The organism is Pseudarthrobacter quantipunctorum (genome assembly GCF_045291495.1).
Classification (GTDB): Bacteria; Actinomycetota; Actinomycetes; order Actinomycetales; family Micrococcaceae; genus Arthrobacter; species Arthrobacter quantipunctorum.
Genome location: NZ_CP148033.1, coordinates 2,684,754 through 2,742,424, shown reverse-complemented (window position 1 = coordinate 2,742,424; position 57,671 = coordinate 2,684,754). Strand labels below are relative to the sequence as shown.

General features: G+C 67.1%; 42 protein-coding genes, 1 pseudogene and 2 riboswitches (2 of these 45 cut by a window edge). Of the genes and pseudogenes, 36 read left to right on the top strand and 7 right to left on the bottom strand.

Annotated features, from left to right (window positions below; translation table 11 throughout):
- Positions 1 to 560, bottom strand: the start of a protein-coding gene (locus WHH00_RS12435; protein WP_406633153.1) for an acyl-CoA carboxylase subunit beta. Its footprint begins 1,024 nt before the window's first position; 560 of the gene's 1,584 nt are visible here — the first part of the coding sequence; it begins with the start codon at positions 558 to 560; its stop codon lies off the left edge, out of view.
- Positions 561 to 783: 223 nt separating this feature from the next.
- Between WHH00_RS12435 and WHH00_RS12430 the strand changes: the two genes are divergently transcribed.
- From WHH00_RS12430 to WHH00_RS12335, 20 genes and pseudogenes are all read left to right on the top strand, one after another.
- A complete protein-coding gene (locus WHH00_RS12430) occupies positions 784 to 1,671 on the top strand; it encodes an SDR family oxidoreductase (protein ID WP_406633151.1) in 888 nt (295 codons plus the stop codon).
- Between the two features lie 64 nt (positions 1,672 to 1,735).
- On the top strand, positions 1,736 to 2,644 hold the full coding sequence (locus tag WHH00_RS12425; RefSeq protein ID WP_406633149.1) for a biotin--[acetyl-CoA-carboxylase] ligase: 909 nt from the start codon (positions 1,736 to 1,738) through the stop codon (positions 2,642 to 2,644).
- Positions 2,637 to 3,236 carry a PH domain-containing protein gene (locus WHH00_RS12420; protein ID WP_406633147.1) on the top strand — a complete coding sequence of 200 codons (600 nt, stop codon included), beginning with the start codon at positions 2,637 to 2,639 and terminating at the stop codon, positions 3,234 to 3,236. The genes WHH00_RS12425 and WHH00_RS12420 overlap by 8 nt, the downstream gene beginning before the upstream one ends.
- Entirely contained in the window at positions 3,226 to 4,350 is a 1,125-nt protein-coding gene (locus tag WHH00_RS12415) for an adenylate/guanylate cyclase domain-containing protein (RefSeq protein WP_104185299.1), read from the top strand. Before WHH00_RS12420 ends, WHH00_RS12415 begins: the two co-directional genes overlap by 11 nt.
- A 233-nt stretch (positions 4,351 to 4,583) precedes the next feature.
- Complete coding sequence (locus tag WHH00_RS12410) at positions 4,584 to 10,709, top strand: Ig-like domain-containing protein (RefSeq protein WP_406633145.1); 6,126 nt, start codon at positions 4,584 to 4,586, stop codon at positions 10,707 to 10,709.
- 81 nt (positions 10,710 to 10,790) lie between these two features.
- Positions 10,791 to 11,762, top strand: a complete 972-nt coding sequence (locus WHH00_RS12405) for a MoxR family ATPase (protein WP_188809275.1) — start codon at positions 10,791 to 10,793, stop codon at positions 11,760 to 11,762.
- Between the two features lie 49 nt (positions 11,763 to 11,811).
- Positions 11,812 to 13,143, top strand: coding sequence for a DUF58 domain-containing protein (locus WHH00_RS12400; RefSeq protein ID WP_406633142.1), 1,332 nt, complete (start codon positions 11,812 to 11,814; stop codon positions 13,141 to 13,143).
- Positions 13,140 to 15,803 carry a transglutaminase domain-containing protein gene (locus WHH00_RS12395; RefSeq protein ID WP_406633140.1) on the top strand — a complete coding sequence of 888 codons (2,664 nt, stop codon included), beginning with the start codon at positions 13,140 to 13,142 and terminating at the stop codon, positions 15,801 to 15,803. Before WHH00_RS12400 ends, WHH00_RS12395 begins: the two co-directional genes overlap by 4 nt.
- Positions 15,800 to 15,880 (top strand): annotated as a pseudogene (locus tag WHH00_RS12390) (zinc-ribbon domain-containing protein); the annotation flags it as partial. The gene WHH00_RS12395 and the pseudogene WHH00_RS12390, both read left to right, overlap by 4 nt.
- A gap of 237 nt (positions 15,881 to 16,117) precedes the next feature.
- On the top strand, positions 16,118 to 17,347 hold the full coding sequence (locus WHH00_RS12385; RefSeq protein ID WP_406638593.1) for an RDD family protein: 1,230 nt from the start codon (positions 16,118 to 16,120) through the stop codon (positions 17,345 to 17,347).
- On the top strand, positions 17,344 to 18,306 hold the full coding sequence (locus WHH00_RS12380) for a PP2C family protein-serine/threonine phosphatase (RefSeq protein ID WP_406633138.1): 963 nt from the start codon (positions 17,344 to 17,346) through the stop codon (positions 18,304 to 18,306). Before WHH00_RS12385 ends, WHH00_RS12380 begins: the two co-directional genes overlap by 4 nt.
- Positions 18,293 to 20,263 carry a hypothetical protein gene (locus WHH00_RS12375; protein WP_406633136.1) on the top strand — a complete coding sequence of 657 codons (1,971 nt, stop codon included), beginning with the start codon at positions 18,293 to 18,295 and terminating at the stop codon, positions 20,261 to 20,263. The genes WHH00_RS12380 and WHH00_RS12375 overlap by 14 nt, the downstream gene beginning before the upstream one ends.
- Positions 20,260 to 21,993 carry a serine/threonine-protein kinase gene (locus WHH00_RS12370; protein ID WP_406633134.1) on the top strand — a complete coding sequence of 578 codons (1,734 nt, stop codon included), beginning with the start codon at positions 20,260 to 20,262 and terminating at the stop codon, positions 21,991 to 21,993. Before WHH00_RS12375 ends, WHH00_RS12370 begins: the two co-directional genes overlap by 4 nt.
- 144 nt (positions 21,994 to 22,137) lie before the next feature.
- The gene (locus tag WHH00_RS12365; RefSeq protein WP_231454414.1) at positions 22,138 to 22,842 is read left to right on the top strand and encodes a hypothetical protein; all 705 of its coding nucleotides are present in this window, start codon (positions 22,138 to 22,140) and stop codon (positions 22,840 to 22,842) included.
- Positions 22,839 to 27,284, top strand: coding sequence for an FtsK/SpoIIIE domain-containing protein (locus WHH00_RS12360; RefSeq protein WP_406633133.1), 4,446 nt, complete (start codon positions 22,839 to 22,841; stop codon positions 27,282 to 27,284). The genes WHH00_RS12365 and WHH00_RS12360 overlap by 4 nt, the downstream gene beginning before the upstream one ends.
- A 132-nt stretch (positions 27,285 to 27,416) precedes the next feature.
- Complete coding sequence (locus WHH00_RS12355) at positions 27,417 to 28,025, top strand: hypothetical protein (protein ID WP_406633131.1); 609 nt, start codon at positions 27,417 to 27,419, stop codon at positions 28,023 to 28,025.
- 63 nt (positions 28,026 to 28,088) lie between these two features.
- Positions 28,089 to 30,398, top strand: coding sequence for an NAD-dependent DNA ligase LigA (gene ligA, locus WHH00_RS12350; protein ID WP_406638591.1), 2,310 nt, complete (start codon positions 28,089 to 28,091; stop codon positions 30,396 to 30,398).
- Entirely contained in the window at positions 30,395 to 31,204 is an 810-nt protein-coding gene (locus tag WHH00_RS12345; RefSeq protein ID WP_406633129.1) for an inositol monophosphatase family protein, read from the top strand. The genes ligA and WHH00_RS12345 overlap by 4 nt, the downstream gene beginning before the upstream one ends.
- A 120-nt stretch (positions 31,205 to 31,324) precedes the next feature.
- The gene (locus tag WHH00_RS12340; protein WP_406633127.1) at positions 31,325 to 31,828 is read left to right on the top strand and encodes an N-acetyltransferase family protein; all 504 of its coding nucleotides are present in this window, start codon (positions 31,325 to 31,327) and stop codon (positions 31,826 to 31,828) included.
- 46 nt (positions 31,829 to 31,874) lie between these two features.
- Positions 31,875 to 32,258, top strand: coding sequence for a RidA family protein (locus WHH00_RS12335; protein WP_406633125.1), 384 nt, complete (start codon positions 31,875 to 31,877; stop codon positions 32,256 to 32,258).
- A 20-nt stretch (positions 32,259 to 32,278) separates the two neighbouring features.
- Here WHH00_RS12335 and WHH00_RS12330 read toward each other — a convergent pair whose 3' ends face one another.
- Both WHH00_RS12330 and WHH00_RS12325 read right to left on the bottom strand, forming a co-directional pair.
- Positions 32,279 to 32,944 (bottom strand): response regulator, encoded by a 666-nt coding sequence (locus WHH00_RS12330; RefSeq protein WP_406633123.1) that lies wholly within the window; start codon positions 32,942 to 32,944, stop codon positions 32,279 to 32,281.
- Positions 32,937 to 34,658 carry an ATP-binding protein gene (locus WHH00_RS12325; RefSeq protein ID WP_406633121.1) on the bottom strand — a complete coding sequence of 574 codons (1,722 nt, stop codon included), beginning with the start codon at positions 34,656 to 34,658 and terminating at the stop codon, positions 32,937 to 32,939. Before WHH00_RS12325 ends, WHH00_RS12330 begins: the two co-directional genes overlap by 8 nt.
- A gap of 169 nt (positions 34,659 to 34,827) precedes the next feature.
- Between WHH00_RS12325 and WHH00_RS12320 the strand changes: the two genes are divergently transcribed.
- The 5 genes from WHH00_RS12320 to WHH00_RS12300 all read left to right on the top strand — a co-directional run bounded on the left by WHH00_RS12320 (position 34,828) and on the right by WHH00_RS12300 (position 40,684).
- Positions 34,828 to 36,321: a CitMHS family transporter gene (locus WHH00_RS12320; protein ID WP_406638589.1), complete on the top strand. Its 1,494-nt coding sequence runs from the start codon at positions 34,828 to 34,830 to the stop codon at positions 36,319 to 36,321.
- Positions 36,322 to 36,467: 146 nt separating this feature from the next.
- A complete protein-coding gene (gene gatC, locus WHH00_RS12315) occupies positions 36,468 to 36,764 on the top strand; it encodes an Asp-tRNA(Asn)/Glu-tRNA(Gln) amidotransferase subunit GatC (protein ID WP_066274596.1) in 297 nt (98 codons plus the stop codon).
- 3 nt (positions 36,765 to 36,767) lie between these two features.
- The gene (gene gatA / locus WHH00_RS12310) at positions 36,768 to 38,348 is read left to right on the top strand and encodes an Asp-tRNA(Asn)/Glu-tRNA(Gln) amidotransferase subunit GatA (protein ID WP_406633119.1); all 1,581 of its coding nucleotides are present in this window, start codon (positions 36,768 to 36,770) and stop codon (positions 38,346 to 38,348) included.
- Positions 38,348 to 39,856, top strand: a complete 1,509-nt coding sequence (gatB, locus tag WHH00_RS12305) for an Asp-tRNA(Asn)/Glu-tRNA(Gln) amidotransferase subunit GatB (protein ID WP_066274600.1) — start codon at positions 38,348 to 38,350, stop codon at positions 39,854 to 39,856. The genes gatA and gatB overlap by 1 nt, the downstream gene beginning before the upstream one ends.
- A gap of 204 nt (positions 39,857 to 40,060) precedes the next feature.
- Complete coding sequence (locus WHH00_RS12300) at positions 40,061 to 40,684, top strand: DUF5666 domain-containing protein (protein WP_406633117.1); 624 nt, start codon at positions 40,061 to 40,063, stop codon at positions 40,682 to 40,684.
- 57 nt (positions 40,685 to 40,741) lie between these two features.
- Here WHH00_RS12300 and WHH00_RS12295 read toward each other — a convergent pair whose 3' ends face one another.
- Positions 40,742 to 41,653 carry a LysR family transcriptional regulator gene (locus WHH00_RS12295; RefSeq protein ID WP_406633115.1) on the bottom strand — a complete coding sequence of 304 codons (912 nt, stop codon included), beginning with the start codon at positions 41,651 to 41,653 and terminating at the stop codon, positions 40,742 to 40,744.
- 129 nt (positions 41,654 to 41,782) lie between these two features.
- Between WHH00_RS12295 and tdh the strand changes: the two genes are divergently transcribed.
- The 6 genes from tdh (at position 41,783) to WHH00_RS12265 (ending at position 48,181) form a co-directional block, all read left to right on the top strand.
- Complete coding sequence (gene tdh / locus WHH00_RS12290) at positions 41,783 to 42,829, top strand: L-threonine 3-dehydrogenase (protein WP_406633113.1); 1,047 nt, start codon at positions 41,783 to 41,785, stop codon at positions 42,827 to 42,829.
- A gap of 8 nt (positions 42,830 to 42,837) precedes the next feature.
- The gene (locus tag WHH00_RS12285) at positions 42,838 to 44,043 is read left to right on the top strand and encodes a glycine C-acetyltransferase (protein ID WP_406633111.1); all 1,206 of its coding nucleotides are present in this window, start codon (positions 42,838 to 42,840) and stop codon (positions 44,041 to 44,043) included.
- 31 nt (positions 44,044 to 44,074) lie between these two features.
- Entirely contained in the window at positions 44,075 to 45,199 is a 1,125-nt protein-coding gene (locus tag WHH00_RS12280) for an NAD(P)/FAD-dependent oxidoreductase (RefSeq protein WP_406633109.1), read from the top strand.
- Positions 45,200 to 45,210: 11 nt separating this feature from the next.
- Positions 45,211 to 46,422 carry an imidazolonepropionase gene (gene hutI, locus WHH00_RS12275; RefSeq protein ID WP_406633107.1) on the top strand — a complete coding sequence of 404 codons (1,212 nt, stop codon included), beginning with the start codon at positions 45,211 to 45,213 and terminating at the stop codon, positions 46,420 to 46,422.
- A 94-nt stretch (positions 46,423 to 46,516) separates the two neighbouring features.
- Entirely contained in the window at positions 46,517 to 47,305 is a 789-nt protein-coding gene (locus WHH00_RS12270; RefSeq protein ID WP_231454436.1) for a DeoR/GlpR family DNA-binding transcription regulator, read from the top strand.
- Positions 47,306 to 47,401: 96 nt separating this feature from the next.
- Positions 47,402 to 48,181 carry a CPBP family intramembrane glutamic endopeptidase gene (locus tag WHH00_RS12265; RefSeq protein ID WP_406633105.1) on the top strand — a complete coding sequence of 260 codons (780 nt, stop codon included), beginning with the start codon at positions 47,402 to 47,404 and terminating at the stop codon, positions 48,179 to 48,181.
- Between the two features lie 62 nt (positions 48,182 to 48,243).
- Here the strand turns inward: WHH00_RS12265 and WHH00_RS12260 are convergent, their stop codons facing one another.
- Together WHH00_RS12260 and WHH00_RS12255 are read right to left on the bottom strand one after the other, a co-directional pair.
- Positions 48,244 to 49,863 carry a DUF222 domain-containing protein gene (locus tag WHH00_RS12260; protein WP_406633103.1) on the bottom strand — a complete coding sequence of 540 codons (1,620 nt, stop codon included), beginning with the start codon at positions 49,861 to 49,863 and terminating at the stop codon, positions 48,244 to 48,246.
- A gap of 215 nt (positions 49,864 to 50,078) precedes the next feature.
- Positions 50,079 to 50,717, bottom strand: a complete 639-nt coding sequence (locus WHH00_RS12255; RefSeq protein WP_231454438.1) for a VOC family protein — start codon at positions 50,715 to 50,717, stop codon at positions 50,079 to 50,081.
- A gap of 162 nt (positions 50,718 to 50,879) precedes the next feature.
- A riboswitch (SAM riboswitch) is annotated at positions 50,880 to 50,995 on the top strand.
- 42 nt (positions 50,996 to 51,037) lie between these two features.
- On the opposite strand from WHH00_RS12255, the gene WHH00_RS12250 reads away from it, so the two are divergent.
- The 4 genes from WHH00_RS12250 (at position 51,038) to WHH00_RS12235 (ending at position 56,520) form a co-directional block, all read left to right on the top strand.
- Positions 51,038 to 52,363 (top strand): bifunctional o-acetylhomoserine/o-acetylserine sulfhydrylase, encoded by a 1,326-nt coding sequence (locus WHH00_RS12250; RefSeq protein ID WP_406633101.1) that lies wholly within the window; start codon positions 51,038 to 51,040, stop codon positions 52,361 to 52,363.
- A gap of 119 nt (positions 52,364 to 52,482) precedes the next feature.
- Positions 52,483 to 52,598, top strand: a riboswitch (SAM riboswitch).
- A gap of 13 nt (positions 52,599 to 52,611) precedes the next feature.
- A complete protein-coding gene (locus WHH00_RS12245; RefSeq protein WP_406633099.1) occupies positions 52,612 to 53,727 on the top strand; it encodes a homoserine O-acetyltransferase in 1,116 nt (371 codons plus the stop codon).
- A gap of 181 nt (positions 53,728 to 53,908) precedes the next feature.
- Positions 53,909 to 55,291, top strand: coding sequence for an MFS transporter (locus WHH00_RS12240; RefSeq protein WP_406633097.1), 1,383 nt, complete (start codon positions 53,909 to 53,911; stop codon positions 55,289 to 55,291).
- Positions 55,292 to 55,401: 110 nt separating this feature from the next.
- Positions 55,402 to 56,520: an alcohol dehydrogenase catalytic domain-containing protein gene (locus WHH00_RS12235; protein ID WP_406633095.1), complete on the top strand. Its 1,119-nt coding sequence runs from the start codon at positions 55,402 to 55,404 to the stop codon at positions 56,518 to 56,520.
- 68 nt (positions 56,521 to 56,588) lie between these two features.
- Here the strand turns inward: WHH00_RS12235 and WHH00_RS12230 are convergent, their stop codons facing one another.
- Positions 56,589 to 57,488, bottom strand: a complete 900-nt coding sequence (locus WHH00_RS12230; RefSeq protein WP_406633093.1) for a LysR family transcriptional regulator — start codon at positions 57,486 to 57,488, stop codon at positions 56,589 to 56,591.
- 134 nt (positions 57,489 to 57,622) lie between these two features.
- Here WHH00_RS12230 and mmsB point away from each other — a divergent pair, with 134 nt between their 5' ends.
- A protein-coding gene (gene mmsB / locus WHH00_RS12225; RefSeq protein WP_406633091.1) for a 3-hydroxyisobutyrate dehydrogenase crosses the window boundary here: on the top strand, positions 57,623 to 57,671 show its 5' portion. 854 nt of this gene lie beyond the right edge of the window; 49 of the gene's 903 nt are visible here — the first part of the coding sequence; the start codon lies at positions 57,623 to 57,625; the stop codon falls past the right edge of the window.

Here is a 57,671-nt window from a genome sequence, read left to right as displayed (position 1 = left end):
TAGTCGGTGAGGGCGGGGGAGTAGGCGGCCCCGCCGGCCGAGGGGCCCATGATGAGGGAGATCTGCGGGACGACGCCGGAGGCGTGGACGTTGTTGCGGAAGATGTCCGCGAACATCGCCAGGGAGGCCACGCCTTCCTGGATGCGGGCTCCGCCGCCGTCAAGGATGCCGACGACGGGGCAGCCGTTGCGCAGCGCAAACTCCTGCACCTTGACGATCTTTTCGCCGTTGACCTGGCTGAGCGAGCCGCCGTAGACGGAGAAGTCCTGGCTGTACACGGCCACCAGGCGGCCGTCCACGGTGCCGTAGCCGGAAACCAGGCCGTCGCCCAGGGGCTTCTTCTTCTCCATGCCGAACGCGGTGGAGCGGTGCACGGCCAGGGCGTCGAACTCCACGAAGGAGTCTTCATCCAGCAGGAGGGCGATGCGCTCGCGGGCGGTGTTCTTGCCGCGTGCGTGCTGCTTATCGATTGCTTCGGGACCGGAGGGCTGTTCGGCACGCGCCTGGCGGTCGCGGAAATCGGCGATCTTTCCCGCTGTCGTTGTCAGATCGTGGCTCATCAAGTGTCTCCGGCTCTGTAGCAGATTGATTCTGTGGTGCTAAGTTTGCTGGCCGGCTGTTGTGCGGGGGTTTAAGTAGCTTCCACACAAAAGACGAACCCTGCTGGCAAGTCTAGTGACGCTTCAGGCCGCCGCAGCTGTAGGGAACCTACAATTTTCTGCGCCGTCATCGCCATCAATGTCATGTTACTCATCAGTAACTTAGCTGGGTTAGAGTGGTGCCATGACTTCGAGCAATGACGCTTTCCTCGCTCCTGCGGGCCCGTACCAGGCTGCCGGCTCCCTTTCCGGGCGGACCCTCCTTGTCTCCGGCGGAAGCCGCGGAATCGGCCTGGCCATTGCCCTTCGGGCAGCCCGCGACGGCGCCAATATCGTCCTGATGGCCAAGACGGGGGAGCCGCATCCCAAGCTCGCCGGGACCGTCTATACAGCCGCCCGGGAGATTGAGGATGCCGGCGGACAGGCCCTTCCCCTGGTGGGCGATGTCCGCGACGACGGCGATGTGGCCCGCGCGGTCTCCTCCGCCGTCGAGCGCTTCGGCGGTATCGACGCCGTCGTTAACAACGCATCCGCCATCGACCTTTCCAACACGGACGACGTGGACATGAAAAAGTACGACCTCATGCAGGACATCAACGTCCGCGGCACGTTCCTGATGTCCAAACTCGCGCTGCCGGCGCTGCGGGCCTCGGATGATGCCCATATCCTCACGCTCTCGCCTCCCTTGAACCTCAGCCCGCACTGGGCCGGAAAGCACCTGGCGTACACCATGGCCAAGTACGGCATGAGCCTGACCACCCTGGGGCTCGCCGAGGAGCTGAAGGCGGATGGCATCAAGGTGAATTCGCTGTGGCCGTGCACCCTGATTGATACAGCGGCGATCCGGAACATGCCCCATGGGGAGCGCATTGCCCAGGCGGCGCGCGGCCCGGAGATCATGGCTGACGCGGCACATGCAGTGCTCACCGGCAGCAACCTGGAAAGCGGCGGCCTGCCCAGTGGAAACTTCTACACGGACGAAGCAGTGCTCACTGCCGCGGGAGTCACTGATTTCCGGCCGTACAGCCTGGGGGTTCCGGAAGACCGCCTGGCGCCGGACATCTTCCTCTAGCCCGGCCCCGCAGGTCCACCGATGGCGGGAAGCCGGGACCGGGCCGGGTCGGTACAGTTTAGGTATGGATGACGCACATGCCCCCGGTACCCCGCTGAACCGGAGCGACCTCGCGGACCAGGACTTCCTGTCCGCCACCGGCATTGCACGGCTCGATGTGGTGGACTCCACCGGATCCACCAATGCGGACCTGCTCCGGTGGGTGACCGTGGATCCGTCGGCGTGGCCGGACATGTCGGTGCTGACTGCGGAATACCAAACGGCGGCCCGGGGCCGCCTGGACAGGCACTGGGAAGCGCCGCCCCTGAGTTCGGTCTCCGTTTCGGTGGTCCTGAGGCCTGCGAACGCTGAAGGCAGGCCGCTCCCCACCCAGAGCTATTCCTGGCTGTCCCTCATCGGGGCACTGGCGCTGCGCGAAACCCTGCTGGAGACGGCAGGCCTCCCCGCGGAGCTGAAGTGGCCCAACGACGTCCTGGTGCGCGGCAAGAAGATCGCCGGAATCCTGGCGCAGCTGGGTCCCATGGTGGATGGCTCGGTGCCGCCCGTCGTCCTCGGAACCGGCCTGAACGTCACCCTCCGGCAGGAGGATCTGCCGGTGCCCACGGCCACGTCCGTGGTCCTGGAAGCGCCGCGGACGGCGGACCGGACCGAGCTGCTCAAGAGCTACCTTTCGCACTTTGCCGTGCTCTACCGCAGCTTCTGCAACGCCGACGGCGATCCTGCGGCGGGCCTGGCCGGTGGACCGTCGCTGCATAAGCGGATTGAGGCCGTCATGACAACACTGGGCAAGCAGGTGCGGGCCCAGCTTCCCGGCGACCACGAAATTATTGGCCACGCTTCCCGGCTGGACGAGTACGGCTCCCTGCTGGTGGTTGACCGCGAGTCCCGCGAGCACGTGGTCACCGCCGGCGATGTTGTGCACCTGCGTCCGTGGACCTCACCGGATGCCTCCGGCCAGGGCGGTTATGCGTAAAGACCTCGTCCCGGGCGAGCAGGTGATTGTCACCACCCGCCCGCAGCCGAGGAAGCTGGCCGGGGCAGCAGCGGCCTTCATACTGTCTCCGGCTCTTGCCGCCTATGCTTCCGCGTGGGTGGTCCGCGGCGAAGCCGTGAGGGCCATCCCGGGCCTCGAAGCCCGGTGGACACCGGGGCTGGTGGCCGGATGCATCCTTGCGGCCGCCGGCGTCTGGCTGGGTTACTGCCTGCCCCGGCTGCTCCGGTGGCAGGGCACCCGGTACACGCTCACCAGCCGCAGGATCATCTCCCGGTCCGGCCTGGTGCGGCGGCAGGACCGGCAGGTGAGCCTGGCCTCGGTTCGCCACCTGACTGTCCACGAGTCGGTACTTCAGCGCCTGTTGCGCTCCGGGAATATATCCTTGGAAACCGGGTATCAGGGCGTCGTGACTTTCCAGGATGTGCCGGAGGTTGCCAGGTTCCGGGATTTCATCCTTGATGTCCTCGAGGACCTGCCCGACGAACGCGACGGCCAGTCCGGCGGGGAACTGGACTACCCGGCCGGAGCATTGCCATGGGAACTGAGAGAAGGTGGACGGGATGAACGATGAGGACCAGCAGGAACGCGTGGACTCCATCACGCCCCCGCCCGCGATGGATGCCCATCCCGCCACGGGCACCATGTCAGCCGAAAGGCTCGCCATGAAGGCGCTGGAAGCGCGCCTGCTCGGCGGGGAACGCAAGCTCCGCCGTCGTGAAGTCGCCGCCGGTGCGGGACTCTCCCTGTTGTCCGCACGCAAGCTGTGGCGCGCCCTGGGCTTTCCCAACTTCGGCGATGAGGACGTCGCGTTCACCGAGCGCGACCAGGCCGCCCTCTCCACCGTGGTGGACCTGGTGCGCTCCGGCAAGCTGACGGAGGAGGCCGCCATCTCCGTCACCCGCTCCATCGGGCAGATGACGGACCGGATGGTGGTGTGGCAGATCGAAGCCCTGGTGGAGGACATGGTCCACGAGCAGGGGGTCACGGACGCCGTGGCTCGCAAGCGGCTGGTCAACGAACTGCCCGCGCTGGTGGACGCCCTCGAGGAAGTACTGGTGTATTCCTGGCGGCGCCAGCTGAACGCCGGCGTTCAACGGCTCGCCGTCCGCGCGGAGGCCGGGCTCCAGGCGAGCGAGGAAGGCCGGGAAGGCGATGAGGACGACGCGCCGCTGCCGCTGGCACGCGCCGTAGGTTTCGCGGACCTGGTTTCCTACACCAGCCTGTCCCGGCGCATGAACGAAAAGACCCTCGCCCGGCTGGTCCAGCGCTTCGAGAACAAGTGCGCGGAAATCATCTCCGTAGGCGGCGGCAGGCTGGTGAAAACCGTGGGGGACGAAGTCCTCTACATAGCTGAAACCCCCGCTGCCGGCGCCGAGATCTCCCTTGCCCTGGCCCAGGCCTTCACGGAGGACGAAATCCTTCCCGAAGCGCGGGTGGCCATGGTGTGGGGAAGGATCCTGTCCAGGCTCGGGGACATCTACGGTCCCACCGTGAACCTGGCAGCCCGGCTTACCACGCTTGCCGACCCCGGGACTGTACTGGTGGACTCGATGACGGCCTCGGCCCTGGAGCATGACGAACGGTTCGTGCTGGAGCCGCAGCCGCCCGAGAACGTCCGCGGCTTCGGCGAGATCCGCCCGGTGCGCCTGGAGCGCGGGCTTGGCAAGGGGCTTGTGCTGGACTAGGACACCGCGAAGGATTCTTTTATCACTTTGTTGGTTTAACCGCTATATTGGTGCGTGCCCGGATGCCTTCCGACAGGCCGGGCGAAAGAAGCAGCAGGTCAAGCGTGGGGGTAGGGCTCCCCATCGCGGCCCTACCCGCTCTTGGGTAGGCTTGCGCGGGAATGGAGAGCCCAATACCGGGTTTCCATGTGCCTGGCCTGGGGCCACCGCAACAATCTGAGGGAATTTACGCTGTGACAAGTCTGCTGGGGAAACTTGGGCTCAAACGGCGCCACAAAAAGATCGTCAACGGCACCGCTTTTGGTGTAGCCGTGGCTGTCGTGGTGACCGGCGCCGTGCTCTATCCGGGGTTCAAGACCACCGAGGTGGAGCTGAACGACGGCGGCGTGTGGGTGGTCTCTAAGTCCAAGAACGCGGTGGGGCGGCTCAATTATCCCTCGCGTGTCCTTGATGGAGCGGTAACGCCTGCTTCCACGACGTTCGACATCCTGCAGGACGCCGGTGATGTCTTCGTCGACGATGAGACGGGCTCAACGCTCAACCAGGTGTCGCCGGCGAACATGCGGCTGGGCGGGGACAAGCAGCTGCCCGGATCGGCGGACGTCAGTTTCGGCTCCGAGGTGATCTCGGTGACGGACGCGGCATCGGGCAAGGTGTGGGCGGTGTCACCGTCCACGGTCAACGGTTTTGACGAGGAATCGTCCGAGCCTGTCATGGTGGGTTCGGAGGGCATCGTCTCGGCGGTGGGCGATGATGACCGGATTTATTCAGCAGACCCCAAATCCGGTGTTGTGACGGTGACGGCCGTCGAGGCCAACGGTGAAGTGACGTCTTCGGAGTCCGAGACCTGGGCGGAGCTTAAGGGTGCTGGGGACCTGCAGATCACGGTAGTGGGGGACAGCCCGGTTCTCCTCGATGCGGCCGCCGGAAAGCTGTTCCTGCCGGGCGGCAAGCGCCTGCAGCTGGACAATGCGCGCGAGGCCAAACTGCAGCAGGGCGGACCCGCCAGCGGCTTTGTTGCCATTTCCACCCAGAAGGCGTTGCTGAAACAGCCGCTGGACGGGTCCACGGCAAACACGGTGACGTTCGACGGCGAGGGTGTGCCGGCTGCGCCCGTCCAGTTGGGCGGGTGCGTGCATGCGGCGTGGTCCGGGGCGAACAAATATGTCCGGGACTGCGTGAACGATGCCGATGACAAGAACGTCGACGTGCCCAAGGCGAGTGCTTCGCCGTCGTACGTTTTCCGGGTCAACCGGGACCTGGTGGTCCTGAACGACGTGAACTCCGGCAACGTGTGGCTGGTCAACCAGAACATGCAGCTGGTCAACAACTGGGACGACGTCGTTCCGCCGAAGAACGAGTCCGACGAGCAGGACCAGGAGTCCGCGGACAACAACACCATCAACGTCCTCCCGGACCGCACCAAACCCAACCGTCCGCCGGAAACCAAGCCCGACGCCGTCGGGGTGCGCCCCGGACGCACCACCATCCTCAGCGTCCTGGACAACGATTCGGACCCCGACGGCGACGTGCTCACCGCGGCCGTGGGAACCTCCGGACCCCAGGCCGGGAGCCTTCAAAACATCTACGGCGGCACCGCCTTCCAGGTCTCGGTTCCCGCTGACGCGAAACCCGGCACTGAAACATTCAGCTACAGCGCCTCCGACGGCCGCGGCCTCTCCGCAACCGGCCAGGTCACGCTCAGCGTGGTTGGTGCCGACGAAAACAAGCCGCCGCAGTTCAAGCGCGGCGATAACGCCACCACCATGCTCGTTGAGCAGGGCAAGACAGTCAGCCAGAACATCCTCACGGACTGGATCGATCCCGACGGCGACGACCTGGTGCTGCTCGACGCAAAGGCAGACAACGACCAGGACCAGGTGAAGGTCCGGCGTGACGGCCTGCTCACCTTCCAGGACTCCGGAGCGACAGCCGGCAAGAAGACCGTGGAAGTCACCATCTGGGACGGCCGGGACACCGTCACCGGAAGAGTCGTGGTCAACGTCCAGCCGCCGGGAGCCCTTGCACCGGTGGTCAACGCCGACCACGTCACGGCGGTGGTGGGCCAGGACCTGGTCATCTCTCCGCTGAAGAACGACGTGGACCCCAACGGCGGCGCGCTCCGCCTGGCACAGGTCGAAGCCAACGGCCCCGCGGACCTGGGCCCTGTGACCGACGGCGGCACGTTCACTTTCCGCAGCACCACCCCCGGTCCGGTCTACCTGACGTACATCGCCAGCAACGGCCCGCAAAGCAGCCAGGGGCTCATCCGGGTTGACGTGGAATCCGGAGACGAGGCCGGCGACCCCGTCGCCGTCCACGACGTGGCCCTGATGCCCACCGGCGGCAGCGTGCTGCTGGACCCGCTGGCCAACGACTCAGACCCCTCCGGCGGCGTCCTGGTGCTGCAGTCCGTGAAACTGCCCGAAAACTCGACCGCGTCCGTCAGCGTGATCAACCACGGTGTCCTGCGCATCACCGACATCCTGGGGACCAAGGACCCGATCCTCTTCGAATACACCATGTCCAACGGGAAGAAGTCGGCCACGGGCAGCGTCTCCGTGGTCCCCGTCCCGGCCCCCGCCGTCGTGGAAGCACCCCAGCCGAAACCTGACGAGGTCAACGTACGGGTCAACGACGTCGTCACCATCCCCGTACTCGAAAACGACACCCACCCGCAGGGCCAGGAGCTCACGGTGGATCCTGTCCTGCCACAAGGCGTGGACCCCGTGGACGGAAAGAGCTTCGTCTCCGAGAACACCCTGAGGTTCATCGCCGGCCCGCAGCCCAAGACGGTCCGTGCCATTTATAACGCCGTGGACCCGCAAGGCCAGAAGAGCGCCGCCGCGGTGACCATCCACATCCTTCCGCTCGAAGGTGCCGAAAACTCCCGCCCGCAGCCGCGCAACCTGACTGCCCGTGTGGTGGCCGCCGGCACAGTGCGCATTCCCGTCCCCCTGGACGGCATCGATCCGGACGGCGACTCGGTCCAGCTGACCGGCATCGACAGCACGCCGTCGATGGGAACGGCTTCCGTGGGCAGCAACTTCATCGATTTCACGGCTGCCGGTGACGGCGCCGGAACCGACACGTTCCGCTACAAGGTGGTGGACCGGCAGGGCGCCGTTAACACCGGCACCGTCACCGTGGGCATCGCGCCCCGCGGCGAGGTCAACCAGAAACCCACCCCCGTGGACGACGAGGTAAGGGTCCGCCCGGGCCGCCAGATCGCCGTCGACGCCACCGGCAACGATACCGACCCCGACGGCGACCTCATCCGCATCCTCAGCGACGGCATCGAAGCCGACCCCGCGCTGCAGGCCACCGTGAGCAAAACCAGTGGCCGGATCATCCTGCTGGCGCCGGAAGAAGCCGGAACCGTCAACGTCCGCTACACCATCGCCGACGACCGGGACGCCACCGCGCAGGCCACCATCCGCGTGGTGGTGGACAACGAGGTGCCCCTCAAGGCACCCGTCGCCCGTGATGACAGGGTGACCTCCGCCCAGACCATGGGGAAGACCGCCGTGGATGTCCCCGTCCTGAAGAACGACGAGGACCCCGACGGCGTCGGTGAAAACCTGAAGATCAGCACCGAGGCCGCCACCGCCAGGCCCGGGCCGGACGGCACCATGATCGTTGACCTCACCGAGCAGCCGCAGCTCATCCCGTACAACGTGGAGGATGTTGACGGCCAGCAGTCCACGGCCGTGATCTGGGTGCCGGGCCTCGGCCAGCAGGTGCCCACCCTGGCCAAGGACGAAGTCATCGAGGTCGTCGCCGGGCAATCAGCGGACGTTGACCTCGACGAGTGGGTCAAGGTGCGTGAAGGCCGCTCGCCGCGGCTCACCCAGACCGACCGCATCAAGCTCATCGGTGCAGACGGCGGCGATCCTGTCATCGCTGACGGCACGGGCCTGAAGTACACGGCCGGCACCGACTATGTGGGTCCCGGCTCGCTCACCTTCGAGGTCACGGACGGTACCGGCCCGGACGACCCCGAAGGCCTCAAATCCACCCTCAGCATCCGCACCAAGGTCCTGCCCGACCCCAACAAGAACAATCCGCCTGAGCTGCTGGGCGCAAACGTGGACGTGCCCAAGGGGGACTCCGCCAGCGCCGACCTGGGCAAGCTGACCTCGGACCCGGACGCGGACGACGTCGAAAAGATGAAGTACGAACTGGTGGGCGGAGCGCCTGCCGGGTTCAACGCCAGCATCGACGGCAGGACCCTCAAGGTCTCCGCGGCCGATTCAAGCGGCTCCGGAACCACCGCCGCTGTCCAGGTCAAGGCCAGGGATCCCCGCGGGCTTGAAGCTACTGCCACCTTCCAGCTGAAGGTGACTGCCTCCAACCGGCCGAAGCCGGTGGCGAACGACGACGTGCAGGACAACGTTGCCGCGGGCAAACCCGTGACGGTGAATGTGCTTGCCAACGACGCCAACCCGTTCCCGGAGACGCCGCTGAAAATCATTGCGGCCGCCGCGGAAACCGGCAGCGGCAACGTGGACGTGAACGGCGATTCCATTACGGTCACGCCCGCGCCGGGCTTCACCGGGACCATGGTGGTCTCCTACACCGTGGCGGACAAGACGGAGGACCCCTCCCGCCAGGCAACAGCCCGCGTCCGCCTTACGGTCAAGGACAAGCCGCAGGCCCCCGCCACCCCGCAGGCCCAGAGCGTGGGGGACCAGACGGCCCTCCTGAACTGGACGGCGCCCGCAGACCGTGGCTCGCCCATCACCACGTACACCGTGTACGGCGAGAACGGGTTCGAGCAGGATTGCCCGGCCAACACGTGCACGCTCAACGGGCTGGTCAACAACACCAAGTACCACTTCCAGGTCACGGCAACCAACGAGTTTGGCGAGTCGGACAGGTCGCCGGCTTCTGCCGAAGTGCGTCCCGACGTGAAGCCCGACACCCCGCTGGCGCCGTCCATGAAGTTCGGCGACAAGGAGCTGTCCATCAACTGGTCTGCCCCTGCCAGCAAGGGCTCACCGGTGAAGTCCTATGACCTGGAGATTTCGCCCCCTCCCGCCGGGCAGAACGCCCAGATCCAGAACCTGACAGCGGTCAGCTACGTCTGGAAGGGACTGCAGAACGGCGTCTCCTACAAAGTCCGGGTCCTGGCGCGCAATGATGCCAAGGAACCGTCCGAGTGGAGCCCGTACTCTGCAGCCGAGGTTCCTGCCGGCGCGCCGGCCACACCTGCTGCGCCGTCTGCGGCGCAGGCGGGTTCAGTGGGGTCGCAGAGCCAGCTGAAGGTGAGCTGGGCGGCGCCGAACAACAACGGCGACGCCGTCTCCGCCTACACCCTGACCACCCTCCGGGGCGGCGCGGTGGTGGCCAGCCAGCAGGTCACCGGTACTTCGCAGAACGTGACGGTGGACAACTCCGAAACGAACTACACCTTTACCGTGTCCGCCACGAACAAGGCGGGAACCAGCGGCACAAGCGCCCAATCGGCAGCCATCCGGGCCGTAGGCAAGCCGGGCATGGTAGGCACGCCGACTGCAACACTGGTGGACACAGGAGGGAATGGCGGAAAGATCGATGTCCGGTTCCCGGTATTGACCGCTGCCCAGCGCAACGGTTCGACCGCCGACGAGATTACGTACAAGTACAGCCTGACGTCGGGTGGGGGCAGCGGCAATATTCCTGCAGGCGGCGGCACTGTGGCGGCAGCCAACGGCACCCAGACGGCCGTTGTGGTGTGGGCCGTGTCGTCCCGCAGCTCTACGGCCGGCGATGCCAGCCCTGCATCGAACTCCGTCAATCCCTACGGCCTCGCCTTCGCTCCGACCGTTACTGGCAGCAATAGCAGCGGCGTTGGGGACAGGACGGTGTCCTGGACGTGGAACCAGCCGGACGGTAACGGCCGCGCGGTGACCGGTTACCAGTACAGCCTGGACGGCGGCAACTGGCAGGACACGCAGGAGCGGCGCTTCTCCAAGACCGTAGGGTTCAGCGAGACGCACACTCTCCGGGTTCGTGCCATCAGTGCCGGCCAGCCCGGCCGGATCGGCAGCGATACGTCCCGCAGTGGCGCGGAACCGCCGCCTCCCGTACCCACCTCGTGGAACATCACGGCAACCCCGGTCCGCAGCTGCACCGAACCCCGCAAGGGGACCGACAGCTACGTCGCCGGCAACCCGTCACAGTGCAACGGCGAGGGCAAGTGGCTGGACGCCGGGGCTGCAGCAACGACGGACCGCTACCAGGTCTGGTACAAGACGTCCAACAACCCCAGCGGCATCTGGTACCACCTGACCTCCGGCATGGCGGCTGGCAACTGGATCCGTTGCGACACCTCGAACCTTGGGTGCAACCCGCCCAATGGCATGCCAAACCGCTAGTCCACCACCTCCGCGACGCTGGGGCCCGGCCTTCCGGGCCCCAGCAAGAACTTGAAACCTTGAGAAGGAAGAAGCCACACCATGACCATGACCCCCGAGCAGGCCGCCTGGTTTGCAGACACCTTCGAGAAGCTCGTTGCCAACGTGGGCCAGGCCGTGCTGGGCAAGGAGCACGTCATCCGGCTCACCTTCACGGCCATGCTTGCCGAGGGGCACGTGCTGTTCGAGGACGCGCCCGGCACCGGCAAGACCTCCCTGGCCCGGGCACTGGCCGCCACCGTGCAGGGCTCCAACAACCGCATCCAGTTCACCCCGGACCTGCTGCCTTCGGACGTCACCGGTGTGACCATCTACGACCAGAAGACGCAGAAGTTCGAATTCCACAAGGGCCCGATCTTCAACAACATCGTCCTCGCGGACGAAATCAACCGCGCCTCGCCGAAGACCCAGTCGGCGCTGCTGGAAGTCATGGAAGAGTCCCGGGTCACGGTGGACGGCGTCACCTATGAGGCAGGACGCCCGTTCATGGTGATGGCCACGCAGAACCCCATCGAGCAGGCCGGCACCTACCGTTTGCCGGAGGCGCAGCTGGACCGCTTCCTGATCAAGACCTCCATTGGCTACCCGGACCACGCCTCCACCGTCCGGTTGCTGGGTGGCTCCAACCTCAAGGACCGGTCCCAGGAACTCTCCGCCGTCATCACCACCCAGGCGGTGGCCGACATGGCAGACCTCGCTGCCACCGTCCACGTGGATACCGCTGTGCTGGAGTACATCTCCAGGCTCTGCGAAGAGACCCGCAACGCCCCCGAAACCCGTCTTGGCGTCTCCGTGCGTGGCGCCCTGGCCATGGTCCGGGCAGCAAAGGTCTGGGCAGCCGGGCAGGGCAGGAACTTCGTCCTTCCGGACGACATCAAGGAACTGGCTCCCGTGGTGTGGACCCACCGCTTTGTCATGGATCCCGAAGCGGAGTTCTCCGGAGCCACCGCTGAGGCAGTACTGACGCGGATCCTGGCGGACATCGCAGCTCCCCAGCAGCGCACCAACGCCTGACCCCCGGCCCGGACCCCACCACTTTCCACGCAACAACGAAGGCACACATATGTCCAGCGGCACCCCGTTGACCCGGCTCACGGAGCGTCTGAAGCAACCCTTCGCCAGGAACGGCAGTCCCGGCGCCCTGCACCCCTCAGCCGTCTGGGCCGAGGCCAGGAACACCGCAGCCATGGCGTCGGCGCCCGCCTGGCGTGCCGTCCGGACCGTGTGGCTGACGTATGCCTGGCCCGTGCTGTCAGTGGTCAGCGTCCTGGGCTGGTCGGTCCTCGCGGCCGCCATCCTGCTCTGGGCAACAGGGCAGGCGTTCGGCTGGCAGGAGGCCAAGGCAGCTGCCATCGCGGCGTTCGTGATGTTCGTGATTGCGGTGGCGTTCGTCCTGGGCCGCTCGTCCTACGGCGTAGTCCTTGACCTGGCCCGCACCCGGGTGGCGGTGGGGGACAGTGCTGTTGGAAGTATCGCGGTGTCCAACACTTCTGCCCGCCCGCTGCTGCCGGCAGCCCTGGAACTGCCGGTGGGCAGTGCCACCGCCGTGTTCCACCTCCCGCGGATGAAACCGCAGCAGGTCCACGAGGACCTCTTCACCATTCCCACCGCGCGCCGTGCCGTGATTGTCGTGGGCCCCGTCAGGTCGGTACGGGCAGACCCGCTGCACCTTTTGCGCCGCCAGGTCCTCTGGACCGAACCCGAGGACCTGTTCGTCCACCCGCGCACAGTGGCACTTGCCGGATCGGCTGCCGGATTCATCCGGGACCTCGAAGGCATGCCCACCACGGACCTCTCCAGCGCCGACGTATCCTTCCACGCGCTGCGCGACTACGTGCCGGGGGATGACCGGCGGCACATCCACTGGAAAACAACGGCACGGACCAACAAACTCATGGTGCGCCAGTTCGAGGAAACCCGCCGCGCCCACTTGGCCATCTCACTGTCCATCAACACCGACGAATACGCGTCGGAAACCGAGTTCGAGATGGCCATCTCCGCCGCCGCCTCCATCGGCAGGCAAGCCATCCGTGAGCAGCGCGAGCTGGACGTCCTCACCCAGAAAGGCCCGCTGCGCTGCGAAACCGGGCGGAACCTGCTGGACGACATGACCCGGATCGTCGGCGCTCCCATGCGGCGGACCGCCGTCGACCTCGCCAGGACCCTGGCGGACACCGTCCCCAACGCTTCCGTGGTGTTTTTTGTGGTGGGCAGCAACGTGACCGCCACGCAGCTGCGTTCCGCAGGAGCCTCCGTGCCGCCGGGAGTCCGCAGCCTCGCGGTCCGCGTAGAGGCCGGCGCCTCGCCCACGCGGGCAAACATCGCAGACCTCACCGTGCTGACGCTCGGCGACCTGACTGACCTGGCCATTGTGCTGAGAAAGGCCGCAGCATGAGCTCCACAGAGAACATGCGCCCGCGCAGCACGCGCCCCCGCACCAAACAAACCCGCCCCAAACAATCCCGCCCCAAACAATCCCGCACCATCCGCACCGCACCCCGGGAGCAGGCGGACTCCGCCTTTGCCAACGGGCAGCCGTTGTGGCACTTCATGCTCGACGCCGGCGCGCTGACGGTGCTTCTCGGGCTGGGCCTGCTCGGGTTTGGGCTCAGTTTCGGCGGCGACCCCTATTACCTGCTGTCCGGCTTCGGCGGAATTATCCTGGGGCTGGCACTGGGCGCCCTGAACGCGCACCTGCGCCTGGGGCTGCTCATCACCACGGCTCTGGCCCTGGGCGCCTACCTGGTCTTCGGCACGCTGCTGGCCGTTCCGGATTCCGCCATCGCCGGTTTCGTCCCCACCCTGGACTCACTCCGCACCCTCCTGCTGGGCATCGTGTTCGCCTGGAAGGACATGCTGACGGTCGGCGTACCCGTGGGTACGGCGGGCGGTGTGCTGATCGTTCCGTTCCTGAGCTCCATGATCACCGCGCTGGTGGCCGCCATCCTGACCTGGCGGCTTCGAAGCCCTTACTTCCCCCTCCTGCCGGTGCTGGTCCTGTTCGTCACCGGCATCGCTTTCAGCACCAACGCCGCCTTCCTCACTGTGGAACGCGGCATCGGCCTCACCGTGCTGGGGATCGCCTGGGCCACCTTCCGCAGGGACGCGCTCCGGAAGAACTCCACCCGAAGGGTTTCCGTCAACAACCCGCAGACGGACACGGCCACCGCCCACCGTGCCAGGCTCCGCCGGCTGGGAATGGCGGCAGGCGTCATCGCCGTCAGCGTGGCCGTGACGGCGCTCGCCGCACCGCTGGTGACGGCGGGCAACGACCGGAAAGTCCTCCGGAACGTCGTGGTCCCGCCGTTCGACCCCAAGGACTACATCACACCCCTCGCCAGCTTCCGGACCTTCGTAAAGGACAAGAAGGACGACACCCTGTTCGTGGTCAAGGGCCTGCCCCGCGACGGCCGCGTGCGGCTGGGGGCACTGGATGCCTTCAACGGCACCAACTACACAATGGACCCGAACGGTTCGGGCAACTTCAGCAAAGTGGGGGACACCGAATCGATCAACACCCTCGCCGATACCTCGGGCGCTGTTCCCACCAACGATTACGCCATCAACATCACAGTTGAGGACTACCAGGGCTTCTTTGTTCCCGGCGGCCGCAAGACCACCGGACTGAGCTTCGACGACTCCGCCTCAGCCGCGGCGTCGGGCCTCTACTTCAACTCCGGCACCGACACCGCCGTTACCACCAACGGGCTCTCCCGCGGCGACTCATACAGGGTCCAGGTATCGGACCCCGTGAAGTTGGAACACGGGCAGTTGGCGCAGTACCACTTCGCGAAACTGTCCCTTCCCGATGCCGTGGAAGTGCCCCCGGTGGTGGGGTCGCAGGCCAACGACCTCTCCTCCGATGCGCCCACGCCCATTGACCGGGTGCGCCAGATTGAGGCCCATTTCCAGAAGACCGGAGCCTTCAGCAATGGGCTGGTCAGCGAAGGCCAGCTGCCCAGCGTCTCCGGGCACGGATCTGCCCGGATCAGGAACCTCCTCACGGCCAAGCAGATGCTCGGCGACGATGAGCAGTACGCCGTGGCCATGTCCCTGATGCTGCGCCACCTCGGCATCCCGTCCCGTGTGGTGATGGGTTTCTACCCTGAACCCACCAGCCCCGAAAACGGTGCGGGCGAGGTCAGGATTACCGGCAAGGACGTCCACGCCTGGGTTGAAGTGGCGTTTGAACGGGTTGGCTGGGTGAGCTTCGATCCCACCCCTCCCAAGGACAACATCCCCATCCCGCCGGATCCGGAGAACAAGTCCAAGCCCAAACCGCAGGTGCTGCAGCCGCCGCCCCCGCCGCAGGAACCGGCGGATCTCCCGCCGGACTCGTCACCGGACGCGCTGGACGCCGATGAGAAGAAAAACAACCCCTGGCTCTTCTGGGGTGCCCTGCTGGGCGCGCTGGGCATCGTCCTGATCCCGCTGGCTGTCCTGGCGCTGCCGCTGCTGCTGATCGCACTGCTCAAATCCCGGCGGCGGAAGTCGCGGTTCACCGAGGGCCACCCTGCGCAGCGTGTGGGCGGTGGCTGGAGCGAGGTAGTCAGTTTGGCCACGGACATGGGCGCGGCGGTTGATTCCCGGGCCACCCGCCGCGAAAGCGCCGCAGTCCTTGCCGAGGCTTTTCCCGCAGCGGGCAGCACCACCACCGTGCTGGCCAGGCGTGCGGACGCGTCCATCTTTGGCGCGGGCCAGCCGAGCGAGGACGAGGTTCGCGAGTACTGGACCATCGTGGACAGCTCCCTGAAGGAGATGACCTCGACGGCGGGCTTCTGGCGCCGGCAGCAGGCGAGGTTCTCGCCGCGCTCGCTCCTGGCGGACGCGCGGAACGCCCTGGCCCTGCGGGGCCCGCTGGCACTTCCGTCCCTCCGCGCACTCAACCCGGCGTCCCGGCGTCGTAAGGGCACGGCAGCCCCAGCGCCGCAGGGGACTGTACCGCAGGGGACTGCGCAGGAGGGGAAAGCGCCGCAGGGGACTGCGGAGCAGGACCGCACGACGCCGGAACCTCCCATGCAGGGACCTCCCACGAAGGGACCCACGGCACCGTGACGGCGGATCTTCAGACATGCCCCCGGTGCAGGCAGTCCATCCGCGCGGGGGCGGCGTTCTGCACCTCCTGCGGAGCGCCCCTGCCCAACCGTGCGGCACGCAGCAACCGAACCCTGCACCCCGGCGGGACCGCCGGCGGTGAACCCCTGCCGGGGGCTCCGGCTGCCCATGGAACAGGGATTCCCGGTACTATCCCGGTAGTACAAAGATCCCCGGCATCCCAGGCTGCGGATCCAGCACACGCAGGCACCGGGCGGGGGAGCGCCGGCGGTTTCACCGCGCAGTCGGTTGCCGTCCCAGGGGGAGGAACGGGAATGGGAGTGAACCTTCAGCTTGTTCCGGCCACGGCCGGCAAGCGGCTTGGCGCTGCCGTCATTGACTGGCTGCCGCCGCTGGCTGTCCTGGTGGTGACGTTCGCTATCGGCTTTGCCGGGATCACCCGTACCCGCAGCGGCCAATACATCACCTATGACACGGCGTCACTGGTCTTGTCCGGCGGCATCGGCCTGGGACTGACAGTTGTGTACCTCTTTGCTGTCATGGGAATCGAGGCCCGGACAGGCAAGACGCCCGGGAACCTGCTGATGGGGATCCGCAGCACGGACAACGACGGCTATGCGCCGGGCGCCGGCACCGTGTTCCTCCGCGGACTTATTACCGGTGCCGGGATCATCCTTTCGTTGCTGGCCGCTGTCCTTGTAGTGGTCTTCAGGTGGTTCGAACCCGCCCTGTTCATCCTTGCGCCCCTGGTGTTAGCCGGCGCTGCCTGGGCTGTGCTGGTGGTGGTGTCCAACCACTGGGACAAGAACAGTGGCCTGCGCGGCTGGCACGACAAAGCAGCCAAGGCCCTCGTCTTCGATGTGAAGGCCGGCCGCGATCCCATCACCACCGGCGGCATCCAGGGCCCGTACAGCTTCGCCCCGCTGGACCTTCCCCCTGTGCAGCAGGTGCTGTCCCCGGTGGCTGGTCCCCAGTCCGCTGCGGGGCAGGCGGCGCCGGCTGTCCCTTCCGCAAGTTCCCCGCCCGCCCGGACGCCGTCGCAGACCATGCCCTACGGCGCGCCGGCGTCCTTCGCGCCGCCGGCAGCTGATGCGCCCGCCGGCCAGTCTGTTCCCGTAAGCCAGCCTGTCCCCGTCCAGGGTGGGCAGTACCAGGTGGACGACGACGTCGAACGCACCCAGGTGCGTCCGGGTTCCGGCGGCCCGGCGCCTCTGGCTGTGCTGCGCATCCGGCTGGACGACGGCCGGGACTTCCAGCTGGACCGGAGCGTCCTGGTGGGCCGCAACCCCGTGGGCCAGGCCGGCGAGCAGCACGCCCAGCTGCTAGCCGTCGACGACCCCGGCCGCTCTATTTCCAAAACCCATCTCCACCTGCTGACCGACGGCGCGGGGATCTGGGTGACGGACCGGAACTCCACCAACGGCAGCGCCGTAACCACCCCCAACGGCGCCAGGACACCCCTTGCCCCGGGGGTCCCCACTTTCGTTACGCCGGGATCCAGTGTCCACTTCGGAGACCGGACCTTTTACCTAGGACAGGCATGAACCAACAGCCCGCTAGCGTTCCCTCCACCTTCCAGCCGGGCCTCAGCCTGAGCTACGGCTACGGGACAGACCGGGGACTCCGCCGGGAGCTGAACGAGGACTCCTACATCGCTTCCGATCCTGTGTTTGCCGTGGCGGACGGGATGGGAGGCCATGAGGCCGGTGAAGTGGCCTCCGGCATGTGCGTCCGGGCCCTCGCTGCGATACCGCAGCTCGCCACCGGTGAACGGAGCGTCACCGCAGCCATCCTGCAGCAGTACCTGCTCCAGGCGGACACCTCCATCCGCGAGGCCACCGGCGCACGCGCCGGAACCACCCTGGCCGGAGCCGTGGTGGTGGAACAGATGGGCATGCCGTACTGGCTGGTCATGAACATCGGAGATTCCCGCACCTACCGCCTCAGCCAGGGCCGGTTTGAACAGATCAGCGTGGACCACTCCGAGGTGCAGGAACTTGTGGACGCGGGCGAGATCACCGCCAAACAAGCCACCGTGCACCCGCGCCGCCACGTTGTGACCCGCGCGCTTGGCACGGGAGACGAGACCGAGGCCGATTACTGGCTGCTTCCCGTGGAGGAAGGCGACCGGGTCCTGGTCTGCTCGGACGGCCTCACCGGCGAGCTGACGGACGAGCACATCCTCCGCATCCTCAGCACGGTGGGAGATCCGCAGGACGCCGCCGACGCCCTGATCCAGGCCGCGCTCCGGAGCGGGGGCAGCGACAACATCACGGTGATCGTGGTTGACGCCAGGAATGTCCTGAACGACGCCGGAGCAGCCACCACCGCACCCCGTCGCGACCCCGACGCAGTGGACGAAGATACGCTGCCCCGGGCGCAGGCGGGACAGAAGGCGCAGGCGGAGCAGGGACAAAAGGCACCGGCGGCGCAGGCTGAGCCCCAACACGGCAGCAACGATGCCGCGGACCAGGACGGGAAGCCCTCCGATGACCGGCACTAGCTACGTTCCGGGCACCTGGCTGGGAATAGTCCGTGGACGCACCGCCGTCCTCCTCGGCCCCGATACTCCGCCGGCCCTCGCGGGTGCCGTGTGGGACCTGCTGGGCACCGATCCCGAAGTCCATGAGGTACTCCACGCCGTCACCAGCAGTTCGGGAGGCTCGCTGGCGCAGATGCCGTCCTTTGGCATCATCGAAGCCACCGGACCCTTGCGCGTGTTCCTCCGCGGCGACCTCGACCTCGCAGTAGACCTGCCGGACGGCAGCGTGGAGCTCGACGGGCGGGACGTCACCACCTGGAACGAGCGCCGTTTTGCCCTCCCGGGGGCGTGCCGGCTTGCCATTCCGGCTGCCGGCTCCGCAGGGCAGCCGGAACTGCCGCTGGGGGAGGGTGTTGTCCTGCTGCAGTCGCTGGCGCTGGTCCTGGCCCCGCGCCAGCCGGAACTCTCACCGCCCTCAGCACCCCCGGCCTCTGTTGTGGTGGACTCCGAAGGCATCGCCGACGTCAGGGAGGCGGATACCGATGCCGACGGCTCGGCGGAGCTGACCATTGCGCCGGATCACGAGGCGTCGGCGGAGACCGTTGCGCCGGAACATGGAGCCTCGGCCGAGACTGTCGTTGGCGTGCTCGACGACGACGACCTGCCGGGCGGCGGCGTGCACCTGGAACCGGAGGACAGCGACGCGCAGGCGGAATATGACGACGCGCACGTTGAACTGGGGGACTCCGGCGCGGAGACCGGGCTTGGTCATGGGCCTTCATCCGGCTCCGCGGCGGCAGACGCACTTCCGGCGGGAGCCCAGTTGGCGGAGGCCCATCAGGCAGAATTCCAGCAGGCGGGATCCGTTCCCGCGGAGCTGGTAACTTCCGGTGAGACGGCGACCCCCGCCAGCGACCACACCAGTTCCTACGACCACCTGTGGGAACGGACTGTCGTGCGGAGCATCGAGGACGCTGCGGTGCGGGACGACGCCGAAGCGGAAATCGACGGGACACCCGACGCAGGCGCGGAGGCTGGGGAACAGGCCGCATCCCCCGTCCCCGGGCAGCCCGACGGACAGGAACTTCCGACGCCGGCAGCTGCGCCGGCCGCAGAAGCGCCGGCTGCCCCTTCCGTAGCTTCCGGCACTCCCGCCTTTGCGGTGCCTCGCCCCGCTGCCGGGGTGCTCATCGACTCCGTTCCGTGGAAGAAAGCTGGGGGCAACGCCGAGGGAGGCGCCCCGCAAGTAAATGCTCCGCAGGGCAGCGCCCCGCAGGTAAATGTCCCGCACGCCAGCGCCGAGCCACGGCCCGCCCCGGCACCGGCTGGCGTCCTGCCGTCCGCAGCGGGTGCCCCGCCGTCCGCGGCCGGTGGAGCTGCGCCCGCCGCTGCCGTGCAACACGCCCATCCTGGCGGCGCGGCCTTCGACGCTGACCACGACGGCCAGACAGTCATGAAGAGCAGCATCGCGTCCCCAGCCGGACAGACCGCCAGGCCGGTGGCGGACGACCCGGCGGCCGGGCCCACCGTCCTTGCCAGGGTCTGCAGCCAGGGACATGCCAACCCGCCCACCCGGGCGCAGTGCGCCGCGTGCGGCGCCGCGCTGCTCCCGGACGCCGTCCAGGTGCCCCGCCCCCGGCTGGGACGGGTGCGGATGTCCACCGGGGAACTTCTGGACCTCGACCAGTCACTGGTCATCGGACGGCAGCCGTCCGTGTCCCGGGTCCAGGGCGGCGTCATGCCCCGGCTGGTCCAGGTTCCAAGCCCCGAAGGCGATATCTCCCGGTCCCATGTGGAGGTCCGTCTGGAGGGCTGGCACGTCATGCTCTGCGACCTCAAGGCCACGAACGGTACGGTCCTGGTGCGTGAAGGCCAGTCTCCCCGCCGCCTGGCACAGAACGAGATGGCCATCCTGCTCGATGGTGACGTCGCTGAACTGGGCGACAACATCTCGCTGCGTTTTGAGGAGATTCCTTGAGTTCCAAACGGCCCGTCGCGCCGCCTCCCCGCATCCAGGGGTTCACGTACATCAGCCTGCTCGGCTCCGGCGGTTTCTCCGACGTCTACCTGTACGAACAGGACCGGCCGCGCCGCAAGGTTGCAGTCAAGGTGCTGCTCTCGGACCTGAAGACGGAGGGTGCCCGCCGCAGGTTCGAATCCGAGGCGAACCTGATGGCCCAGCTGTCCTCGCATCCGTACATTGTCACCATCTTTGAAGCGGAAGTGACCGACGACGGACACTCGTACCTGGCGATGGAGTACTGCTCCCGGCCCAGCCTGGACGTCCGGTACCGCAGGCAGCGGTTCAGCGTGGATGAAGTCCTGGCCGTCGGCATCCAGGTGGCCTCCGCCGTCGAAACGGCCCACCGCGCCGGCATTGCCCACCGCGACATCAAACCCGCCAACATCCTGGTCACGGACTACAACCGCCCTGCCCTCACGGACTTCGGCATCTCCGGCACCCTGGCGGGGGACGCCGACGAAGATTCAGGGATGTCCATCCCCTGGTCACCGCCCGAGCAGTTCACCGACGGTGCGGTGGACGGGGTCATGGTGGATGTATGGGCCCTCGGCGCCACGCTCTACACCCTGCTGGCAGGGCGGTCGCCGTTTGTGCTGCCGGGGGCGGACAACTCGCAGCGGGAACTGATCAACCGCATCAGCAATACGCCCGTGCCGCGTTTGGGCCGCGCTGACGTCCCCGAGTCCCTGGAGCTTGCCCTCTCCACCGCGATGGCTAAGTCGCCGCAGTCCCGCTACTCCTCCGCGCACGCCTTCGCCCTGGCCCTGCAGCGCATCCAGGCGGAACTCAACCTCTCCGTCACCCCCTTTGAAGTGCTGGAAGAGCCGCACCACGAGGACAGCCAGCTGGACGACGGCGTCGAGGAGACCCGGGTCCGGAGCATCGCGGCCATTGATCCGGAACGGACCGGCAGCGCCCCCACCTTCCCGGCGCGCACCTGGCCCCAGGCCGGCGGCCAAAGCGGCGGCGGGCAGGATCGGGGCGGGCAGGGCACCGCAGCCGAGGCCCCGCCGTCGCGCTTTACCCCGACGCAGGCCCCCGCTCCGTTCCAGCCCTCACCCGCCCCGGCCCCGCAGCCGCAGGAGTGGGCCAACGCAACTGTCCTGCGCGGTTCCGGCGGCAACGCCGGTACAAGCCGGGATGAGGGCACGCTGCCCGGAAGCCGTCCGGCCGCTGGCGCCGACGCCGCGGACGCTACCGTCCACCGCCCGGCCAGGGTGGAGGAGCCGGCAGCTGCGGGTCCCGTCACGGACCACGGGAAGCGCAACCTTTGGCTGGCAATCTCGGGCGGCACGCTGTTGGCTGTCTCTGCGGTGGTGGGCCTGGTGGTGGCGAACGCCTCGCCCGAAAAGCCTGCGGCAGTGGAGACCCAGCAGGCCAGCAGGCCGCCGGCCGATGCGCTGGACAACGGCACCGTGCCGGACGTCGAAGGCCTCACCGGGACAGCGGCAGGGGACGGCAATGCCTCCTTCACCTGGGTGAACCCGCAGCCCAAAGAGGGAGACACGTACAAGTGGCGGGTCTACACCATTGGCGGCGGCGGCGAATACCAGTCCATCGACCAGCCGCCGGTCAAGGTCACGGCCAATCCATCGGGGGAGACCTGCATCCAGGTCATGATCGTGCGGTCAGACGGGGCATTCTCCCCGCTGGAGGAAGGCTCCATTGCCTGCACCGGCCCATGAGCCGATGCCCATACCAGAAAACAGCAGCACAGCAACAGCAGCGCAGCGACGCAACACGCTATGGCCGAACGGCAGGTTGCCGGCCGGCAGCTTGTCCAGGAAATTTTGCCCGATGAAGTTTTGCCCAACGAGGAGGCACAGAAAATGGGGGATCTAGCAATAGATTTCTGTGGTGAGTGGTACGAGCCATCGGACGAGGACGTCTTCAACATCGGCCGTGAAGGCGACCTCGAAGTTGACGACAACCCGTATCTGCACCGGCAGTTCCTGCAGGTGGCCCGCTACGACGGGATCTGGTGGCTCAGCAACGTGGGCAGCATGCTTTCGGCAACGGTGGCGGACGCCTCCGGCGGAATGCAGGCCTGGCTTTCACCGGGCGCTCGGATCCCGCTGGTCTTCAGCCACACCAACATCATCTTCACCGCCGGGCCCACCACCTACGAGTTCGCGGTGCACCTGAAGACGCCGGCCTTCCGGCAGGAGTCGCGCGAGGGCGACAGCAACGGCGACACCACCATCGGCCCGGTGGTGTTCACGGACTCCCAGAAAGCCCTCATCGTGGCGCTCGCCGAACCCATGCTGCGGAGGGAAGGAACCGGCTTCAGCGCCATTCCCTCCTCGGCCGCAGCCGCCAAGACCCTGGGCTGGGCCCTGACCCGCTTCAACCGGAAGCTGGACAATGTATGCGACAAACTCGACCGCGTGGGTGTGGTGGGACTGCGGGGAGGCGGCGGCAAACTGGCCACCAACCGGCGCGCCCGGCTGGTGGAGCACGCCGTGACGTCGCACCTGGTGACCCCTGAGGACCTGTACCTGCTGGAGCGGATGAGGGGCGTGGACGAAGGATGAGGATACGCCTGACCCTTCGCAGGGATCCTGCGGAAACCAAGGACCTGGCCGTCACGGTGGACGGCCTGGCCACGGTGGCCGATACCGCTGCCGTGCTCTGGGCCGCGGACCCGGGGCGCAAGGGCACCCCGGCCCCGGACAACCTCTCCCTGCGGATCGAGGAAGCCTTCGTGGGCGCGGGCCTGAGCGGGAACATGCTCACCAGGACCGACAACCTCCTGGAGTCCGGCCTGCGCCCCGGCTCCGTGGTGTCGCTGGCACAGGTGAGCACGCAGTTCGACGTGCCCGGCGCGGGCCGCGGTCCGGCCGCGGCCACCCTCCGGGTCCTCTCCGGCCCTGACGCCGGCCGGGAGTTCTCCCTGCCCACCGGCACCAGCTATATCGGCCGGGACCGGGGCGTGGACATCCGGCTCTCGGACCCCCTGACGTCCAAGCGGCACGCTCGGATCACGGTGGGCGACGGCGTGGAAATCGTGGACACCAACTCCGCCAACGGACTTTTGATGGACGGGCTTCCGGTCACCCGTGCCACCCTGAATTCCTCGGACACGGTCACCCTGGGGGACACCACCGTGACCGTGGTGCCGCTGGGGCACAGCCACGCGGCAGCACCGACGTCGCCCCTGGTCAGCTTCAACCGCTCACCCCGGGTGGTTCCCCGCTTCGAGGAGCCAAAGCGCGTGGTCCCGTCCGGACCCAAACCGCCCGAGGACAACCCGTTCCCCTACATCATGATGATCGCCCCGCTGATGATGGGCGCCGTGATCTTTGCCGTGACCGGCAACCCGCTCTCGGTGCTGTTCATGCTCATGATGCCGCTGTTCATCCTGGGCCATTACGTGGACCAGAAGATGCGGACCAGGCGCCAGCAGAAGGAACAGCTCAAGCAGTTCCGCGCCTCCATGGCCGCCTTCCGCCAGGACCTCACTGAACTGCAGCAGGTGGAACGCGCCGTCCGGCTCCAGGAGGCCCCTTCTGTGAGCGACACCGTTGACGCCATCTACAAACTGGGTCCTCTGCTGTGGACCCACCGCCCGGAACACCGCGGGTTCCTGGGCCTCCGGTTCGGCCTGGGCACGGCACCTTCCCGGGTCCTCCTTGAGGAGCCGCAGAACAACGACACAGAGGTCCAGTACGCCAGGGAAATCCAGGACTGCCTGAAGCAGTTCCGCGACATTGAAGGCGTTCCCGTGGTCTCGCAGCTGCGGACCTCCGGCTCCCTGGGCGTTGCCGGTGCCCGCGGCCTGGTGGATGACGTGGCCCGCGGCATGGTGCTGCAGCTCGTGGGGCTCCACTCGCCCGCGGAAGTGGTCCTCACGGCCATCACCTCAGCCCAGTCGCGGGAACGGTGGAACTGGCTGCAGTGGCTGCCGCACGTGGGCTCGGGCCACAGCCCCCTCGCCGGCGACCACCTGGCAGCCGGCTCGGCCGGCGGGGCATCCCTGCTGGCCCGGCTCGAGGACCTCCTCGACGCCAGGGAAGCGGCGGCCAAACGGTCCGGCGCCGACCTCCGGCCGGAACTTGACCCCGCGAAGCATGACGTGGCGGAACCGGTGCTGCCGGCCGTATTGGTGATCGTGGAGGACGACGCACCGGTGGACCGCGGCCGGCTCACCCGGCTTGCAGAGCGCGGCCCTGACTCCGGCGTCCACGTGATCTGGGTGGCCACCGATATCCAGTCGCTTCCCGCAGCCTGCCGCGACTTCATGGTGGTGGACGGCGACCACGGCACCACCACCGGGCAGGTCCGCCTGGGCAGGCACACGTACCCCGTCAGCTGCGAAAGCGTTGACGCGGACCTGGCTGCCCAGCTGGCCAGGATGCTGGCGCCCGTCATGGATGTGGGCAAGCCCGTGAACGACGACTCCGACCTTCCGCGGGCTGTTTCCTATGCCACCCTGATTGGCAAGGACTTCCTGGACAACCCCCAGTCCGTCGCCGAACGCTGGACGGAAAACAACTCCGTGCACGCGAGCGCCGTGGCCAACCGCAAGGACAACGGAACCCTGCGCGCTTTGGTGGGCTCCAAGGGCGTCGAACCGCTGTACCTGGACCTGAAGAACGAGGGGCCGCACGCGCTGGTGGGCGGCACCACCGGTGCGGGCAAGTCCGAATTCCTGCAGTCCTGGGTCATGGGAATGGCCGCCGCCTACAGTCCGGACCGGGTGAGTTTCCTGTTCGTGGATTACAAGGGCGGCGCCGCGTTCGCCGACTGCATCAACCTGCCCCATACCGTGGGCCTGGTGACCGACCTTTCGCCGCACCTGGTCCGGCGTGCCCTGACCTCGCTGCGCGCCGAACTGCACTACCGCGAGCACCTGCTGAACCGGAAGAAGGCCAAGGACCTGCTGGCCCTGCAGCGCGAGGCCGACCCCGACGCGCCGCCGTACCTGGTGATCGTCGTCGATGAGTTTGCGGCACTGGCCAACGAGGTGCCTGAATTCGTTGACGGCGTTGTGGACGTCGCAGCCCGCGGGCGGTCCCTGGGGCTGCACCTCATCCTTGCAACCCAGCGCCCGGCGGGCGTCATCAAGGACAGCCTGCGGGCCAACACCAACCTGCGGGTGGCCCTGCGGATGGCTGATGAGGACGACGCCACGGACATCCTGGGCGTGCCGGACGCCGCGTATTTCGATCCGTCCATTCCCGGCCGCGGCGCCGCGAAGACCGGCCCGGGCCGGATCCAGGGCTTCCAGACCGGCTACGCGGGCGGCTGGACCACGGAGAAGCCGCAGCGGCCGCAGATCGACGTTGTCGAGATGGCCTTCGGCTCGGGACCCAGCTGGGAGGCGCCGGCTCCGGAGAAACCCGAAGCGGCAGAGCCCACCGGCCCCAACGACATTGCCAGGATGACCGCAACGATCGTCCGCGCCGCCGACACTCTCTCCATCAACGCCCCGCGCAAGCCCTGGCTGGACGAACTGGCCAAGACGTATGACTTTTCCAGGCTGCCGAACCCCCGCACGGACGAACAGCTCCTCCTCGGCGTTGCCGACGACCCCGCCCGCCAGTCACAGCCCACCGTGTTCTACGAACCCGACAAGGACGGGAACATGGCCATCTACGGCACCGGCGGGTCAGGAAAGTCCGCTGCGCTGCGCGGCATCGCCATTGCCGCGGCCATCACGCCGCGCGGCGGGCCGGTGCACGTGTACGGCATCGACTGCGGCTCCTCCGGGCTGAGGATGCTGGAAGAGCTTCCCCACGTGGGCGGCATCATCAACGGCGACGACGTCGAACGCGTCGGGCGCCTCCTGCGCCTGCTGCGGGACATCGCGGAGCAGCGCTCCGCCCGGTTCGCCGAGGTCCGCGCCGCCACTATCGTCGAATACCGCAAGCTCGCCAACAGGCCTGACGAAAAGCGCATCTTCGTGCTGGTGGACGGCATGTCCGCGTTCCGCGAGGCCTACGAACACAGCAGGCTCTCCGCGCTGTGGGACATCTTCCTCCAGCTGGCCACTGACGGCCGTGCCGTCGGCATCCACCTGGTGGTCACCGGCGACAGGCCGAATGCCGTGCCGGCGTCGCTGCTCGCGTCCATCCAGCGCCGCCTGGTGCTGCGGCTGTCCTCCGAGGACGACTACCTGTCCCTGGATGTGCCCCGGGACGTCCTCAACGCCGCCTCGCCCCCCGGACGCGGACTGCTGGACGGGCTCGAAGTCCAGCTGGCAGTCCTCGGCGGGAACTCCAACCTTGCGCTGCAGGCCCGCGAGGTGCACAAGCTCAGTGAAGCCATGCAACGCCAGGGACTGGATGCCGCCCCCGTCATCGAGAGGCTTCCGGAACAGGTGGACCTGGAGGTCCTGCCCGCCGGCAGCCAGGGCCTTCCGGTCATTGGCGTCGACGACGAAACGCTGCAGCCCGCCGAGATCCTGGCCAGGGGACCGCTGCTCCTGGCCGGCCCTCCGGGCTCGGGGCGTACGGTGGCCCTGGTGACGCTCGCCTACGCGCTGCGCAGGTCCAGCCCGGACGCAGAGCTGATCTACATCGGATCGCGGCGCTCCGCCGTCGCCTCCCTGCCCATCTGGAGCCGTTCCATAGTGGGCGCGGACGACCTCGCCGAGGTGGTGGAGGACCTGGTTGAACACTCCTCCGGGAATCCAGGGGCCCTGGGCATCTTCATCGAAGGCCTCACGGAGTTCACTGACACCCTGGCGGAATCGGGCATCGCACAGCTGGTGACCGCATCCATCAAGGCGGACCAGTGGGTGGTGGGGGAGTCCGAAACCTCCACCTGGTCCTCTGCCTGGTCCCTTGCCCAGCCGTTCAAATCCGGCCGCCGCGGGCTGCTGATGAACCCCGGCGACATCGAAGGCGACAGCCTGCTCAACACCTCGCTGGGCCGGGTCAGCCCGGACTTCATCCCGGGCCGGGGCTACGTGGTGGGCCGCGGCAAGGCCCGGAAAATCCAGGTGGCGCTGCCCCCCGAAAACAGGGTCTGACCCACCTCGTCTTCCACGGCATCACGGAGGGCCGCGGGTCCGGCGGATTTGCGGCCCTCCTGAAGGTGTAGAAAACTACCGGGGACACCAGAAAGCCGCTGTGGGGGGACTGCGCGCATCGAAAGGTAGCAAATGTCCCCGTCCTTGCCAGCACTCCGCGCTGTTCCGGCGACGGCATCGGCAGCCGTCCTGGCGCTCGCAGTGAGCCTGTCCGCGGCCGGGGCCGCAGCGGCGGACTCTCCCGATCCCACCGCAACCACCACAACCAGCCCCACCTGCGGCGCGTCGTGCACGGCGGAGCCCACCGAAACCAAACCCGGCGAAGGCCGGACGGACAAGCCGAAGGGACCCGACGAGCCGCCTGGCCAGCCGGGCGGGCCCGCGCCGGCGCCCCCGGCGGTGTCCCAGCCCCCTGCGCCCTCCTCCCAGGCGCCCCCGCCCGCGCTGACGACGGCTCCCGCGGCTCCTGACCCCGCGGACGCGTTGCCTGGGGAGACCACCACCCCGGAGCCCACGGCTACGGGATCCGGCCCCACGCCGTCGGCCTCCCCATCCACGGAATCAAACTGGACCAAGCCCGTCACCAGGCCGGCCAGAACCCAGGCCGCAGCCGTTTCCCCCGCCGGCGGTCACGGAACGGGAGGACCGGATCCCCTGACGATCACCGCCGGCGTCCTGCTGGTGGGAGCCGCGGCACTTGCGTTCACCTGGTGGGGCAGGACCCGCTTCCGGGCACACTGACGGACGGTGAGGCAAGATAGGTCTGTGACTACAGGACCTGGCCCCGCAGAAAAGACCGCCTCGATGTCCCCGCACCGGACACCCGCTGCCGGAACAGCCACCGGCGGGACACCAAAGGAACCTGAGGCCGTCCCCACCGAAGCGGTCCGCGAGGAATACGAGAACCTCGTGGACCTGGTCAGGAAGTACCGGTTCGCGTACTACCAGGAAGACGCGCCGCTGGTCTCCGATGCGGAATTCGATGACCTTTTCCGCCGGCTCGAGGAGATCGAGGCCCTCCACCCCGAACTGGTGGCGAACGACTCGCCAACTCAGGAGGTGGGCGGGGAAGTCTCCGCCGCCTTCGCCGCCGTGCAGCACCTGCAACGGATGTACAGCCTTGAGGATGTGTTTTCCCTCGAGGAACTGGAAGCGTGGCTCGCAAAGGCTGAGGCCGGCATAGGCAAGCTGGGCGACGGGACCCCTGCCGCAGCCTGGCTGACGGAGCTCAAGATCGACGGCCTGGCAGTGAATCTCCTGTACCGCGACGGGAAGCTGGTCCGGGCTGCCACCCGGGGCGACGGCACCACCGGTGAGGACATCACCCACAACGTCCTCACCATCAAGGAGATCCCGCAGCAGCTCCAGGGCGGGGATTTTCCGGCCGAGATGGAAATCCGCGGGGAAGTGTTCATCCCGTCCAAGGCGTTCGCCGAATTCAACGAAGCCCTGATTGAAGCCGGCAAGGCGCCCCTGGCCAACCCCCGCAACGCGGCCGCGGGTTCGCTCCGTCAAAAGGATCCGGCCGAGACAGCCAAGCGCCCGCTCAAAATGTTCGTCCACGGCATCGGTGCCCGGGAAGGGCTCCAGGCGCGCAGCCAGTCGGAGACCTACGGCCTGCTCAAGGAGTGGGGCCTTCCCGTCAGCCCCTATTCGGAGGTGCTGGGAAGCGCCGCGGAAGTCCTGGACTTCATCAAGCGGTACGGCGAGCAGCGCCACAAGCTGCTGCATGAAATCGACGGCATCGTCATCAAGGTGGATGACTTCGCCACGCAGCGGGCACTGGGCTACACCACCAGGGTTCCGCGCTGGGCTGTGGCCTACAAATATCCGCCGGAGGAAGTGCACACCAAGCTGCTCGACATTTTGGTCAACGTGGGCCGGACCGGCCGTGTAACGCCCTTCGGCATGATGGAACCGGTCAAGGTGGCCGGCTCAACTGTTGAGATGGCCACCCTCCACAACCAGGACGTGGTCAAGGCCAAGGGCGTAAAGATCGGCGACATCGTGATCCTGCGCAAGGCGGGGGACGTCATTCCCGAGATCGTGGGCCCGGTCCTGGCCCTGCGAGACCAGCAGGATCCGCCGGTGCGGGACTTCGTGATGCCCACCGAATGCCCCTCCTGCGGTACGCCGCTGGCTCCGGCCAAGGAGGGCGACGTGGACATCCGCTGCCCCAACGCGAAATCCTGCCCGTCCCAGCTGCGCGAGCGCGTGTTCCACCTGGCGGGCCGGGGAGCCTTCGACATCGAGGCCCTCGGCTGGGAAGCCGCCATAGCGCTGACCCAGCCTGCAGAGCCGGAGGTTCCGCCGCTCACTTCCGAAGCCGCGCTGTTCGACCTCACCCGCGAGGACCTGGCGGAGGTCCGCATCCGGCGGGAGAAGCGGTCCAAGGGCGTCCCCACCGGCGAATACGAACTGGTGCCCTACTTCTACAGCAAGGGCACGGCCAAGGCACCGTCCAAGCCCACGGCCACCACGGAAAAGCTCTTCAAGGAACTGGAGAAGGCCAAGACCCAGCCGCTCTGGCGGGTGCTGGTGGCGCTGTCCATCCGGCACGTCGGTCCGCGGGCCTCCCGTGCCCTGGCGACGGCCTTCGGCACCATGGAGGCCATCCGCCAGGCGTCGGAGGAAGACCTGGCGCACGTTGACGGGGTGGGCCCCACCATTGCTGCGGCCCTGAAGGAATGGTTCGCGGAGGACTGGCACCAGGAGATCGTGGACCGCTGGGCCGCCGCGGGGGTCCGGATGGCGGACGAACGCGACGAGTCCATGCCGCGCACGCTCGAAGGGCTGACGGTGGTTGTCACCGGCTCACTGCCGAACTTCAGCCGGGATGAGGCCAAGGAAGCCATCCTGGTCCGGGGCGGGAAGGCGGCGGGTTCCGTTTCCAAGAACACCAGCTACCTGGTGGCCGGCGAGAGCGCCGGAACCAAGCTGGACAAGGCCGAGCAGCTGGGTGTCCCCGTGCTGGACGAGGACGGCTTCCGCCAGCTCCTGGCCGGCGGGCCGGCAGCACTGGAGGCCGGAACTGAACCGGAGGCCGGGGCTGAATCAGAGGGGCCTGAATCTGCGGCCCCATCAGAACACACTGACGCGGAGGTAACAGCATGACCAGTCCTGCAGCCCTGTTGGAGGTGGCGAAGGCGGCAGCGGCTGCCGGAGCCGCGGTGCTGGCCGGCCGCAACACCGAGGCCCTCCAGGCCAGCAACAAGGGCGACTCCGGCGACTGGGTCACGGCGTTCGACGTCGCGGCAGAGCACGCAGTCCGGGACGTCATCGCGGCCGCCCGCCCCGGGGATGCCATCACCGGCGAGGAACACGGCACCACCAGGCCGGCGGAACCCACCGGCTACCGCTGGTCCATCGACCCCCTGGACGGCACCACCAACTTCATCCGCAACATCGTCTACTACGCCACCTCCGTGGCAGTTGCCGATGCCGACGGCGCCTGGCTGGCCGGCGTCGTCAACGCCCCTGCGCTGGGCCGCGTCTATTACGCCGCACGCGGCCAGGGAGCCTGGCTGGAGGAAGCAGGCAGGGTGACCCGGCTGGAGGGGCCCGTCCCGGGCCGGAAGGGCCAGATCCTGGCCACCGGATTCAGCTACGATCCCGGGGTCCGGGCCGAGCAGGCCGCCTTCCTGGCCGGACTGATGGACGGCTTCGCCGACGTCCGGCGCCTGGGATCCGCCGCCCTGGACCTGTGCCTCGTGGCGGACGGGACCCACGATGCCTACGGTGAGCGCGGCCTCAACGAGCACGATTTTTCGGCCGGTGCCCTCATCGCGGAAGAAGCCGGCTGCTGGGTCCGGCGGCCGCGCCTTGCCAGCCCCTTGGAGGGCGGGCCCGCCGACGCCGACCGCCTCGAGGCCTGGACCTGCGCCGGCGGCCTGGAACTGTCGGGCAAATTCCCGCTCTGAGGCCCGGTACTGTCCTGGAAGTCCGGACTTGGTGGGCGCCTGCCCCACCGCACTGATAGTTCGCTCACGAAAAGCGCAGGTTTGCCAGGTGTTACCGGCGGGTACCACTACCATTGACGGGTGCAGCCGCAGATAAGAGTCCGTCCCGCCGTCGAAGCAGATTACGACGCCGTTGCCCGCATCACGCGCGATTCCTACCTCGCCGCGGGCTACTTCGAGGACGCCGACCACCCCTACATGCGCAAAGTGCAGGACGTTGCGCTGCGGGCCGGGCATGCCACCATCTGGGTAGCCGAACGGGACGGAGTAGTGGTCGGCTCGGTGACGCTGGCCCGCGCCGGGGAGCCGTACGCGGACATCGCCCTTGAGGATGAGCTGGAGTTCCGCATGCTGGTGGTGGATCCTGCCGTGCAGCGCAGCGGCGCAGGCAAGGCCATGGTGGAAGCCATCCTGGACTACGCCAGGCAGCTCGAGGGCGTTAGGGCCGTTGCCCTCACCACGGGCCAAACCTGGGAAAGCGCCCACGGCCTGTACCGCAAAACGGGCTTCCACCGGGTGCCCGAGCGTGACTGGCTGGTCCCCGGAACCGACATAAAGCTGCTGGTTTACCGCCTCGACGTGTAGCAGACCTACAGTGGTGCCGACCCAATCCAGCAGTGAAAGGCCCACCATGCGCAAAACCTTCGGCACCGGCTCCGTCTGGGAACAGACCCTCGGCTACTCCCGGGCCGTCCAGGTGGACAACACCCTCTACATCTCCGCCACCGCCGCGAGCGGCGAGGACGGAATCGTGGGGGACGACTTCTATACCCAGACGCAGTACATCCTGCAGAAACTCGGCAAGGTCCTGGCTGACGCCGGCTTCGGCTTCGAGGACGTCGTCCAGTCCAAGCTCTACCTCACGGACATCAGCAAGTGGGAAGACTCCGGCCGGGCCCACGGCGAGGTCTTCGGCGAGATCCGCCCCACCCTGTCCCTGGTGCACGTCCTGCCGTTCCTTGACCCGAAGATGCTCGTCGAGATCGAGCTTGTGGCGCAGAAGAGCACCAGCTAGGAGATCTTCCCTGGGCCCACCTAGGGCGTGGCGGGGAGCCCGTAGCGGTGCTCCGGCCTCCCCGTCGTTCCGTACCGCAGCTGGATGTCCACGGCGCCGTCGTCCGCCAGGGAGGACAGGTACCGCTGCGCGGTGGCGCGGGAAACCCCCACCCGCCCGGCCACCTCGGCGGCCGAGTACTGCTCGCCGGGTACCAGGGATTCCAGCACTGCCGCCTCGGTGGCCGAGCGCGGCCTTGACGACGGCGTGACGTCGCCCGGGATCAGGGCGCGCTTGGCGCGCTCCACCGCCTCCTGGTCCAGTGCCCCGGGCTGCGCCAGCAGGCGCCGGTACCGCGCATACGACCGCAGCTGCTGGGACAGGGCGTCGGAGGTGAAGGGCTTCAGCAGGTAACCCAGCGCGCCCCGGCGGAAGGCCACCCGGACAGAGACGGCGTCGGAGGCAGCCGTGAGCATGATGGTGTCCACATCCAGCTGCTGGAGCAGGTCCAGCCCGGACGCATCCGGAAGGTAGACGTCCAGCAGCACCAGGTCCGGCCTCAGGCTGTGGATGGACTGCAGCGCCAGCGACGCGGTGCCCACGGGCGCCAGCGCCATGAACCCGGCCACGGAGTCCACGTAGGCGGCGTGCAGCTTGGCTACGTGGAAGTCGTCGTCAACGATCAGCACCCGAAAATCTTCAGGCATTGGTTTCCTTTCCGGCTGTGGTTGTCCTGCCCGGCGTCCCTGCCGTAGTTCCGGGCAGGGTGGCCATGAATACTGCGCCCGGTCCGCCCGGGGTGCCGGGCTCCAGGACTTTGACGTCCCCGCCGCGCCGCCGGGCCAGTTGGCGCGCCAGGGCCAGCCCGAACCCCTGGCCGCCGCTGCCGTTCCGGGCAAGCGGTCCGGAGGCGGTGCTGAAGCCTTCCGCGAAGATAGCCTCCGGGTCCGTTCCCTGCGCCAGCCCGTCACCGGAGTCGGCGACGACGATGTGCAGCGTGCCGCCGTCGTCGTCCGGCTCGTCCAGCACCTCAAGCTCCACCCAGCGGTCCGTCGAGGAGCCCGCCACTGCGGCGTTCACCGCGTTGTCGATCAGGTTGCCGAGCACTGTGGTGACGTCCTGGGCCTCCGCCACCTGGCCCCGGACCAGGGTCTCCGGGCCGATCCGCAGCGCCACGCCGCGCTCATCCGCCTCCACACCCTTCGCGCCCACGAAGGCCTGCAGGTACGGGTCCTGGAGCAGCTCGGCCTGGTCCACCGGGAATTTCAGCGGCCCGGTGGCTGCCAGCCGTGCCAGGTATTCCCGGGCCTGCTGGTGCTGGCCGATACTCATGAACCCGGCAATGGTGTGCAGCTGGTTGGCGAACTCGTGGCGCTGGGCCCGCAACGCCGTGGACATGGTTCCCACGGCATCCAGCTGCCGGGTGAGCTGCTGAAGCTCCGTGCGGTCGCGGAGCATCACCACCCAGCCGAGGTCCTCCCGCCGGTGCAGGGCCTTGCGCGCGTTGGCCACCAGCACGCGTCCGCCCGCCACCAGCTCAACCGCGCCGGGGCTGGTGGAGCCTGCCCGGGTGAGGGACTTCAGCTGGTATGGCACGGGAGCGTCCTCCCAGCGGCTGCCGGCCAGGTCCGGCAGTTCCAGCAGCCGTTGGGCGGCGGCGTTGAACACCGTGATCCGGCCGTCGGCGGAGACGCCGATGACGCCGTCGTCCACGCCCTGGAGGACCGCCACTTGGTCATGGACCAGGGTGCTGATCTCCTCGGGTTCAAGCCCCAGGGTGAGCCGCTGCAGGCGGCGGCGCAGCAGGAACGAACCCAGCACGCCCGCCAGCAGCGCCCCGGCTGCAGTGAGGGCGACGGGGCCGATATCCCGTGCCACACTCTGGCCCACCGTTTCCATGGAGTAGCCCACGCTGACCTCGCCCACCACGGTGCTGCTGCCCGGCGCGTAGACGGGAACCTTCGCCCCGGCGGAGGGCCCCAGCGTTCCCGTGTTGCGGGTGGTGACCTCCCGGCCGGCGAGGGCCTCGGACGGATCGGTGCTGACCTTTTCGCCCAGGCGCTCCGGGTCCGGGTGGGCCAGGCGCAGGCCGGTCTCGTCCGTGATCACCACGAACAGGGCGCCCGTGCGGACCCGGGCCGCTTCGGCCGCTTCCATCAGGGGGCCCGCCGCGAGCTCGGCCGGCGGGGGGGTGCCGGGCTGCTGGCTGATCGCCAGCACGTCCGCCCGCACCGAGGCATCGGAGGCCACTGTCCGGGCCAGTGTCAGGGCCTGGTTCTCCGCTTCGCTGCCAATCCTGTCGTAGGTGAGCCAGGCGTGCACGGCGGCGCTGAACAGGACAACCAGCAGCACCACGGACAACTGGAGCAGGAGGGTCTGGGTGGAGAACCGCAGCGGCCGGCGGGGCGCGGAACGCTGCATGATCCTCCTTGACGGTTTGCGCGGCGGGGCCGGCGGCAGGCACTTTCAGCAAAATGAGCGGGTGAGCACAATGAGCGAAATGCTCCCAATAAGCAGTATGCCAATCAATTGAGCCAAAGGCACGGCCGTGACGGCCGCCACCCTACAGTCTGTAGCACGCGTCACACCGCTGTGCCGCTGTTCACATAGTAAGGAGCCGGCCGTGCTGGTATTACTTGGATTCGCAATGATCGCGGTATTCATGGTGCTGATCATGACGAAGAAGTTGACGCCAGTGCTGGCGTTGATCATCGTCCCCACTGTTTTTGGCCTCTTCGCCGGTGCCGGCCTGGGCATAGGCGACATGGTCATGGAGTCCATGAAGTCCATGACCTCAACCGCAGCCCTGCTGATGTTCGCCATCATCTACTTCGGCCTGATGATCGACGTCGGGCTGTTCGACCCCCTGGTCCGGTTCATCCTCCGCAAGCTCGGCAACGACCCCGCCAAGGTGGTCCTGGGAACCGCCATCCTCGCGGCCGCCGTGTCCCTCGACGGCGACGGCTCCACCACCTTCATCCTCACCACCGCGGCCATGCTGCCCATCTATCTCCGGCTGAAGATGAGCCCCGTGGTCCTCACCTGCGTGGCCGGCCTGGCCAACGGCACCATGAACATCGTGCCGTGGGGCGGCCCCACCGCCCGCGCCGCCAGCGCCCTGAACATCGACGTCAACGACGTCTTCGTCCCGATGATCCCGTCCCTCCTGGCCGGCATCACCGTGGTCTTCGCCTTCGCCTGGCTGCTCGGCCTGCAGGAGCGCAACCGCCTTCGGGCCACCCAGCCGGAAATCTGGGGAGTGCCTGACACTGCTGAGGCGTTCGACGCCGACAAGCCCGCCGGCGGCGCAGGTACCGGCCGCGGACGCAAGGGGACCAACCCCGGCGGAGCAGCCCCCGCCGTCGGAAGTTCTTCCGTTGCCGTCCTGGAACGCACCGAGGACCTGGTGGACGACCACGACACCGCCATGGCGGACACCGCCCTGGACCCCAACCGCAAGACCCTGCGTCCCAAGCTGCAGTGGTTCAACCTGGGCCTCACCGTCGCCGTCATGGGCATGCTGATCGCCGACCTCGTGCCGCTGCCGTACGTCTTCATGGTGGGCTCCGCCATCGCCCTGCTGGTCAACTTCCCCAACGTCAAGGACCAGGCCGCGCAGATCGTGGCCCACGCACCGTCTGTTGTCGCCGTCGTGAGCATGGTCATGGCCGCCGCAGTCCTCACCGGCGTCCTCACCGGCACCGGCATGGTGGAAGCGATGTCCGCGTGGCTGGTCCAGATCATCCCCTCCAGCATGGGTCCGCTCATGGCTGTTATCACCGGTGTCCTCAGCATCCCCATGACGTTCTTCATGAGCAACGACGCCTTCTACTTCGGCGTGCTTCCCGTCCTGAGCGAGACGGCCGGCCACTACGGAATCAGCGCCGCCGAGATGGCCCGCGCCTCCATCACCGGCCAGCCGTTCCACATGCAGAGCCCGCTGGTCCCCGCCATCCTGCTGCTGGTTTCGCTGGCCAAGGTTGACCTGGGCGACCACCACAAGAAGGTCCTGTGGCGCAGCGCCGTGGTGTCCCTGGTCATGCTGGGAATTGGCATGCTGACCGGAGCCATAGGAATCGGTTAGTCTATAGCTGCCGTGCTGCCGCCATTCGTTGGCGGAACCCGGCATCAAGGTGCCCGTCTGACGCCCGCTGGGGGATGTCAGACGGGCATCATTGTTTCCCCACTAGAATGGATCGGAAATCAATTCGAACTTTGCAGGGGAGATCCATGGCTGCGATCAACCGTGACGACGTCGCGCATCTCGCGCGGCTCGCTCACATTGAGATGAGTGACCAAGAGCTGGACAGGATGGCCGGAGAACTCGCCGTCATCGTTGATTCGGTCAAATCCGTCAGTCAGGCCGCCGGAGACGATGTCCCGGCCACCTCACACCCCATTCCGCTGAGCAACGTGTTCCGCGAAGATGTTGTGGGCCACACCTTCACCGCGGAACAGGCGCTCTCCGGGGCCCCGGATTCCGATGAGAACCGTTTCAAGGTCCCGGCAATCCTGGATGAGGCATAACCCATGACTGAAACCCACGAACTGATCCGCCTCTCTGCAGCGGAACTTGCGGACAAGCTGGCCGCCGGCGAGGTCACCTCCGTTCAGGTTGTCCAGGCCTACCTGGAACGGATTGCGGAGGTGGACGGCGGCGAACGCGGCGTGAACGCGTTCCTGCACGTCAACGCTGAGGAGGCGCTCGCGGTCGCCGCCGAGGTGGACGCCATCCGCGCCGCCGGCGGCGCCGAAGCCGAGGCCCTGCACGTCCTGGCCGGCGTCCCCATCGCCGTCAAGGACCTCATCGTCACGGTCGGACAGCCCACCACCGCGGGCTCCAAGATCCTCGAGGGCTGGCACAGCCCCTACGACGCCACCGTGGTGGAACGCCTGCGCGCGGCGAAGATGCCCATCCTGGGCAAGACCAACCTGGACGAGTTCGCGATGGGCTCCTCCACCGAGCACTCGGCGTACGGTCCCACCCGCAACCCGTGGGACCTGGACCGGATCCCCGGCGGCTCCGGCGGCGGGTCCGCGGCTGCGGTCGCCGCCTTCGAGGCACCCCTCGCACTGGGGACGGACACCGGCGGCTCCATCCGCCAGCCCGGCGCGGTCACCGGCACCGTGGGCGTCAAGCCCACGTACGGAAGCGTGTCCCGGTACGGCGCCATCGCCATGGCGTCCTCCCTGGACCAGATCGGCCCTGTATCGCGGACCGTACTGGACTCCGCGCTCCTGCACCAGGTCATCGGCGGGCACGATCCCCGCGATTCCACCTCGCTCCCGGACCCGCTGGCCGACCTCGTGGCCGCAGCGAAGACCGGCAACGTTGAAGGCATGCGGATTGGCATCATCAAGGAACTGCACGGCGAGGGCTACCAGGCCGGCGTCGAAAACCGCTTCAAAGACTCCCTGCCGCTCCTCAAGGAAGCCGGCGCGGAAATCGTTGAGGTCTCCTGCCCCAACTTCCAGTACGCCCTGGGCGCCTACTACCTGATCATGCCCTCCGAGGCGTCCTCCAACCTCGCCAAGTTCGACGGCGTCCGGTACGGGCTGCGCGTCCTGCCCGAGGATGGCCCCATGACCATCGAACGCGTCATGGGTGCCACCCGCGCCGCCGGCTTCGGCGACGAAGTCAAGCGCCGCATCATCCTGGGCACCTATGCGCTGAGCGCCGGCTACTACGACGCCTACTACGGCTCGGCCCAGAAGGTGCGCACGCTGGTGCAGCGCGACTTTGATGCCGCCTTCACCGTGGCGGACGTGCTGATTTCGCCCACCGCCCCCACCACGGCCTTCCGGCTTGGCGAAAAGCTGGACGACCCCCTGGCCATGTACCTCAACGACGTCGCCACCATCCCGGCGAACCTGGCCGGCGTGCCGGGCCTGTCCCTGCCCGGCGGCCTTGCGGACGAGGACGGCCTGCCGGTGGGCATCCAGCTGCTGGCCCCGGCCCGCGAGGACGCCCGCCTGTACCGCGTGGGCGCCGTGCTCGAGTCGCTGCTTGAAGCCAAGTGGGGCGGACCGCTCCTTGCGCAGGCACCTGAGCTTGCCGCCGCAGCCTCCGGGCCAGTGGAAACCCTTGTTGGAAGCCAGGAGGCAAAGTAATGAACACAGAGGCAATCCTGAGCTTCGAAGAAGCCATGGAGAAGTACGATCCCGTCCTGGGGTTCGAGGTCCACGTGGAGCTCAACACCAAGACCAAGATGTTCTCCTCCGCCCCCAACGTCTTTGGCGATGAGCCCAACACCAACGTCAACGAGGTGGACCTCGGCATGCCCGGCGTCCTGCCCGTGGTGAACAAGACTGCGGTGGAGTCCTCCATCAAGATCGGCCTGGCGCTCAACTGCAAGATCGCCGAGAGCTGCCGGTTTGCCCGGAAGAACTACTTCTACCCGGACACCCCCAAGAACTTCCAGACGTCACAGTACGACGAACCCATCGCGTACGACGGCTACCTGGATATTGAGCTCTCCGACGGCACCGTGTTCCGGGTGGAGATCGAGCGCGCCCACATGGAGGAGGACGCCGGAAAGCTGACCCACATGGGCGGCGCCACCGGCCGCATCCACGGCGCAGACTTCTCCCTGGTGGACTACAACCGCGCCGGCGTCCCGCTGGTGGAAATCGTCACCAAGCCCATCGAGGGAGCGGGCTCCCGGGCACCCGAACTGGCCAAAGCCTACGTTGCTGCGGTCCGGGAGATCGTCAAGAACCTCGGCGTCTCCGACGCGAAAATGGAGCGCGGAAACGTGCGCTGCGACGCCAACGTTTCGCTGCGCCCGCACGGCCGTGAACGGTTCGGCATCCGGTCCGAAACCAAGAACGTAAACTCGCTGCGCGCCGTCGAACACGCCGTCCGCTACGAGATCCAGCGGCACGCCGCCGTCCTGGACGCCGGCAACCCCGTAGTCCAGGAAACCCGCCACTGGCATGAGGACACCCGGACCACCACGTCTGGCCGGCCCAAGTCAGACGCCGACGACTACCGCTACTTCCCGGAACCGGACCTGGTTCCCGTGGTGGCCTCGCGCGAATGGGTTGAGGAACTGCGCGCCACCCTGCCCGAGCCGCCGGCCGCCCGCCGGAAGCGCCTGCAGGCTGACTGGGGCTACTCGGACCTCGAATTCCGCGACGTGGTGAACGCCGGCGTCATGGACGAGATCGAGGAAACCATTGCCGCCGGGGCCTCGGCCTCTGTGGCCCGCAAGTGGTGGATGGGCGAGATCGTGGGGCGTGCAAAGAACGCCGACGTCGATCCCGGCCAGCTCGGCGTCCAGCCCGCCACCATCGTGGAGCTCGCACGCATGGTGGAAGAGGGCAAGATTAACAACAAGATGGCCACGGAGGTCCTGGACGGGGTCCTGGCCGGCGAAGGCACCCCCGCTGAGATCGTGGAGAAGCGCGGCCTGGCCGTGGTTTCCGACGACGGGCCCCTGCTCGAAGCCATCGACGCCGCGCTGGCCGCCCAGCCCGGCGTGGCGGACAAGATCCGCGGCGGCAAGGTCCAGGCCGTTGGCGCCATCGTGGGCGGAGTCATGAAGGCCACCCGCGGCCAGGCCGACGCCGCCCGCGTTCGTGAGCTCATCCTGGAGAAGCTGGGCGTCACCGCCTAGCCCCTCCTGCCCAACCGGGTAGCAGCAGATGTCGTTTTGAGCCTTCATAGCGACACCTGCTGCTACCCGGTTTTGTTTAAGTAGTACTCGGGTCCCGCCTGCCGCACACTACTCGTGTGCTGCGGTGAGGCGCGGCCCTACACTGAACCACCAGGGCGCAGGGCCAAGGGAAAATGCCCTGCCGTTGTTGTGGGAGGTATGGGCATGCCGGTAAGGAAGCCGCTGGGATTCCGCAAGGCTGCACTCGGTGGAGTGGTGGCACTCGCGCTGACCGGGACTGGGGTGGTGTTCGCGTGGGCCGCGAACGAGCCTCCGCCGCCTGCACCGCCGTCGTCGTCGCCGCCGGGAAAGTCAGGCAATGCCCCTGGACAGAACAAGATGGCGGATCAGAGCAAGGCGCCGGGGCGGGACAAACCGGACAAGGCCCCCCGCCCGCAGCACCTGCACAGCGAGAGCGTGGTCAAACAGGCTGACGGGACCTTTGAAACCGAGGTGAGCCAGCGCGGGACGGTGGAGTCAGTCAGCGACACCTCCATCACTGTCAGGAGCGAGGACGGCTATACGCAGACCTACGCTGTCAACGCCGAGACGAAGATCGCTCAGTTGCCGGCTGCCCCGGCGGATGGCGCGGCGGCAAAGGATGACGGCGGCAAGCGGCTGAAGCCCTCAGACGGTACCATCGCGGATATTTCTGCGGGTGACGTTGTCCGCATCTCCGGAGCGAAGAACGGCGACGCCGTGACCGCGGAGAGAATTGTTGAAGGTGCCGGCGGCGGTCCTGGCCTCGGACTTGGCCGCGGCCACGGACACGGGAGGGGCCACAAGTAGGTAGCAGCAAGTGTCGTTTTGGAGGCTCATAACGACATTTGCTGCTACTCAGTTGGGTCAGCCCTGCTTCACCAGCTCAGCCATGATGCCCTGCAGCGCCTCGCAGACGATGGTTACGGACCGCCGCTTCAGGTTTTCCGGCCTGGCCAGCAGGTCGATCCTTCGCCGCGTGCTGATTCCTTCGAGCGGCCGCAGCACGATGCCGGGGTTCAGTACCGGCCCCGCCGTGTATCTGGGGAGTAGGCCCACCACGCCGCCTGCGGCAACCAGGGCTGCCACCGTGGAGTAATCGTTGATCCGGTGGACAATGTTCAGTTCGCGGCTGGAAACGGCGGCGACGGCGGTCAGCACATCGGCGGGGGAGTAGCCGGCGTGGCTGGTCACCCAGGCCTCACCGCAGACGTCGTCCGCTGTCACGGCGGCCTTGGCGGCGAGGGGGTGCCCGGCAGGCAAAGCCACATCCAGGGGTTCGTGGGCCAGCGGAATCACTGCCACCCGTTCGGCAGGCCAGCGCGGGCTGTGGTCCATGCGGTGCGCGAGCACCAGGTCATAGCGTGCGGTGAGGGCGGGAAAGTCCTGCTGGGCCACGTCCTCGTCCGAAAGTCCTATCCGTGGCTGTCCCGGGACGGCGAGGATCCGGGCAAGCGGGGCGAAGAGTGCCTGCCCGGCGCTGTGGAATCCGCAGAGGCTCACTCTGCCGGCCGCGGAGCCGTGGTAGTTCCCGATCGCATCCTTGGCGTCCGCCATGGCGCTCACGACGGCGGCCCCGGCGTCGGCGAGCACCTGACCTGCCTCCGTGAGCACCAGGGTACGGCCCTCCTTGCGGGTGAGGGGCACCTCGACTTTCCGCTGCAGCAGGGCCAGTTGCTGGGAAACCGCGGAGGGGGTGACCATGAGGGTGTCCGCCACTGCCTTTACGCTGCCGAGGGCGCCCAGTTCCCGAAGGATTTCAAGCTGGTGGATCTCCATCACAGCAGTCTACGCATTAGGAATAGCTACATCGTCAATTGAGTGATTTGCTGTTGTGCTAAAGCTTCGTTCTCGCTGTAATGAGGGAGGCAGCACCTGCCTATGATCAGACAAAGAGTGAGGAAGCCGATGAAGGCTTTGTACAAGGCCGGACCGCAGGCCGGCTTCGAGCTGGTGGACCGCCCCGAGCCGGTGGCCGGGCCCGCTGATGTGAAGATCCGGGTCATGACCACGGGTATCTGCGGCACCGACCTCCACATCCAGTCGTGGGACTCCTGGGCGCAGGGGATCATTGAAGCTCCCCTCATCCCGGGCCACGAGTTCTATGGCGAAGTGGTGGAAATCGGCGAGGACGTCCGCGACGTCAAAGTGGGAGACCGGGTTTCCGGCGAAGGCCACGTGGTGTGCGGGATCTGCCGGAACTGCCGCGCCGGCAGGCGCCAGATGTGCATCCACACCGTCAGCGTGGGCGTCCAGCGGGACGGCGCGTTCGCAGAGTACGTGGTGATCCCCGAAACCAACGTCTGGGTCCACCATGATCCCTCGGTCACTCCCGAGCTCGGTGCCATCTTCGATCCCTTCGGCAATGCCGTGCACACCGCACTGAGCTTTCCCCTGGTGGGGGAGGACGTGCTGATCACCGGTGCCGGCCCGATCGGGTTGATGGCGATCGCAGTAGCACGCCACGCCGGCGCCCGGAAGATTGCCATCACGGACGTCTCGCGCCCACGCCTTGAGCTTGCCCGCCAGCTGGGAGCAGACCTCGCCATCGACGTGTCCACCACCCGCGTGCGGGATGCCCAGCGGGACCTGGGCATGCGTGAGGGCTTCGATATTGGCATGGAAATGTCCGGCCACCCGGGGGCGCTGCCGGAGATGATCGACAACATGAACCACGGCGGCCGGATCGCCATGCTGGGACTGCCCAGCCAGGACATCATCATCGACTGGGGCAAGGTGGTCACCCACATGCTCACCCTCAAGGGCATCTACGGCCGCGAAATGTATGAAACCTGGTACGCCATGAGCGCCATGCTCTCGTCCAACCCCGTGCTGCACGCCGGAATTTCCGCCGTCGTCACTGACACGCTCCCTGCCGGCCAGTGGGAAAAAGGCTTCGACCTTGCCCGCAGCGGCGCAGGTGGCAAAGTTGTCCTCGACTGGACCCAACTCTAAGGAACACCATGTACACCTCGATCAAGGACCAGCTGCGCACCGAGCTGGACGACATCCGCAGCGCGGGCCTCTTCAAGACCGAACGCCGCATCAGTTCCCCGCAGTCCAGCCACATCACCGCCGGACAGATCGGGCAGCCGGGTGCCGACGTGCTGAACTTCTGCGCCAACAACTACCTGGGCCTGGCGGACCACCCGGACATCATCCACGCGGCCAAGGAGGCCATGGACGAGCGCGGCTTCGGCATGGCCAGCGTGAGGTTCATCTGCGGCACCCAGGACCTGCACCTGGAACTCGAATCCCGGGTCTCCCGGTTTCTGGGCACCGAGGACACCATCCTGTTCTCCAGCTGCTTCGACGCCAACGGCGGGGTCTTCGAATCGCTCTTCGGCCCGGAGGACGCCATCATTTCCGATGCCCTGAACCATGCCTCCATCATTGACGGGATCCGGCTCTGCAAGGCACAGCGGTACCGGTACGCGAACCAGGACATGGCGGACCTGGAAGCGAAGCTCGTTGAGGCGAAGGATGCCCGCCGCAAGATCGTGGTCACGGACGGCGTCTTCTCCATGGACGGATACCTCGCGCCGCTGGAAGCCATCTGCGACCTCGCCGAGAAGCACGACGCACTGGTCATGGTGGACGACTCCCACGCCGTCGGCTTCATGGGCTCCACCGGCGCCGGCACGCCCGAACACGCAGGCGTGTCCCACCGGGTGGACATCTACACTGGCACGTTCGGCAAAGCGCTGGGCGGAGCATCCGGAGGATACGTGTCCGGGCGCGGCGAAGTGGTAGCCATGCTCCGGCAGAAGGCCCGCCCCTACCTGTTCTCGAATTCGGTTGCTCCGGCCATTGTTGCGGCAACTATCAAAGCCCTGGACCTGGTGCAGAACTCGGCGGGCCTGCGGCGCACGCTCTTCGAGAACGCCGCCCTGTTCCGCCGCCGGATGACCGAGGAGGGCTTCGACCTCCTGCCCGGCGAACATGCCATTGTGCCGGTGATGTTCGGCGACGCCGTGCTGGCCGCGAAGGTGGCTGACCGGATGCTGCAGCACGGCGTCTTTGTCACAGCCTTCAGCTTTCCGGTGGTTCCGCGGGGTGCCGCGCGGATCCGGGTGCAGCTGTCGGCCGCGCACTCCGCGGACGACGTCGAATCCTGCGTACGTGCCTTCGTCGCCAGCCGTGCCGAGGCGGCAGGCCAGGAACAGTAGCGCTGGAAGCCAAGTCTGCGAGGATGGAGAAATGGCAGCACATTACGATGTCCTGATTGTCGGCGGCGGCATAGCCGGACTGTCCCTGGCGTCCGCGCTGGCGGGCAGGTGCAGCGTGGCGCTGGTGGAGGCGGAGCAGGAACTGGCGTACCACACGTCGTCCCGCTCGGCCCAACAGTTCATTCCAAGCTACGGCCCGCCCGTGGTCCAGGAACTGACCGTCCGGACCCTTGAGCTGCTCGCCGCGCGCGATGCTGAACTGCGCGAACCCATCCTGACGCCCCGCAGCTTCATGCTGATCGGCACGGAGGACGGGGTGGCCGCCGAAGCCAGCGGACTCATGCGTTCCATTACCCCCGCTGAGGCGCTGGAGCTGTGCCCGGCGCTGGTCCCCGGGACATTCCAGGCCGCGGGACTGGATGAAGGGTCCTTCGGCTGCAACGCGCCGCTGCTGCTGGCAGACCACAGGCAGCGCGCTGAGGCTGCCGGGGTGGACATCATTACCGGCGCCAGGGTGCACACCGCACAACGGCTTGGTTCCGGATGGCAGGTGGGCGCCGGCACCGAGGGTTTCCAGGCAGGTGTCGTGGTCAACGCTGCCGGAGCCTGGGCGGACGAACTTGCCGTCATCAGCGGCGTGGAAAAGCTGGGACTCCAGCCGTACCGGCGCACGGCGGCTATTGCCGCCGTCGACCATCCCCTGCCTGAACACAGCCCGATGGTGGCGGCGGCGGACAAATCATTTTATTTCCGGCGCGACGGGGACGACGTGCTCATTTCGCCCTCCGAATCGGAGCCCAGCGGGCCTGAGGATGCCCGGCCCCGGCCCGGTGACATTGAGCGGCTGGTGGGCAGGTTGAACGAGATCACCACGCTGGGAATCACTGAAGTCCGCAGGGCATGGACTGGGCTGCGGACGGAGGCGGCCGACGGCGTCCCGGTGGCGGGGTTCGACGCCGAAGCCCCGGGCTTCTACTGGCTGGCCGGCCAGGGCGGCTACGGCTTCCAGACGTCCTCCGCCATGGCTGAGCTCGCGGCCGCCCAGATCCTGGCGGGCCAGGGCACTGCGGGACAGGGGACTGCAGCCGGGACGGCGGGTCCGGAATCCCGGACAGCGCAGGCGCTGGCAGCCACCCGCTGGTCCGTGCGGCGCTGAAGAATGGCTATATGAGTACCCTGATCACCAATATCGCCGAGTTGATGACGCAGGACCTGGAACACCGGGTCCTGAAGGACGCTGCGGTGGTGATTGAGGGCGAGCGGATTTCGTGGATCGGCGCCGCTGCCAGTGCCCCGGCCGCCGATGACGCCGTGGACGTGGGCGGCCGGGCCGTGCTGCCCGGCTGGGTGGATTCCCACACCCACCTGCTGTTCGCAGGGGACCGGACTGCCGAGTTCGAGGCACGGATGGCGGGGGAGGCCTACGCGGCCGGCGGCATCGCGGTAACCGTGGACGCTACCCGGGCCACATCGGATTTTGACCTCACCCGACTGGCGCTTGGCCGTGTTGACGAGGCCGTTTCGCAGGGGACCACCTACGTTGAGACGAAGACCGGCTACGGCCTGGACGTTGAACACGAAACCCGGAGTGCACGGATTGCCTCCACCGTGGCGGACCAGGTCACTTTCCTGGGCGCACACCTGGTCCCCGCGGGGCAGGACCCGGAGGAATACACCGACCTGGTCTGCGGTCCCATGCTGGCGGCTGTCCGGCCCTTTGTGCAGTGGGCAGACGTCTTTTGCGAGGAAGGCGCCTTCACGGCGGAACAGTCCCGGCGGGTCCTGCTGGCCTGCCGCGACGCCGGACTGGGGCTCCGTGTCCACGGAAACCAACTGGGCGAAGGCCCGGGCGTGCAGCTCGCGGTGGAACTGGAAGCCGCCAGCGTGGACCACGTGAACTACCTCAACGCCGGGGACATTGACGCTTTGGCCGGGACCTGGACCGGCTGGAATGCCGCAACCGGCAGCGGCAGCCGCGGCACGGTTGCCACCTGCCTGCCGGCCTGCGACCTTTCCACCCGCCAGCCGCTGGCTCCTGCCCGTGCGCTCCTGGATGCCGGCGTCCAGGTGGCGCTGGCGTCCAACTGCAATCCCGGCACGTCCTACACGAGTTCCATGGCGTTTTGTGTTGCCACAGCCGTGCTGCAGATGCGCCTCAGCGTCCAGGAAGCTGTCCGGGCGGCCACATACGGGGGCGCCCTCGCGTTGCACAAGGACAAAGGGAACGATGCCGACGGCGAACGGGCGGTGGGGTCCGTCGCCGTCGGCCACCGCGCAGATCTGCATGTCCTCAATGCGCCGTCGGCCACGCACCTGGCTTACCGGCCCGGCATGCCACTGACATACGCTGTATGGCGGGCAGGGAAACAGACTCGGTAAGCTCCGCCTCATATGACGTTAGGTGATCGTTTTAGGTCTGTTATGATCAGAAAACGTCATCGAATTGGGTGGCGGGAGTATTTGGAGGCCCTGCATGACCCGCACCGACCGATTGACGGCAATCCTCGACCTCCTCGCGCGGACCGGCCAGGTGGAAGTCGAAGAGATCGTTACCACCCTGAACGTTTCGCCAGCCACCGCCCGGCGGGATCTGGACAGCCTAGCCAAGCGCCGGCTGCTCACCCGGACCCGGGGCGGTGCCACCACCGGAGCCCTTGCCTACGACCTGCCCGGCCGGTACAACCGTGACGATCATGCCGAGGCCAAGGAACAGATTGCCCAGGCTGCTTCAGCGCTGATAGCCCCCGGCGCAGTCATCGGATTGTGCGGCGGGACTACCAGCACCGCACTGGCACAGATCCTGGCAACCCGCGAAGACCTCAACGCACCTTCCAACCAGCCCACCCTGACGGTAGTCACGAACGCCATCAACATCGCGTCACAGTTGGCGGTCCGGCCCAGCATCAAAGTGATGGTTACAGGCGGGATCCTCAATCCACGGTCCTATGAGCTGGTGGGTCCATACACGGACATCATCATGCAGAAGGTGGTGCTGGACATCGCCTTCATCGGAGTGAACGGCATTGATCCCGAAGTGGGGCCAACCAACACGGGAGAGGGTGAAGCCTCCGTCAACGCCCTCCTCGCCAGCAGGGCACGGGTTTCCTACGTCCTGGCTGACTCGTCCAAGGTGGGCGTGCGGGCCTTCGCCACTATGGACGGGTACAACTTCACCCGGCTGATTACGGATTCCGGAATTTCGGCGCAGGACAAGGCTGCTTTCGAAGCCAACGGCACGGAAGTGATCGTCGCCGCCGGCTGACCGGCCTGCGGTTCCCCTGTGGCAAACAGGCCTGTGCCTGCGTGACACTGGAGGGGTAATCAGCCCGGATCCAGAAAATGAAGGCAAGATGGGAGCATGCTGGTTCCCTCCCGCCGTCGCCTGCGTCTTGAAGTCTGGATCGTCCTGGGCCTGTCTTTGGGGCAGTCTGCTGTGTATTCCGTGGTGCAGCTCCTGGACAAGATGACCCGGGCGCCGCTGGCGGAAGGTACCTCCACGCTTAACCGCTCGCAGAGCACCCGCGAATATTTCGACCTGACGTACCAGCTGCTGGACATCATCTTCGCGCTGGTTCCCGTGCTGCTGGTGCTCTACTTCCTCACCGACCAGCGGCAGGCCTCGTCCGGCCATGGCAGCAACCCGGGTTCAGCCTTCCAAAAGCTGGGCTTCAACTTCGCCCGCCCCGGCCGGGATCTGCTCCAGGGCCTGGGTCTGGCAGCCCTGATCGGCATTCCTTCCCTGGGCCTCTACGCTGCAGGCAGGGCACTGGGGATTACGACGGCCATCATCCCCAGCGAACTGGACGCGTACTGGTGGACGGTGCCGGTGCTGATCCTGTCCGCGATGCGCCATGCCGTAGTGGAGGAAGTCATCGTGGTCGGTTACCTGATGAACCGCTTCGGAAAGCTCGGCTTGAGCATCCCGCTGTCAATCATGGCAAGCTCGCTGCTTCGCGGCATCTACCACTTGTACCAGGGCTTCGGCCCCTTCATCGGCAACGTGGTGATGGGCATCGTCTTCGCGTGGCTGTACACCCGCACTCGCCGTGTGATGCCGCTTGTCATAGCCCACGCGCTGCTCGACATCGTGGCCTTCGTGGGCTTCAGCCTGTTCGGCAAGGCTGTCGGGCTGGGCTGAGCCTTCGCGGCAACCTCAGGCACTTTTGTCAGCACGACGGCGGGCAGGAGGTGCCGGCTAAGTCAGGTCAGTGCAGGGTCCCGGTCCCTGATCGGGTCCCAGTCGCTCATCGGGTCCTTTGGCAGGACGGGCGGGAGGGCGTAGAAGTCGTCCCAGAGGGGGTCGTCCGCGGGTATGTCGTCCAGGTCTATGAGGTTGTCATCTTCAGGTTCCTCCTGTGGAGGTTCCGGGTATGGGAGGTCTGCGGCAGGGCAGGCACACGCGCCGGGCATGGGCGGGTAGGGCAGCACGCCGGGGACTTGCCCGTTGTGATGCTCCCCAGGATTCAACCCCGCCGGCAGGGCCGAGATGACGGTTTCCGGCCAGTGGGGTGGTTCCCAGTCCTGGTGTTCGCTTTTGTAGTGCCGGCCGGACGGTGAGGTCCAGCCGGGTGGTTCGTCCTTGGTGGCGGGTGTTGGTGTCCACCCGCTGGAGTGCCGAAGTTTGTGGTGCTTGGGGCAGGGTTGTCCGAGGTTGCTGATCCCGGTGGTGCCGCCGTGCTGCCAGGCCAGGAGGTGGTCTGCCTCGTTATCCAGTGAGTTGTTGTTGCAGCCGGGGAAGGGGCATTTGCCGTCCCGCATCCGCAGCCAGTTCCGCATGGCTTTGGTAACGCGGTAGCTGGTCCGCCCGATCTCCAGCGGCGCCCCGTCCCGCGGATCGACAAGGACGCGGTGGAAGGAATCGCCACCGTTCGCGACCAGGTCCCTCGCCATGGACGGCGGGATGGGCCCGAAGCCGTCCAGCATGGCGGGCTCGTCGGTCAGGCCCATCAGCGCGAATACCGGCACCATGACGAGGACCTGCGCACGGATCGTCGACGAGTGGGCGGGATTGCTGCCGCTGGTGAGGATCGCTTCGGCGAACTCGTCGGCCCGGATCTGGGTGAGGGTGCGGGGCTCGTCGGGTCCCTGTGCGGCCCGGGCGAGGGCGTTGAGCCGGTTCCAGCCCGCCATGGCCTGATGCGCGGGGAGGCAGGCCGAAAGCCAGGCCATGCCGTCCTGGTCCGGCCGGTACTCCACCCGGCGGTCCGCCACACCCTTGGCGTGGCGTTTCTCGATCGATTCGGGATGGTGGCGTTCGCGCCAGGTGCGGGCCTTGTGCCGGAGCCGGTGGGCGGGGATTTCCCCGATCGTGGCTGCGGTGGCGGGTCTGGGTGTGTTGGGGTCGAGGAAGTGGGCCTCGAGGGCGGCGGCGCCGGAGGGGTCGAGGGTGGCGGCCTCGTCCGCCAGGGCCAGGGCGTGCTGCCACGAGATTGCTCCGGATTGCAGGGCGGCGAGTGTCAGGGGCAAGGTCGTGTCCAGGGCGTGGGACGTGGCCAGGAACGTGCTTGCGGCCCGCGGCCCGATGGCCAGCACAGCCCCGATTTCCGCCGCGATAGCCATGTCCTGCGCCCGGGCCGGCATCTCCGGTGCCAGGGCCTGGGCGGTGTCGGCGTACTTTATGGCGGCCCGGGCCTTCAGGCCTGCGAGCCCGGCTTCGGCCTCGCTGGCGCCGGCGAGGATGTCCAAGTTCCCATCGGCCAGCCCGGCCAACGGATCAGCAGCCGAAAACGGCTCCGAACCATACCCGTCCACCTCCGCGTTGAGCACAGCAAGGGCGGCGCGGATGTCCGCAAACGCCTTCTCCACCACTTCCCTGCCCATGCACCAATCATGGCAAGGGGGTCTGACATTAACGCCGGAAGAGGCCGGGCGCGCGGGAACCCGGCAAACTGGAACTGCTGGGAGACCAATTCGGCCGCCATCGGCGGGTGACGCCGTTGTCACCTGCTGATGGCGGCCGAAGCTTACGCAGGCAGTCTCAAGTATCTGCCCGGGTTGATACCCGGCGGGGGCGAACCCATGCCGGGAGGGGAGGATCAGATAGTGACTGCCCCGTTGGCGGTCTCGAAAGTCACCGAAAGGATCCCGGGGGTTCCGTGCGGTGCCACCCACTCCACGGCTACGTCTTCCAGCGGCTTCTCCACGGGTTCACCCAGCCACTCGGTTACCCGGGCGGCAGAGCCGGCTATGGTGAGGCAGCTCATCTTGACGTTGCTCTCGTAAGCGTTGGAGGGGTGCAGGGAGGGATCGCCCTCCCACTTGAGCATGTACGGGACCTGGGGGTCCGCGATCAGGCCGAGGATGCCGATCTGCTTCCATACGAGTTCGCGGCCGTCAGGGAACTTACGGTTGCCGTTGACCGAGGAGCGGCCCAGGCGTTCCTCGAAGGGGGCCAGGTCATCTACCTCGACGCACCAGCCCATCCAGCCGCCGCCGGCTGCAGACCGTGCGCGCACTGCCTGGCCGAAGGGCGCCTTGTCCGAAGCCGGGTGGTCCAGGACCTCAACGACCTCAAGGTACTTGTGCCCCGCGAGCGGGATGATCATATTCCGGGTTCCGAACCGCGGGTGCACTCCACCCTTCACTGCCTCGACGCCGAGGGCAGAGGAAATCCGGTCAGTGGTGGCAGCCAGGCCATCGTGTTCACAGGCGTAAGAGACGTGATCCATGCGCATGGCAACATCTTGGCACTTTGTGATCGGGCTCTCAGCTAAGGGTAGCCTTACTGGGATTTTCCGACAGGAGGCGACTCCGCGGACTCCCACAGCGGACATACGCGGGACCATGTTCGTCATAATGCTGTGCCGCTTTGCACAGCTGTTCCTACACTGGGCTCAGGTCATGAGCGCCAGCACCAAGCCCCGGCTTGCTGGCCGGCAACCCTCCTTCCGCGGTGGGGTGCCCCGGGTGAGGACCTGGCTGTCCGGCAAAGGCCGGATGGCAAGCGCGGCCCGCGGTGCTTCGAGCCTGCCGGGCCCAGTCAAAGGAGCCTTAGATGTCCAACGGATGGTCATTCGAAACCCGCCAGATCCACGCAGGCCAGGAGCCGGACAGTGCCACAGGCGCCCGCGCACTCCCTATCTACCAGACCACGTCCTTCGTGTTCCCGAGCGCCGAGAGCGCCGCCAACCGCTTTGCCCTTGCTGAACTGGCACCTATCTACACCCGCATCGGCAACCCCACCCAAGAAGCCGTGGAACAGCGGATCGCCAGTCTTGAAGGCGGACTCGGGGCACTGCTGCTTAGCTCAGGCCAGGCCGCTGAAACCTTCGCTGTCCTGAACATCGCGGAGGCCGGCGACCACATCGTCGCAAGCCCCAGCCTTTACGGCGGAACGTACAATCTCTTCGCCCACACCCTGAAGAAGTTCGGCATTTCGGTCACCTTCGTCGCGGACCCGGACAACCTGGAGCAGTGGCGCGACGCCGTGCAGCCCAACACCAAGCTCTTCTTCGGCGAAGTGGTCTCCAATCCCCGGCAGGACGTCCTGGACATCGAGGGTATCTCCCAGGTGGCCCACGATGCCGGGGTGCCCCTCATTGTGGACAACACCCTGTCCACCCCGTACCTGATCCGGCCGCTGGAATGGGGAGCGGACATCGTGGTCCATTCGGCAACCAAGTACCTGGGTGGCCACGGCTCCGCCATTGCCGGCGTGATCGTGGACTCCGGCAAGTTCGATTTCGGCAAGGACGCGGCGAAGTTCCCGGGCTTCAACACTCCGGATCCCACCTACAACGGGCTGGTGTACGCCCGCGACCTCGGCAAGGACGGTGCCCTGGGCGCCAACCTGTCCTACATCCTCAAGGCACGCGTCCAGCTGCTCCGGGACCTTGGTTCCGCCGTCTCCCCGTTCAACGCCTTCCTCATTGCCCAGGGCCTGGAAACGTTGAGCCTGCGCGTGGAACGCCACGTTGCCAACGCCTTGGACGTTGCGCAGTGGCTGGAAGCGCGTGACGACGTCGAATCTGTCGCCTACGCGGGGCTGCCCTCCAGTCCTTGGTACGAGCGGGGCCGCAAATATGGCCCCAAGGGCACGGGCGCGATTGTGTCCTTCAACCTGGCTGGCGGGGCCGAGGCCGGCAAGCGCTTCGTGGACGCGCTGGAGCTGCATTCCCATGTGGCAAACATCGGTGACGTCCGCTCCCTTGTCATCCATCCGGCGTCGACCACCCACAGCCAGCTTTCCCCGGAGCAGCAGGCGGTGGCCGGGGTAACTCCCGGCCTGGTCCGGTTGTCTGTGGGAATCGAGCACATTGATGACATCCTGGCGGACCTGGAGGCGGGCTTCCGTGCCGCCAAGGCGGCCGTGGGCGCCTGAACAGGAGCAAGGGCCGACGGCGGGTCCCCGGCCCGGCGGGCGTGCTTGCCGGGCCGGGGATCGTCACAACCAGTCACACTCTTGGCGGCAGGCGGGGGCTGTTTCGTACACTCGAACCAGGTCATGAGTGCCAGTGACAGCCCCGGCTTGCTGGCCGGCAACCCTCCTTCCGCGGTGGGGTGCCCCGGGTGAAGACCTGGCCTGCCGGTCATTCGACGGCAGGCAAGCGCGTAAGAAGAGGTCTTGCCATGACGGTTACCGTCGCCCGTACCACCGTTTCCGAGCACGGAATAGTCCGCTATGCCTCCATTGGGGGACTGGAACTTGAAGCCGGCGGATACCTGCCCGACGTCACGCTGGCCTACGAAACCTGGGGCACCCTCAACGCGGACGCCAGCAATGCCGTCCTGATCGAGCACGCACTGACCGGCAGTACCCACGTGACCCGCGGCGATACCGATGAACCGGGTTGGTGGGAGCAGCTGGCCGGGCCGGGTGCACCGGTGGACACGGACCGCTTTTTTGTAGTGTCCATCAACATTGTGGGCGGTTGCTACGGGTCCACGGGGCCGTCCTCGCCGGCACCGGACGGGACTCCCTGGGGATCCCGGTTTCCCCTGGTCACGCTGCGGGACAGCACTGTGGCGGAGGCCCGGCTGGCCGACAAGCTGGGAATCAAGAGCTGGTTTGCGGTGCTGGGCGGTTCCATGGGCGGAGCCCGCGCACTTGAGTGGGCCGTCACCTTCCCGGAACGGGTGCAGCGCTGCGGGGTGATCTCCATCGGCGCCGCCAGCACGGCCGAGCAGATTGCCTTTGCCCAGGCACAGACCCTGGCGATCCGCCAGGATGCGAATTTCAACGGGGGCGATTACTACGGCGGCCCCTTCCCCGAGGATGGCCTGGCCCTGGCCCGGCGGATCGCGCACATCACCTACCGCTCTGCGGCGGAACTGGAAGGCAGGTTTGGCCGCGCACCCCAGGCTCCGGAGTCACCCCTGCAGGGCGGGGTCCTGGCCAGCCGCGGACGGTACCAGGTGGAAAGCTACCTGGACCACCAGGGGAACAAGCTGGTCCGGCGGTTTGATGCCAACAGCTACATCGCCATCACCGAGGCGCTGATGAGCCACGACATCTGCCGGGGGCGGGGGCCGCTTCCCGAGACCCTGGCGCGGTCAGGTGCGCGCTTCTTCGTGGCGGCCGTGGACTCGGACCGGCTCTACTTCCCGGCCCAGTCCCGCGAACTTGCCGCAGCTCTCCCCGGAGAAGTGGACGTGCACCTCATTACGGCGCCCATAGGTCATGACGGCTTCCTGACGGAAATAGGCCAGCTGGGCCACCAGCTCAGGGCGCATCTCTCGGACTAAAACCGCGGTTCGCGGGCCAGCAAATGTGCATTTATGCAGATAGCCTCTGCATGATTCGCCGTTGAGCTTGGCGTTCAGGCAGACCATACTCGTTGGGACCCGGCGGTTCGTGGCCAAAATCACACGTATCCGCCACAGCCTGTCCCAGTGGTGTCGAAGAAGACGCCGAAGGAGTTCATCAATGAGTACGGAAAAGTCCGCCGCGCGGCGGCCCGAGGAAACCGATGTCAAGGCCTCCGGCCTGAAGAAAGTCGTCACGGCCTCCATGGCCGGCACCGTGGTTGAGTGGTACGAATTCTTCCTTTACGCCTCCGCCGCCACGCTCGTGTTCGGCAAGCTGTTCTTCCCCAACTCCGGTACAGAGCTGGACGGCATCATTGCAGCCTTCGTCACCTACGCCGTCGGCTTCGTTGCCCGCCCCATCGGCGGCATCGTCTTCGGCCACTTCGGCGACAAGTTTGGCCGCAAGCAGTTGCTGCAGCTGAGTATCATCCTGGTGGGTGTTGCCACCTTCCTCATGGGCTGCCTGCCGACATTTGCGCAGATCGGCTACTGGGCGCCTGCGCTGCTGGTGTTCCTGCGCTTCGTCCAGGGCTTCGCAGTAGGCGGCGAATGGGGCGGCGCGGTGCTGCTCGTCGCCGAACACAGCCCCAGCAAGTCCCGCGGTTTCTGGTCCAGCTGGCCGCAGTCCGCCGTCCCCATGGGCAACCTGCTCGCCACGGCCGTGCTGTTCACCCTGTCTTCCACCCTTTCGCCCGAAGCTTTCCTCGGCTGGGGCTGGCGCGTAGCCTTCTGGCTCTCCGCAGTGATCGTCATCATTGGCTACTACATCCGCACCAAGGTCCAGGACGCACCGATCTTCCTGGAGGCCCGCAAGGAAGTCACCGTCGAGAACAAGGGCTACGGTGTGGCCGAAGTCTTCCGCCGGTACCCCCGCGGTGTGTTCACCGCCATGGGCCTGCGCTTCGCGGAGAACATCCTCTACTACCTTGTTGTCACGTTCTCCATCACCTACCTGAAAGTGGTTGTGCAGACGGACACGTCCCGCATCCTGCTCCTCCTGCTGGTGGCACACTTCATCCACTTCTGCGCAGTCCCGCTGGTGGGCAAGATGTCGGACTCCCTGGGACGCCGCCCGGTATACATGGCCGGCGCAATCCTCGCCGGAACCTGGGGCTTCTTCGCATTCCCCATGATGGACACCGCCAACGACTTCATCATCCTGGCCGCCATCACCATCGGCCTGCTGTTCCACGCCCTCATGTACGCCGGCCAGCCGTCCATCATGGCGGAAATGTTCCCCACCCGCATGCGGTACTCGGGCGTTTCCCTGGGCTACCAGGTGACCTCCATCGTTGCCGGCTCGCTGGCGCCCATCATCGCCAGCTCGCTCCTGGGCAGCTTCGGCTCGTCCCTTCCGGTGGCGTTCTACCTCCTGGGCGCCTGCGTAGTGACGGCGGTCGCTGTCTTCTTCCTCAAGGAAACCCGCGGCATCTCACTTCATGATGTCGATGCCGCCGACGCACAGGGCACGGCCGATCTGCTGGCCGCCGCCAAGAAATAGCCGCCAAGTAGTCCTCACGGCACAGCACCACGGACAGGGCAGCTGCCCGGACCTGCACGCACCGCAGGTCCGGGCAGCCGCCTGTCCACACACTTAAGGTCAGGAACACCATGCGAGCAGCAGTCCTTTATTCCACAGTTCCTTCAGGCACCAGCTATACCGAAGCACGGCCCCTGGTGGTCCAGGAGCTCAGCCGTCCCGAACCCCGCGCCGGCGAGCTTGGCGTCACAATCACCTACTCCAGCCTGTGCCATTCAGACCTGTCAGTGGTGGACGGTTCCCGCGTCAGGCCGCTTCCCATGGCACTGGGGCATGAAGCGGTAGGGCGGGTGGCCGCGGTGGGTGAAGGCGTCACGGACGTGTCCGTAGGGGACCACGTGGTCCTCGTCTTCGTTCCCAGTTGCGGCTCCTGCCGGGCCTGCCGGGCGGGGCGGCCCGCGCTCTGCCACCGGGCCGCTGAGGTCAACGGCTCCGGTGACCTTTTGCACGGCGAAGCCCTGCTGCGCACGCCCGCGGGGGAGCGGATCAACCACCACCTTGGGGTGTCGGCCTTCGCGGATTATGCGGTGGTTGCCCGGGAGTCAGTGGTGGTGATCGACGACGACGTCCCTGACACGGTCGCGGCGATGTTTGGCTGCGCCGTGCTCACCGGAATGGGCGCCGTCCTCAACACGGCCGCCATCCAGGAAGGCCAGTCGGTGGCTGTCTTCGGGCTCGGCGCGGTGGGGCTTTCGGCCGTCATGGCTGCGGCGCTCGCGGGTGCTTCCGCCGTCATTGCCATTGACCCCAACACAGCCAAGCACGGGCTGGCCATGGAGTGCGGTGCAACAGCGGTGGGGACCCCGGAGGACGCCGCCCGCCTGATCGCGGAAGCTGCCGGTGACGGTGTGGACATCGCGGTCGAGGCGGTGGGCTCGGCCCGGGTGATCGCGTCCTGCCTTGGGCACGTGACGAGGGGCGGCGCCGTCGTCTCCGTCGGCCTGCCGCACCCCACCGCAGAGCTGACAGTGCCTGCCCTGCAGTTCGCCGGGGCGGGCAAGCGGCTGCTGGGCTCGTACATGGGCGACGCCGTACCGGACCGGGACATTCCCCTCTACCTGGGTTACTGGCGGGACGGCCGGCTGCCAGTGGAGCTGCTGCACACCGACACCAGGCCCCTCGCCGAGATCAACGAAGGACTCGATGCGCTCGCCGCCGGGCAGGTGGTGAGGCGGCTTTTCCAGGCCTGAAGCCGGGCCGGCTGCCAACACGCAGGTCGCAAATTACCAAGTCGCTGACAGTTCAGGCCGCCAGCAGGTCACGCGGCCAACAGGTCCTGGCGCACCGCCACCTCCTGCTGGAGCGCGCCAATCACGGCCTGGACCCGGGCGGACCGCAGCGATTCCGGCCGTGCCACTGCCCAGATGGGGACCTGGCGCTGGAAGGCGTCAGCGAGCACCGGAACGAACTCCGGGTTGCGCGCCACCATGAAGTTTGGCAGCAGCCCTATTCCGGCGCCCCGGCGCACCGCCTCCACCTGGGCGAAGATGCTCGTTGCCTGGAAACTTGATCTGGGCATGGGCAGCTGGGAGGAGCGGTGCCCCAGCTCGGCAACCTGGAGCGCGGACTCAACATAGGAGACGAATCCGTGCTGCCGCACGCCGTCGGGCGTCTCCGGCAAGCCGCGCTCCGCGGCGTAGGCGGGGCTGGCGTAGAGCCGGAGGAAGTAATTGGTCAGGAAGATGGCCTGCGCGTTGCTCACGTCGGTGCGGCCCACCACCACCTCCAGGTCCACGCCGGAGCGGTTCTGGCTGACCCTCCGCGTGGCGCTCAACATCTCCACGTTCAGCATCGGATGCCGCTGCTGGAGGCGGACCAGCGCCGGTGTCACGAATTCGGCGCCGAAACCGTCCGAGGTGCTGATGCGCACCATGCCGGACAGGGCGTCCCGGTCCTGGCTTGTGGCAGCGGCCAGCAACCCCAACGTTTCCTCGATCCTTTCCGCCGCGGCCACGGCCGAAGCCCCGAGCTCCGTCAGTTCCCACCCGTGCGGGGTGCGCTCCAGCGTGCGGCCGCCCAGTTGCCTGTCCAGTGCCAGGATCCGGCGCGAAATGGTGGTGTGTGTTGTGCCCAGCGTTTCGGCGACGGCGTTAAAACGCCCAAGCCGGGCCACAGTCAACAGAATGAGTAAATCGTCCGGACTCGGAAGCTGCGCCATCCCTACCTCCCAACCATGTGCATCCATGCACATGGCCTCTGTGAATTTTTGTCTTGATTGCACTTTAGCGGGATGTGAGGGTGGACACAGACCTTGCGGCCGTCGGCCGGAGAAAAAGCAAAGGAGCTTATGCCATGGCAGTCATTGGTTGGATCGGTTTGGGGAACATGGGCGGTTCGATGT

What these genes read in the sequence shown, in the direction of transcription:
- WHH00_RS12385 (WP_406638593.1), top strand. Translation starts at nt 16,118, where the DNA reads ATGGGAGTGAACCTTCAGCTTGTTCCGGCCACGGCCGGCAAGCGGCTT.
- gatC (WP_066274596.1), top strand. Translation starts at nt 36,468, where the DNA reads ATGGCTGCGATCAACCGTGACGACGTCGCGCATCTCGCGCGGCTCGCT.
- WHH00_RS12265 (WP_406633105.1), top strand. Translation starts at nt 47,402, where the DNA reads ATGCTGGTTCCCTCCCGCCGTCGCCTGCGTCTTGAAGTCTGGATCGTC.
- WHH00_RS12380 (WP_406633138.1), top strand. Translation starts at nt 17,344, where the DNA reads ATGAACCAACAGCCCGCTAGCGTTCCCTCCACCTTCCAGCCGGGCCTC.
- WHH00_RS12235 (WP_406633095.1), top strand. Translation starts at nt 55,402, where the DNA reads ATGCGAGCAGCAGTCCTTTATTCCACAGTTCCTTCAGGCACCAGCTAT.
- WHH00_RS12300 (WP_406633117.1), top strand. Translation starts at nt 40,061, where the DNA reads ATGCCGGTAAGGAAGCCGCTGGGATTCCGCAAGGCTGCACTCGGTGGA.
- WHH00_RS12405 (WP_188809275.1), top strand. Translation starts at nt 10,791, where the DNA reads ATGACCATGACCCCCGAGCAGGCCGCCTGGTTTGCAGACACCTTCGAG.
- WHH00_RS12325 (WP_406633121.1), bottom strand. Translation starts at nt 34,658, where the DNA reads ATGCAGCGTTCCGCGCCCCGCCGGCCGCTGCGGTTCTCCACCCAGACC.
- ligA (WP_406638591.1), top strand. Translation starts at nt 28,089, where the DNA reads ATGTCCCCGCACCGGACACCCGCTGCCGGAACAGCCACCGGCGGGACA.
- WHH00_RS12280 (WP_406633109.1), top strand. Translation starts at nt 44,075, where the DNA reads ATGGCAGCACATTACGATGTCCTGATTGTCGGCGGCGGCATAGCCGGA.
- WHH00_RS12375 (WP_406633136.1), top strand. Translation starts at nt 18,293, where the DNA reads ATGACCGGCACTAGCTACGTTCCGGGCACCTGGCTGGGAATAGTCCGT.
- WHH00_RS12240 (WP_406633097.1), top strand. Translation starts at nt 53,909, where the DNA reads ATGAGTACGGAAAAGTCCGCCGCGCGGCGGCCCGAGGAAACCGATGTC.
- WHH00_RS12255 (WP_231454438.1), bottom strand. Translation starts at nt 50,717, where the DNA reads ATGCGCATGGATCACGTCTCTTACGCCTGTGAACACGATGGCCTGGCT.
- WHH00_RS12250 (WP_406633101.1), top strand. Translation starts at nt 51,038, where the DNA reads ATGTCCAACGGATGGTCATTCGAAACCCGCCAGATCCACGCAGGCCAG.
- gatA (WP_406633119.1), top strand. Translation starts at nt 36,768, where the DNA reads ATGACTGAAACCCACGAACTGATCCGCCTCTCTGCAGCGGAACTTGCG.
- WHH00_RS12345 (WP_406633129.1), top strand. Translation starts at nt 30,395, where the DNA reads ATGACCAGTCCTGCAGCCCTGTTGGAGGTGGCGAAGGCGGCAGCGGCT.
- WHH00_RS12270 (WP_231454436.1), top strand. Translation starts at nt 46,517, where the DNA reads ATGACCCGCACCGACCGATTGACGGCAATCCTCGACCTCCTCGCGCGG.
- WHH00_RS12365 (WP_231454414.1), top strand. Translation starts at nt 22,138, where the DNA reads ATGGGGGATCTAGCAATAGATTTCTGTGGTGAGTGGTACGAGCCATCG.
- WHH00_RS12335 (WP_406633125.1), top strand. Translation starts at nt 31,875, where the DNA reads ATGCGCAAAACCTTCGGCACCGGCTCCGTCTGGGAACAGACCCTCGGC.
- WHH00_RS12430 (WP_406633151.1), top strand. Translation starts at nt 784, where the DNA reads ATGACTTCGAGCAATGACGCTTTCCTCGCTCCTGCGGGCCCGTACCAG.
- hutI (WP_406633107.1), top strand. Translation starts at nt 45,211, where the DNA reads ATGAGTACCCTGATCACCAATATCGCCGAGTTGATGACGCAGGACCTG.
- WHH00_RS12245 (WP_406633099.1), top strand. Translation starts at nt 52,612, where the DNA reads ATGACGGTTACCGTCGCCCGTACCACCGTTTCCGAGCACGGAATAGTC.
- WHH00_RS12395 (WP_406633140.1), top strand. Translation starts at nt 13,140, where the DNA reads ATGAGCTCCACAGAGAACATGCGCCCGCGCAGCACGCGCCCCCGCACC.
- WHH00_RS12330 (WP_406633123.1), bottom strand. Translation starts at nt 32,944, where the DNA reads ATGCCTGAAGATTTTCGGGTGCTGATCGTTGACGACGACTTCCACGTA.
- WHH00_RS12260 (WP_406633103.1), bottom strand. Translation starts at nt 49,863, where the DNA reads ATGGGCAGGGAAGTGGTGGAGAAGGCGTTTGCGGACATCCGCGCCGCC.
- WHH00_RS12400 (WP_406633142.1), top strand. Translation starts at nt 11,812, where the DNA reads ATGTCCAGCGGCACCCCGTTGACCCGGCTCACGGAGCGTCTGAAGCAA.
- WHH00_RS12415 (WP_104185299.1), top strand. Translation starts at nt 3,226, where the DNA reads ATGAACGATGAGGACCAGCAGGAACGCGTGGACTCCATCACGCCCCCG.
- tdh (WP_406633113.1), top strand. Translation starts at nt 41,783, where the DNA reads ATGAAGGCTTTGTACAAGGCCGGACCGCAGGCCGGCTTCGAGCTGGTG.
- WHH00_RS12230 (WP_406633093.1), bottom strand. Translation starts at nt 57,488, where the DNA reads ATGGCGCAGCTTCCGAGTCCGGACGATTTACTCATTCTGTTGACTGTG.
- WHH00_RS12425 (WP_406633149.1), top strand. Translation starts at nt 1,736, where the DNA reads ATGGATGACGCACATGCCCCCGGTACCCCGCTGAACCGGAGCGACCTC.
- WHH00_RS12420 (WP_406633147.1), top strand. Translation starts at nt 2,637, where the DNA reads ATGCGTAAAGACCTCGTCCCGGGCGAGCAGGTGATTGTCACCACCCGC.
- WHH00_RS12285 (WP_406633111.1), top strand. Translation starts at nt 42,838, where the DNA reads ATGTACACCTCGATCAAGGACCAGCTGCGCACCGAGCTGGACGACATC.
- gatB (WP_066274600.1), top strand. Translation starts at nt 38,348, where the DNA reads ATGAACACAGAGGCAATCCTGAGCTTCGAAGAAGCCATGGAGAAGTAC.
- WHH00_RS12295 (WP_406633115.1), bottom strand. Translation starts at nt 41,653, where the DNA reads ATGGAGATCCACCAGCTTGAAATCCTTCGGGAACTGGGCGCCCTCGGC.
- WHH00_RS12360 (WP_406633133.1), top strand. Translation starts at nt 22,839, where the DNA reads ATGAGGATACGCCTGACCCTTCGCAGGGATCCTGCGGAAACCAAGGAC.
- WHH00_RS12355 (WP_406633131.1), top strand. Translation starts at nt 27,417, where the DNA reads ATGTCCCCGTCCTTGCCAGCACTCCGCGCTGTTCCGGCGACGGCATCG.